47 protein-coding genes and 1 riboswitch (1 of these 48 only partly in view) are annotated in these 57153 nt (G+C 74.2%); of the genes, 27 read left to right on the top strand and 20 right to left on the bottom strand.

Going from position 1 to position 57153, the window contains the following annotated elements; genetic code table 11:
• The 6 genes from cpt to ACFWJ4_RS19105 form a co-directional block, all read right to left on the bottom strand.
• Positions 1 to 542 carry the 5' portion of a chloramphenicol phosphotransferase CPT gene (gene cpt, locus ACFWJ4_RS19130; RefSeq protein WP_380545368.1) on the bottom strand. It extends 1 nt beyond the left edge of the window, so only the first 542 of its 543 coding nucleotides appear in the window; it begins with the start codon at positions 540 to 542; its stop codon straddles the left edge of the window (only 2 of its three bases are visible, at positions 1 to 2).
• A gap of 40 nt (positions 543 to 582) precedes the next feature.
• On the bottom strand, positions 583 to 2040 hold the full coding sequence (locus ACFWJ4_RS19125; protein ID WP_380545366.1) for a cobyrinate a,c-diamide synthase: 1458 nt from the start codon (positions 2038 to 2040) through the stop codon (positions 583 to 585).
• 4 nt (positions 2041 to 2044) lie between these two features.
• The gene (cobO, locus tag ACFWJ4_RS19120) at positions 2045 to 2650 is read right to left on the bottom strand and encodes a cob(I)yrinic acid a,c-diamide adenosyltransferase (RefSeq protein WP_049655361.1); all 606 of its coding nucleotides are present in this window, start codon (positions 2648 to 2650) and stop codon (positions 2045 to 2047) included.
• A 6-nt stretch (positions 2651 to 2656) separates the two neighbouring features.
• Positions 2657 to 4786: a putative cobaltochelatase gene (locus tag ACFWJ4_RS19115; protein ID WP_380545364.1), complete on the bottom strand. Its 2130-nt coding sequence runs from the start codon at positions 4784 to 4786 to the stop codon at positions 2657 to 2659.
• Between the two features lie 154 nt (positions 4787 to 4940).
• Positions 4941 to 6479, bottom strand: a complete 1539-nt coding sequence (locus ACFWJ4_RS19110; RefSeq protein ID WP_380545362.1) for a cobyric acid synthase — start codon at positions 6477 to 6479, stop codon at positions 4941 to 4943.
• Entirely contained in the window at positions 6476 to 7468 is a 993-nt protein-coding gene (locus ACFWJ4_RS19105) for a cobalamin biosynthesis protein (protein WP_380545360.1), read from the bottom strand. Before ACFWJ4_RS19105 ends, ACFWJ4_RS19110 begins: the two co-directional genes overlap by 4 nt.
• A 107-nt stretch (positions 7469 to 7575) precedes the next feature.
• Positions 7576 to 7708: riboswitch (cobalamin riboswitch) on the bottom strand.
• A gap of 438 nt (positions 7709 to 8146) precedes the next feature.
• Between ACFWJ4_RS19105 and ACFWJ4_RS19100 the strand changes: the two genes are divergently transcribed.
• Both ACFWJ4_RS19100 and ACFWJ4_RS19095 read left to right on the top strand, forming a co-directional pair.
• On the top strand, positions 8147 to 9253 hold the full coding sequence (locus ACFWJ4_RS19100; RefSeq protein ID WP_380545358.1) for an alpha/beta hydrolase: 1107 nt from the start codon (positions 8147 to 8149) through the stop codon (positions 9251 to 9253).
• A gap of 868 nt (positions 9254 to 10121) precedes the next feature.
• Positions 10122 to 11447 carry a hypothetical protein gene (locus ACFWJ4_RS19095; protein ID WP_380545356.1) on the top strand — a complete coding sequence of 442 codons (1326 nt, stop codon included), beginning with the start codon at positions 10122 to 10124 and terminating at the stop codon, positions 11445 to 11447.
• Positions 11448 to 11645: 198 nt separating this feature from the next.
• Here ACFWJ4_RS19095 and ACFWJ4_RS19090 read toward each other — a convergent pair whose 3' ends face one another.
• The 9 genes from ACFWJ4_RS19090 to ACFWJ4_RS19050 all read right to left on the bottom strand — a co-directional run bounded on the left by ACFWJ4_RS19090 (position 11646) and on the right by ACFWJ4_RS19050 (position 23350).
• Positions 11646 to 12524, bottom strand: a complete 879-nt coding sequence (locus ACFWJ4_RS19090) for a CDP-alcohol phosphatidyltransferase family protein (RefSeq protein WP_380354263.1) — start codon at positions 12522 to 12524, stop codon at positions 11646 to 11648.
• The gene (locus tag ACFWJ4_RS19085) at positions 12511 to 13203 is read right to left on the bottom strand and encodes a phosphatidylserine decarboxylase (RefSeq protein WP_224280704.1); all 693 of its coding nucleotides are present in this window, start codon (positions 13201 to 13203) and stop codon (positions 12511 to 12513) included. Before ACFWJ4_RS19085 ends, ACFWJ4_RS19090 begins: the two co-directional genes overlap by 14 nt.
• 489 nt (positions 13204 to 13692) lie before the next feature.
• Complete coding sequence (locus ACFWJ4_RS19080; RefSeq protein ID WP_380545354.1) at positions 13693 to 14895, bottom strand: acyl-CoA dehydrogenase family protein; 1203 nt, start codon at positions 14893 to 14895, stop codon at positions 13693 to 13695.
• Positions 14896 to 15124: 229 nt separating this feature from the next.
• Complete coding sequence (locus ACFWJ4_RS19075) at positions 15125 to 15628, bottom strand: MaoC family dehydratase (RefSeq protein WP_380545352.1); 504 nt, start codon at positions 15626 to 15628, stop codon at positions 15125 to 15127.
• Between the two features lie 11 nt (positions 15629 to 15639).
• Positions 15640 to 16602, bottom strand: a complete 963-nt coding sequence (locus ACFWJ4_RS19070) for an HpcH/HpaI aldolase/citrate lyase family protein (RefSeq protein WP_380545350.1) — start codon at positions 16600 to 16602, stop codon at positions 15640 to 15642.
• A 42-nt stretch (positions 16603 to 16644) separates the two neighbouring features.
• Entirely contained in the window at positions 16645 to 18675 is a 2031-nt protein-coding gene (locus tag ACFWJ4_RS19065) for a protein meaA (protein ID WP_380545348.1), read from the bottom strand.
• 9 nt (positions 18676 to 18684) lie between these two features.
• A complete protein-coding gene (gene ccrA / locus ACFWJ4_RS19060; RefSeq protein ID WP_359903375.1) occupies positions 18685 to 20022 on the bottom strand; it encodes a crotonyl-CoA carboxylase/reductase in 1338 nt (445 codons plus the stop codon).
• A 368-nt stretch (positions 20023 to 20390) separates the two neighbouring features.
• Positions 20391 to 21314, bottom strand: coding sequence for a TetR family transcriptional regulator (locus tag ACFWJ4_RS19055; RefSeq protein WP_380545346.1), 924 nt, complete (start codon positions 21312 to 21314; stop codon positions 20391 to 20393).
• Between the two features lie 260 nt (positions 21315 to 21574).
• Entirely contained in the window at positions 21575 to 23350 is a 1776-nt protein-coding gene (locus ACFWJ4_RS19050) for a 3-hydroxyacyl-CoA dehydrogenase family protein (RefSeq protein ID WP_380545344.1), read from the bottom strand.
• A 549-nt stretch (positions 23351 to 23899) separates the two neighbouring features.
• Here ACFWJ4_RS19050 and ACFWJ4_RS19045 point away from each other — a divergent pair.
• The 4 genes from ACFWJ4_RS19045 to ACFWJ4_RS19030 all read left to right on the top strand — a co-directional run bounded on the left by ACFWJ4_RS19045 (position 23900) and on the right by ACFWJ4_RS19030 (position 31016).
• Positions 23900 to 26611, top strand: a complete 2712-nt coding sequence (locus tag ACFWJ4_RS19045; protein ID WP_380545342.1) for an MXAN_6230/SCO0854 family RING domain-containing protein — start codon at positions 23900 to 23902, stop codon at positions 26609 to 26611.
• 77 nt (positions 26612 to 26688) lie between these two features.
• Positions 26689 to 28152 (top strand): glutamine synthetase, encoded by a 1464-nt coding sequence (locus ACFWJ4_RS19040; RefSeq protein WP_380545340.1) that lies wholly within the window; start codon positions 26689 to 26691, stop codon positions 28150 to 28152.
• A gap of 3 nt (positions 28153 to 28155) precedes the next feature.
• On the top strand, positions 28156 to 29274 hold the full coding sequence (locus ACFWJ4_RS19035) for an amidohydrolase family protein (protein ID WP_380545338.1): 1119 nt from the start codon (positions 28156 to 28158) through the stop codon (positions 29272 to 29274).
• Positions 29275 to 29528: 254 nt separating this feature from the next.
• Positions 29529 to 31016 carry a S8 family serine peptidase gene (locus ACFWJ4_RS19030; protein WP_380545336.1) on the top strand — a complete coding sequence of 496 codons (1488 nt, stop codon included), beginning with the start codon at positions 29529 to 29531 and terminating at the stop codon, positions 31014 to 31016.
• Between the two features lie 210 nt (positions 31017 to 31226).
• Here ACFWJ4_RS19030 and ACFWJ4_RS19025 read toward each other — a convergent pair whose 3' ends face one another.
• Positions 31227 to 32129 (bottom strand): HipA family kinase, encoded by a 903-nt coding sequence (locus ACFWJ4_RS19025; protein WP_380545334.1) that lies wholly within the window; start codon positions 32127 to 32129, stop codon positions 31227 to 31229.
• Between the two features lie 91 nt (positions 32130 to 32220).
• Between ACFWJ4_RS19025 and ACFWJ4_RS19020 the strand changes: the two genes are divergently transcribed.
• The 9 genes from ACFWJ4_RS19020 (at position 32221) to ACFWJ4_RS18980 (ending at position 43319) form a co-directional block, all read left to right on the top strand.
• Positions 32221 to 32661, top strand: coding sequence for an SRPBCC family protein (locus ACFWJ4_RS19020; RefSeq protein ID WP_380545332.1), 441 nt, complete (start codon positions 32221 to 32223; stop codon positions 32659 to 32661).
• Positions 32662 to 32922: 261 nt separating this feature from the next.
• On the top strand, positions 32923 to 34077 hold the full coding sequence (locus tag ACFWJ4_RS19015; RefSeq protein WP_380545330.1) for a glycosyltransferase: 1155 nt from the start codon (positions 32923 to 32925) through the stop codon (positions 34075 to 34077).
• Between the two features lie 504 nt (positions 34078 to 34581).
• A complete protein-coding gene (locus tag ACFWJ4_RS19010; protein ID WP_380545328.1) occupies positions 34582 to 35997 on the top strand; it encodes a sugar transferase in 1416 nt (471 codons plus the stop codon).
• Positions 35998 to 36003: 6 nt separating this feature from the next.
• Positions 36004 to 37350: an O-antigen ligase family protein gene (locus tag ACFWJ4_RS19005; protein ID WP_380545326.1), complete on the top strand. Its 1347-nt coding sequence runs from the start codon at positions 36004 to 36006 to the stop codon at positions 37348 to 37350.
• Complete coding sequence (locus tag ACFWJ4_RS19000) at positions 37347 to 39086, top strand: lipid II flippase MurJ (RefSeq protein WP_380545325.1); 1740 nt, start codon at positions 37347 to 37349, stop codon at positions 39084 to 39086. The genes ACFWJ4_RS19005 and ACFWJ4_RS19000 overlap by 4 nt, the downstream gene beginning before the upstream one ends.
• A complete protein-coding gene (locus ACFWJ4_RS18995) occupies positions 39076 to 39927 on the top strand; it encodes a polysaccharide deacetylase family protein (protein WP_380545323.1) in 852 nt (283 codons plus the stop codon). The genes ACFWJ4_RS19000 and ACFWJ4_RS18995 overlap by 11 nt, the downstream gene beginning before the upstream one ends.
• Positions 39924 to 41039 (top strand): glycosyltransferase, encoded by a 1116-nt coding sequence (locus ACFWJ4_RS18990; protein WP_380545321.1) that lies wholly within the window; start codon positions 39924 to 39926, stop codon positions 41037 to 41039. The genes ACFWJ4_RS18995 and ACFWJ4_RS18990 overlap by 4 nt, the downstream gene beginning before the upstream one ends.
• 49 nt (positions 41040 to 41088) lie before the next feature.
• Complete coding sequence (locus ACFWJ4_RS18985; protein ID WP_380545319.1) at positions 41089 to 42162, top strand: Wzz/FepE/Etk N-terminal domain-containing protein; 1074 nt, start codon at positions 41089 to 41091, stop codon at positions 42160 to 42162.
• A complete protein-coding gene (locus ACFWJ4_RS18980; protein ID WP_380545317.1) occupies positions 42159 to 43319 on the top strand; it encodes a GNAT family N-acetyltransferase in 1161 nt (386 codons plus the stop codon). The genes ACFWJ4_RS18985 and ACFWJ4_RS18980 overlap by 4 nt, the downstream gene beginning before the upstream one ends.
• A gap of 4 nt (positions 43320 to 43323) precedes the next feature.
• Here ACFWJ4_RS18980 and ACFWJ4_RS18975 read toward each other — a convergent pair whose 3' ends face one another.
• On the bottom strand, positions 43324 to 44550 hold the full coding sequence (locus ACFWJ4_RS18975; RefSeq protein ID WP_380545315.1) for a glycoside hydrolase family 26 protein: 1227 nt from the start codon (positions 44548 to 44550) through the stop codon (positions 43324 to 43326).
• A 369-nt stretch (positions 44551 to 44919) separates the two neighbouring features.
• Here ACFWJ4_RS18975 and ACFWJ4_RS18970 point away from each other — a divergent pair, with 369 nt between their 5' ends.
• The 9 genes from ACFWJ4_RS18970 (at position 44920) to ACFWJ4_RS18930 (ending at position 52355) form a co-directional block, all read left to right on the top strand.
• On the top strand, positions 44920 to 45999 hold the full coding sequence (locus tag ACFWJ4_RS18970; RefSeq protein WP_380545314.1) for a hypothetical protein: 1080 nt from the start codon (positions 44920 to 44922) through the stop codon (positions 45997 to 45999).
• A 257-nt stretch (positions 46000 to 46256) separates the two neighbouring features.
• Complete coding sequence (locus ACFWJ4_RS18965; protein WP_359903323.1) at positions 46257 to 47855, top strand: ABC-F family ATP-binding cassette domain-containing protein; 1599 nt, start codon at positions 46257 to 46259, stop codon at positions 47853 to 47855.
• Between the two features lie 327 nt (positions 47856 to 48182).
• Entirely contained in the window at positions 48183 to 48416 is a 234-nt protein-coding gene (locus ACFWJ4_RS18960; protein ID WP_030059940.1) for a helix-turn-helix domain-containing protein, read from the top strand.
• 312 nt (positions 48417 to 48728) lie between these two features.
• Positions 48729 to 49535 (top strand): enoyl-CoA hydratase/isomerase family protein, encoded by an 807-nt coding sequence (locus tag ACFWJ4_RS18955; protein WP_380545312.1) that lies wholly within the window; start codon positions 48729 to 48731, stop codon positions 49533 to 49535.
• A gap of 281 nt (positions 49536 to 49816) precedes the next feature.
• Positions 49817 to 50305: an Asp23/Gls24 family envelope stress response protein gene (locus ACFWJ4_RS18950; RefSeq protein WP_380545380.1), complete on the top strand. Its 489-nt coding sequence runs from the start codon at positions 49817 to 49819 to the stop codon at positions 50303 to 50305.
• Positions 50306 to 50369: 64 nt separating this feature from the next.
• The gene (locus ACFWJ4_RS18945; protein ID WP_359903317.1) at positions 50370 to 50561 is read left to right on the top strand and encodes a hypothetical protein; all 192 of its coding nucleotides are present in this window, start codon (positions 50370 to 50372) and stop codon (positions 50559 to 50561) included.
• A 125-nt stretch (positions 50562 to 50686) separates the two neighbouring features.
• Positions 50687 to 51004, top strand: a complete 318-nt coding sequence (locus tag ACFWJ4_RS18940) for a hypothetical protein (RefSeq protein ID WP_380545310.1) — start codon at positions 50687 to 50689, stop codon at positions 51002 to 51004.
• Positions 51001 to 51702, top strand: coding sequence for a DUF6286 domain-containing protein (locus ACFWJ4_RS18935; protein WP_380545308.1), 702 nt, complete (start codon positions 51001 to 51003; stop codon positions 51700 to 51702). Before ACFWJ4_RS18940 ends, ACFWJ4_RS18935 begins: the two co-directional genes overlap by 4 nt.
• Positions 51699 to 52355: an alkaline shock response membrane anchor protein AmaP gene (locus tag ACFWJ4_RS18930; RefSeq protein WP_380545306.1), complete on the top strand. Its 657-nt coding sequence runs from the start codon at positions 51699 to 51701 to the stop codon at positions 52353 to 52355. Before ACFWJ4_RS18935 ends, ACFWJ4_RS18930 begins: the two co-directional genes overlap by 4 nt.
• Before the next feature lie 44 nt (positions 52356 to 52399).
• Here the strand turns inward: ACFWJ4_RS18930 and ACFWJ4_RS18925 are convergent, their stop codons facing one another.
• Positions 52400 to 53161: an SDR family oxidoreductase gene (locus ACFWJ4_RS18925; RefSeq protein ID WP_380545305.1), complete on the bottom strand. Its 762-nt coding sequence runs from the start codon at positions 53159 to 53161 to the stop codon at positions 52400 to 52402.
• A 106-nt stretch (positions 53162 to 53267) separates the two neighbouring features.
• Here ACFWJ4_RS18925 and ACFWJ4_RS18920 point away from each other — a divergent pair, with 106 nt between their 5' ends.
• The gene (locus ACFWJ4_RS18920; protein WP_359903456.1) at positions 53268 to 53675 is read left to right on the top strand and encodes a MerR family transcriptional regulator; all 408 of its coding nucleotides are present in this window, start codon (positions 53268 to 53270) and stop codon (positions 53673 to 53675) included.
• A 3-nt stretch (positions 53676 to 53678) separates the two neighbouring features.
• Positions 53679 to 54008: a thioredoxin gene (trxA, locus tag ACFWJ4_RS18915; protein ID WP_359903302.1), complete on the top strand. Its 330-nt coding sequence runs from the start codon at positions 53679 to 53681 to the stop codon at positions 54006 to 54008.
• Positions 54009 to 54036: 28 nt separating this feature from the next.
• Here the strand turns inward: trxA and ACFWJ4_RS18910 are convergent, their stop codons facing one another.
• Both ACFWJ4_RS18910 and ACFWJ4_RS18905 read right to left on the bottom strand, forming a co-directional pair.
• Positions 54037 to 54834 carry an SURF1 family protein gene (locus ACFWJ4_RS18910; RefSeq protein WP_380545303.1) on the bottom strand — a complete coding sequence of 266 codons (798 nt, stop codon included), beginning with the start codon at positions 54832 to 54834 and terminating at the stop codon, positions 54037 to 54039.
• 31 nt (positions 54835 to 54865) lie between these two features.
• Positions 54866 to 55861 carry a DEDDh family exonuclease gene (locus tag ACFWJ4_RS18905; protein WP_380545301.1) on the bottom strand — a complete coding sequence of 332 codons (996 nt, stop codon included), beginning with the start codon at positions 55859 to 55861 and terminating at the stop codon, positions 54866 to 54868.
• 125 nt (positions 55862 to 55986) lie between these two features.
• Between ACFWJ4_RS18905 and ACFWJ4_RS18900 the strand changes: the two genes are divergently transcribed.
• Complete coding sequence (locus tag ACFWJ4_RS18900) at positions 55987 to 57030, top strand: zinc-dependent alcohol dehydrogenase family protein (RefSeq protein ID WP_380545299.1); 1044 nt, start codon at positions 55987 to 55989, stop codon at positions 57028 to 57030.
• The last annotated feature ends 123 nt before the right edge of the window (positions 57031 to 57153 follow it).

The following is a 57153-nucleotide window of genomic DNA, read 5'->3' as shown; positions in this document are numbered from 1 at the left end:
CAACCGCCGGACGCCACCCGCCCGGCGACGAGCCGGGCGCAGTCGTCCACCGAGGCCCGCGAGGTGTCGACGACCAGGTCGTAGGCGACGCCCTGGTGCACCGCCGAGGCCTGCGCGGCGGCCATCCCGGCCACCCGGTCGCCGCGCGCGGCCTCTCGCGCCGCGGCCACCGCAGGATCGCAGTGCACCCCGACCCAGAGCACGTCGAGACCCTCCAGCGCCGCCCGCCACCGGGCCTGCGAAGCGGCGCCGCCGAGGAACACCTCGTCCACCACGATCCGCGCCCCGGCCCGGGCCATCGCCGCCACCCCGAGCGTCCAGGCGGCGTCCAGCGCGGCGAAGACCGGGCCGACCTCGACCGTCCCGTTCCCGCCCTCCAGTCCGCCGATCCCCTCGCCGCCGTCGCGCAACGACGCCGGCAGCGCGTCGACCATGGTGTCCGTGCCGAGGTGCAGCCACGGGTCCGGCAGCAGTTCCTGCAGGCGCCGGGCGATGCTCGACTTGCCGGAGCTGGACCCGCCGTTGAGAACGATCACATGCATGGGCGGAGCCTATGGCCGCACACCCCACGGCGTCGCCGCGTTATCCGGGGGCGCCCCAGGGGACGGGACGAGCCGTGGACTGCGCGACTCCGGCGGCTCCCGCCGTGAAGCCCGTTCCCGCCGCGAAGCCCGCCCCGGTCGCGAAGTTCGCCGCCGCGGCCGTGAAGGAGGACGCCAGCGCCGGTGCGCCCGCCCAGTGCAGGTGCAGGTAGGAGGCGTGCACGTTGCCGCCCGCGAAGCCCTCGGTGCGGGGGCCGGTGGGAAGGCGCCAGCCCCAGGCCGGGAGTTCGCCCGCTCCGGGTTCGCAGACCGTGCGGTGGAACTCGTGGCCGCGCAGCCTGGTGCCGGCCGGGCCCAGCGGCGAGTCGTGCAGGGCGACCGCCTCCCGGTAGCCGAGGGTGAGCCGCTCGGTCATCCGGGCGTCGGTGGCCAGCACGCCGCACATCGGCAGGCCGTCCAACTCCCGCCCCAGGTAGAGCAGTCCGGCGCACTCGGCGGCGATCGGCCCGCCCGCGGCGGCGAACCTGGCGATGGCGGCGCGAAGTTCGGCGTTGCCGCTCAACTCGCGTACGTACAGCTCCGGGAAGCCGCCGCCGATCACCAGGCCGGCCGTGCCCTCGGGCAGCGACGAGGCGTGCAGCGGGTCGAACGGGACCACCTCCGCGCCCGCCGCGCCGAGCAGTTCGGCGTTCTCGGCGTACGAGAAGGAGAAGGCCGCGCCGCCCGCCACCGCGATCCGCGGCCGGCCGGCCACCGGGGTGACCTCGGCCGACGGGTCCCACGGTTCGGCGTCCAGGTCCGGCGCCGTCCGGGCGAGTTCGAGCAGGGCGTCCAGGTCGACCGAGGAGGCCACCAGTTCACCCATGTCGGCGACCGCCCGCAGGGCCTCCGCCGAGCGCTCCACCGCCGGGATCAGCCCGAGGTGGCGGGACGGCGTGGCGACCGCCGCGGAGCGGCGCAGCGCGCCCAGCACCGGCACGCCGGAGCCCTCCTCCAGGGCCTCGCGCAGGAGCTGCTCGTGCCGGTCGGAGGCGACCCGGTTGAGGATCACCCCGGCGAGCCGCACCTGCGGGTCCCAGGAGGCGAAGCCGTGCACCAGCGCGGCCACCGAGCGGGACTGCGAGGAGCCGTCCACCACCAGCACCACCGGCGCCCGCAGCAGCTTGGAGACGTGCGCGGTGGAGGCCAGCTCCCCGCGCCCGGAGGCCCCGTCGAACAGGCCCATGACCCCCTCGACCACCGCGACGTCCGCCCCCGCCGCGCCGTGCAGGAACAGCGGTGCGATCCGCTCCGGCCCGCACAGGAAGGCGTCCAGGTTGCGGCCCGGGCGCCCGGCGGCGAGTGCGTGGTAGCCCGGGTCGATGTAGTCGGGGCCGACCTTGTGCGGCGACACCGCCAGCCCGCGCGCGGCGAGCGCCGCGATCAGGCCGGTGGCGACGGTGGTCTTGCCGGCGCCCGAGGAGGGCGCGGCGACGACGAGGCGGGGGACGGTGCTCAACGGCCTACCACTCGATACCGCGCTGGCCCTTGCGGCCGGCGTCCATGGGGTGCTTGACCTTGGTCATCTCGGTGACCAGGTCGGCGAATCCGGTCAGCGCCTCGGGCGCGTACCGGCCGGTGATGACGACGTGCTGACTGCCCGGACGGTCCTTGAGCACGGCCACCACCTCGTCCGGGTCGACCCACCCCCAGTGCATCGGGTAGGTGAACTCGTCCAGCACGTAGAAGCGGTAGGTCTCGGCCGCGAGGTCCCGCTTGACCTGCTCCCAGCCCTCCTTGGCCGCCTCCTCGCTGGACATCTCCTGCTCGGCGGAGCGCTGGATCCAGGACCAGCCGGAGCCCATCTTGTGCCAGTCGACGGTGCCGCCCTCGCCGGAGGCGCCGAGCACGCGCAGCGCGTTCTCCTCGCCGACCTTCCACTTGGCGGACTTCACGAACTGGAACACCCCGACCGGCCAGCCCTGGTTCCAGGCCCGCAGCGCCATGCCGAACGCGGCCGTGGACTTGCCCTTGCCGGGGCCGGTGTGCACGGCGGTGATCGGCAGTGTGCGGCGCTGACGGGTCGTCAGGCCGTCGTCGGGGACGCTCTCGGGGACACCCTTGGGCATGTCGGCTCAGGCCGCCTTTCGCATCGCGGTGGTTGCACGGTTCGCAGAACGGTTGTCGGACCGGCTCTCGCGGACGAGCGAGGCCACGCCCTCGGCGCGCAGCTCGTCCAGGCCGACGGCGGTGCCGCCGAGCAGCCCGGCCAGGGTGCGGGCCAGGCCCAGGCGGACCGGGCCGGACTCGCAGTCCAGCACCACGCTCGCCGTGCCCTGCGCCGCGAACAGCGCGGCCGCGCGGTGCGAGCGGGCGAGCGCGTCCCGCCCGCCGGTGGCCCGGCCGTCGGTCACCACGACCAGCAGCGGGCGCCGGCTCGGGTCGCGCAGCCGCTCCACCCGCAGCACCTCGTGCGCGCGGAGCAGGCCGGCGGCCAGCGGGGTCCGCCCGCCGGTGGGCAGCGACTCCAGTCGGGCCGCGCCGACCTCCACCGAGGAGGTGGGCGGCAGCGCCAGCTCGGCACCCGCGCCCCGGAAGGTGATCATGCCGATCTTGTCGCGGCGCTGATAGGCGTCCATCAGCAGCGACAGCACCGCGCCCTTGACGGTGGTCATCCGCTGCCGGGCGGCCATCGACCCGGAGGCGTCCACCACGAACAGCACCAGGTTGGACTCCCGCCCCTGGCGCACCTGTTCGCGGAAGTCGTCCTTGTGCACCACCAGCGCCCGCCCGCTGCGCCCGCGCGCAGCCTGGTGCGGCGCGGCGGCCTGGAGGGTCGCGGTCAGGTGCAGCCGGCCGAGCGCGCCCTGCGGGCGGCGGGCGCGGATGGTGTGCCCGCCGGTGGTCTCGGCGGGGGAGCGGCGGCCCTGGGCGCCGTGTCCGGTGCCCTTGACGGTGAACAGCTGGGTCCGGTACGGGTCCCCGGCCGCAACCGGCGCCGACTCCCGTGCGGGGGAGGGGTGTTGGGCGGGTACGGGCTGCTGCGCGGGCTCCTCGGGGCCCTCGGGGGAGGGGGCCTCGGGGGCCGACGGCTCGGGGGCGGACCCCTCGGGGCCGCCGTCGGACGGCTCGGGCGCGCCGCCGCCGTCGGGGCCGCCCCCGTCCGGGCCGCCCTCCGGCCCGTCGCCGTCGCCCTCAGGGCCGTCGCCGTCCGGGCCGGACCCGTCGCCCTCGGGCTCCGGCTCCTCCTGCTGCGCGTGCTCCTCCAGCGTCCGGTCCAGCTGATCCTCGTCCAGCCCCGGCGCGTCGAAGGGGTTGCGGCGGCGCCGGTGCGGCAGCGCCAGCTGCGCCGCCTTGCGGACGTCCTCCTCCTGCACCTCGGTGCGCCCGTCCCAGGCCGCCAGTGCGACGGCCGTGCGGGCCATCACGATGTCAGCGCGCAGCCCGTCCACCTCGAACGCGGCGCACACGGCGGTGATCTGACGCAGTGCCACATCGGTCAGCTCGACCTTGGGCAGCAACTCCCGTGCGGCGACGATGCGTTCGGCGAGAGCCCGCTCATCCTCGGCGAACCGCTCGGCGAAGCCGGCCGGGTCCGCGTCGTAGGCGAGCCGGCGGCGGACCACCTCGGCGCGCTCGGCCGGATCCCGGGTGGCGGCGATCTCGACGGTCAGGCCGAACCGGTCGAGCAGCTGCGGCCGCAGCTCGCCCTCCTCCGGGTTCATCGTGCCCACCAGCAGGAACCGGGCCGCGTGGCGCACCGACACGCCCTCGCGCTCGACGTAGGAGCGGCCCATCGCGGCGGCGTCCAGCAGCAGGTCCACCACGTGGTCCTGGAGCAGGTTCACCTCGTCGATGTAGAGCACGCCGCGGTGCGCCCTGGCGAGCAGCCCGGGCTCGTACGCCTTGACGCCCTCGGCCAGCGCCCGCTCCAGGTCGAGCGAGCCGACGATCCGGTCCTCGGCCACGCCGACCGGCAACTCGACCAGCTGGGCCGGCCGTTCGGAAGCGGGCGGGGAGACGTGCGGCCCGTCCGGGCACTGCGGGTCGGGCGCGGCCGGGTCGCAGGCGAAGCGGCAGTCGTCCACGGTGGCGATGGACGGCAGCAGGCCGGCCAGCGCGCGCACCATGGTCGACTTCGCGGTGCCCTTCTCACCGCGCACCAGCACGCCGCCCACGGCCGGGGAGACCGCGTTCAGCAGCAGCCCGAGCCGCAGGTCGGCCATGCCGACGATCGCGGTGAACGGATAGCGGACGTCACTCATGCCGTACCCCACTCCTGTCGTGCCCGGTTCCGCGGCACCGTCCGGTCCTGTGATCCTGCCCGGCTCGGTGAACCTGCCCGGTTTCGTGATCCTGCCTGGTCCCGTGATCCTGCCCGGCTCTGCTGCCGTACCCGGCACTGCCGCCGTACCCGGCTCATGCGTCACTCCCAGGGGCCCCGGGCGGGACGAACGGCAGCGATCCGGCCGCCGGCACCCCGCCCTCGATCAGCTTCCACAGCGCGTCGGTGTCGGCGTGCTCCTCGATCAGGTCGCCCAGCCGGTCCAGCCGGGCCTCGCGCGCCGCGGCGAAGGAGGTGTCCGGGGCCGGGACGAACGCCCGGCCCGACAACGCGGCGACCTCGCGCAGGAGTTCGCGGCGGAACCCGTCGTTCTCCAGCGCGCCGTGCCAGGTCGTGCCCCAGACCGGGCCCACCCGGCAGCCGTCCAGACTCCGCCCCCGGCCGTCGGAGACGAACGTGTCCCCGCCCTCGACGGTGACCACCCCGTGGTGGATCTCGTAGCCCTCCACCCGCTGCCCGTACGCCTCGCCGACCGGCCGCGCCAGCACCTTCTCGGCGCCGAACCGCACCTGCGTCGGCAGCAGGCCGAGGCCCTCGACGGCCCCCGCCTTCGACTCGACCTCGTCCACGATCGAGCGCGCCAGCATCTGGTAGCCGCCGCAGACCCCGAGGACCGGCAGCCCGGCCGCCGCCCGCGCCCGCAGCGCCGGCTCCAGACCGCGCTCGCGCAGCCAGGCGAGGTCCGCGACGGTGGCCCGGGTGCCGGGCAGCACCACCAGGTCGGCGTCGGCCAGCTCCTCCGGGCGGGTCGCCCAGCGCACCAGCACGCCCGGCTCCTGCGCGAGCGCGTCCATGTCGGTGAAGTTGGACAGCCGCGGGAAGCGCACCACGGCCACCCGCAGCACGTCCGCGCCGTACGGCCCGGGCCCGTCCGCCCGGTCCACCACCGTCGACAGGTCCAGCGAGTCCTCGGCGTCCAGCCAGAGCCCGGGCAGCATCGGCAGCGTGCCCAGCACCGGACGGCCGGTCAGCCCGTGCAGCATCTCCAGCCCGGGCGCGAGCAGCCGCGCGTCACCGCGGAACTTGTTGACGAACCAGCCGGCCACGTGCCGCTGGTCCTCCGCCGACAGCAGCGCCAGCGTCCCGTACATCGCCGCGAAGACCCCGCCGCGGTCGATGTCCCCGACCACCACCACCGGCAGGGCGGCGGCCGTCGCCAGGCCCATGTTGGCGATGTCGCGGTCGCGCAGGTTGATCTCGGCGGGCGAGCCCGCGCCCTCGCAGACCACCACGTCGTAGCGGCCGCGCAGGTCCGCCAGGCACTCCAGGGCACGCTCCAGCAGGACGGGCTTGCGCTCGCGGTAGTCCAGCGCGCCCACCTCCGCCACCGGCCTGCCGAGCAGCACCACCTGGCTGCGGCCGTCCGCGCCCGGCTTGAGCAGCACCGGGTTCATCGCCGCCTCCGGCTCCACCCGGGCGGCCTGCGCCTGCATCGCCTGGGCACGGCCGATCTCGGCGCCGTCGGCGGTGACGAAGGAGTTGAGCGACATGTTCTGCGCCTTGAACGGCGCGACCCGCACGCCCTGGCGGACGAGCCAACGGCAGATCCCGGCCGTCACCACGCTCTTGCCCGCGTCCGAGGTCGTCCCCGCGACCAGCAGCGCCTTGCTCATGCCCGTCCCTTCTTCCTCAGCAGCATCCGCAGCAGGACGTGCCCCGCGACCGTCGTACCCAGCGCCAGTGCGCCCACCCGCCGGGAGAGCGCACAGGCGCGCTCGATGTCGTCCACCGTCACCGGCCGCAGCTCCGCACCCAGCACGGGCCGGTGCTCCACCCTCTCGCCGTACCGCAGCGCCCCGCCCAGCCGTACGCCCACCGCGCCGGCGAACGCCGCCTCGGCCTGGCCCGCGTTCGGGCTCGGGTGCGCGGAGCCGTCGCGCCGCCAGACCCGCCAGGCCGTACGGGGCTCGGGCGCGGCGGCCACCGTCAGCAGCGCCGTCAGCCGGGCGCCCGGCCAGCCCGCCAGGTCGTCCAGCCGGGCCGAGGCCCAGCCGAACCGGGCGTAGCGCGGCGAGCGGTGACCCACCATCGCGTCCAGGGTGTTCACGGCGCGGAAGGCCAGCAGGCCGGGCGTGCCGGCCAGGGCGCCCCAGGTCAGCGCGTTCACCACGGCGTCGGCGGTGTTCTCGGCCACCGACTCGACCACCGCCCGGGCGATCTGCTGCCCGTCCAGCGCGCTCGGGTCCCGCCCGCACAGGTGCGGCAGCCGCTCCCGGGCCGCCGCGAGGTCGCCCGCGGACAGCGAGCGGCCGATGGTGCGCGCCTCCCGGGTCAGCGAGGTGCCGCCGAGCACCGTCCAGGTCGCGGCCGCCGCCAGCACCGCCCGGCCCAGCGGACGCCGGCCCACCGTACGGTCCAGGGCGAGCGCGCCCGCCGCCACCGCGCCCACGCACAGCGCCGTGTACCCGGCCCCCGCGCCGCGGTCGTCGCGCCACAGCCGACGCTCCAGCCGGGTCGCGGCGCCGCCGAAGACGGCCACCGGATGGCCCCGGCGGGGGTCGGCGAAGCGGGCGTCGGCGACATGGCCCGCGACGGCGCCGAGCGCGAACGCGGCGGCGCGGGCCAGCGGGCGCGGCGAGGAGGAGGGCCCGAGCGGGGTCATCGGGGGCACGGCGGAAGGCAGCTCGGAGTCCGGTGGGGCGGGGCAGCCTGCATCGCGTGCGTGTCCTCACTCAGGGTCCGCGCCCTGGATCGACGTGACGGGGGCGAGAGTCTCCTGGCTTCCGGGTCGAACGCACGCCCGGAGCCTTCCAGCGGCCGTCGACGGCCGCCGTGGCGATGTTCCGAGCGTGCTCCCCGGTGACAGTGGCGGGACCGCGCCGGAATTCCACCGGCTTCCTCTCCATGCCTCCGTTTGGCCCCAGGATCCCATCACGGGCCCGAACCGGGAGTCAACCGAGGTCACGGAGGGGTTGGTCACACGCGGACGCCGCCGACGCGCCGGGGATCGCCCGGCGCGGGGCCGCTGACAGGCCGGGGGATCGCCCGGCGCGGCACCGGTCCGTGGCCGGGCCGCTTCGTGCGTTCGGCGGCTGGGGCAGGACCGGGGCCACGCCTGCGGTTCGGTGGCATGCGCCGCGGAGTTCGGTGGCGGGCACCGCGGAAAGCCCCTCGCCGCCCCCGCCGCCGCCCTCGCCGCCCGCTTCCGGCACCTCCTCGGCGCCGCCGGGCCGCCGCCCGGGTGACCCGGACGGCCCAGCCCGGTGGCCGGGCGGACGGAGCGCCGGTGAACTGGTGCCCGAACACCGTCCGGTCCGTGAGCAACAGAGCGGGGAGCGAAATGCGTTGGGGAACCGCCGCCGTCGTGGCGGCCGCCGCGGTCGGGGCCGCCGTGCTGGTGATCGGCCGTCGGGCCTCCGAGCGGACGGTCCGTCCGGTGGCCGCCGTCCCGAAGTCCGGGCCGGTCCTGGTCCGCGGCCTCGCCCCCGGCCGCGTCACCTTCACCCGCGGCCCCGAGAGCCTGCGCCCCGGCCGCTGGGCGGTCGAGTGGGCGGACGGCGGGCACGCGGTCGTCGAGGAGGTCCTGCACAGCGACGAGCGGGGCGTCACCCGCCGGCTGCTCCGCGCCGACCGGGGCACGCTCACCCCCGGCACCGAGGTCCGCTTCACCCCCCGGGTCCACCTCGGCGACCCCACCGAGGCACTCGGCCTCCCCTTCACCGACACCACCGCCGACGGTGAGCTCGGCGCCCTTCCCGCCTGGCGGCTCGACGGCAAGCGCGGCACCTGGGTGATCCTGGTGCACGGCCCCGAGGCCGACCGCCAGCAGACCCTCCCGGTGCTCCCCGTCCTCGACCGGCTCGGCCTGCCCACCCTTGCCGTCACCTACCGCGGCGACCAGGGCGCCCCCGCCTCCCCGGACGGGCTCAGCCACTTCGGCGAGACCGAGTGGCGCGACATCGAGGCGGCGGTACGGCTGGCGCTCGACAGCGGCGCGGGCAAGGTGATCCTCTACGGCTGGTCGGTCGGCGCGACCACGGCCCTCCAGACCGCGGCCCGCACCGCCTGGCCGCACGCCGTCAGCGGCCTCATCCTCGACTCGCCGGTGCTCGACCTCCCGGTCTCCGCCCGCCGGGACGCTGCCCGGGCCGGCTTCCAGGGCGTCGCCGCCGAGCTCGGGGCCCTGGCCGCGGAGGGCCGCACCGGCGTCGACCTCGCCGACTTCGCCCGCATCGCCGACGGCACCGACCTGCGGGTGCCCACCCTTCTCCTGCACAGCCCCGAGGACCGGATCGCGCCCTTCGGCAGCGCCGAGAAGCTGGCCGCCGCCCGTCGCGACGTGGTCAGCCTCCAGGCCTTCCCCGGTGCCGACCACGCCACCCTCTGGAACACCGCTCCCGACCGGTACACCGAACTGCTCCGCCGCTGGCTCACGCCGCTGCTGTAGGGCGCCGCCGGCGGGTCCTCGCCGGAACGTCTCCCGGACGTGCCGCGGTCGGTGCTCCGCTTCCGCCCCTGCGGATCGGAACGCGGCCCCACCGCCGAGGTCCGAGCCGGCCCGTTGGTTCGACCCGTCGACCCGTCGACCCGATCCGTCCGATCCGTCCGACAGGGTCCGCGAGGCCCGCAAGACCTACGGGTCGCGCCCTCGCCCCCCTCCGCGCGCGGGCGTTTCCGGCTGGGCCGCGCCGGCTTTTCCGGCGCGCTTCCCCCTGCCCACGAATGAACGTTTCCCCCATTCCGCCGTAGGCGCGCGAGAAGTCGGCCGGTCCGACTTCTCGCGCGGCGCGATCCCCCCGCCCCGCCCGTCATCCGTCCGGATTCGGACTGGACAGCTCCGCCGGAAGTCGGCGGAAGGGGATTCCCCGTGCGACCGGCGCGAAAACCACCCCGATGTCAGGGACGACAATTTGCCCGGCCACTGACCCCCCACCCGTACGCACGGTAACCGCCCGAGCATTCCTGGCAACCGGGACGATGCGAGTGGCATGGGCAGGTCACACGTTTCCGGCCAGGCGGTTTGCCGCTGTTGCCCGATCTTGCGGAGGTGCCGCCACCGGTCGCCCGGTCGTACGGACAACCGGATGTGACAGAAGGCCGGTGCAAGGGGAAGACTGCTCGACGTGACGTCTCGGAACCCGCGCGACCGTGATGCCCCGCTCCCGCCGACGATCGGTACCGGTGCGACGGTGACCCGTCTCCCCGGAACGGCCCAACGGCCCGCCGGTGGCAGGCCGGGCGGGGCGGGTGTCCCCCGTAACGGAGTACCCCGGCGGCGAGGGCCCGCTCCGGCTCCCGGGCGGGGCAGGGTTCCCGTGCCCGAGGGCTTCCCGGCACCCGCCGAGCTGGCGCCGCTGGCCCGCCGGATGCTGGTGGACGCCGTCCGCGTCGCCCGCTGGGCCGGTGAGCTGGCCGAGGTCGACAAGCGCGGCGAACTGCTCCCCGAGGACGCCCGCGAGGCCGGCCGGGCGCTGGCCATGACGGTGGGCGCCGCCGCCAAGGCATGGGGGCAGGCGCTGCTGGTGGGCCTCGTGGAGCCCCGGGACGGCGGAGCCGGCCCCGGCTGGCGCCTGCATGCCTGGGAGCACGACGACGAGGCCGTGGTGCGCGGATGGTCGGCGATGTTCGACGCCTGGACCCTGCTCGCCCCGGTGCCGCCCGCCGCGCTGCGCGGCGTGTTCGCCGTGCTGGCCGGGCAGGCCGTGGACCAGGCCCCGCAGCTGCTCTCCTTCCTGCACCTGGTGGACGGCCCCGTCGCCGAGAGCGAACTGCTGGAACTGCTGCGCCGGGGCCTGGACGAGCGCCGGGTCGGCACCGGCCTCGGCGGACCGGGGCTGTCGCCGGTGCCGCACGCGGCCTCGGCCGTCTCCGCCGTCCGCGGCACCTGCCGCGCGCCGCAGATCGACACCCCGGCCGCGCCGGCCGACGTGGCCGCCGTCCTGGACTGGATGCTCGACGGCCTGGAGGCCGTCGGCGCCCTGGTGCGCAGGAACGATGCCGCGGAGCTGTCGCCGCTCGGCCACTGGGCGGTGCGGGCCAAGCTGGAGGAGATCTGCACGGTCGCGCAGACCGCGGCCGGGCACATCGAGCAGAGCGCCTTCGAGCTGCTGAACGCGTGTGCGGACTACTCGCCGGGCCCGGCCCGCGCCGAGTTCCGGGCGTGGGTCGCGGCCCGCCCGGCGGACCGGGCCGTGGGCGAGCTGCTGGAGGCCGCCCGGGGCGACGACGCGCTGGTGCGCGGACTGGCCTTCGAGGCGCTGCGGGTGGCCGGAGGCCCGGCCGAGCAGGCGGTGCGCGCGGCGGTGGACGCGCCGGTGCTGCGCCCCTATGCGCTGCTGTGGCTGGCGGAGCGCGCCGACGAGGGCGTCTCCCCGGCGGACGTGCTGGGCGCGGAGGACGCGGCCTGGCTCTGGGTGGACACCGCGGCCGCGGTGCTCGACCACGGCGAGACCGAGCTGCTGGTGGGTCATGTCGAGGGCGCCTCGGCGGGCGACCCGGTCCGGCTGTTCGCGCGGGCCCGGCAGTCCGGTCACCCGCGGGCGGCCTCGGTGCTGACGGCGGTCTCGGGCGTGCACCCGGACCCGGGCGTGGCCCGGGCGGCCCGCCGCTCGGCGTTCAGCGTGCACACCGGTGGCGCCTGAGTTTTATGACTTTTGTGGGGACGTTCGGGGTCCACGGCGACCGCGACGGCGGCTCCGGCGTCCGCGTCGAGGTCCGCTCCGGTCTCCGCTCGGACGGCGCCTGAGCCCCGCACCCACGGCGCTCGATTGTTATGACATACGAGAAGGGCCCGGAACCAACAGGTTCCGGGCCCTGACTCTTATGACTTTTGCGGGGACTCAGCCGAGCCGGGACTCCGCCCGCCGGGCGCGGACGTCGCCGACCTTCTGCCCCACCTTGCGCCGGATGACCAGCAGCGGTGCCATCGCCGCGAGCGTGATCTGGGCGAACGCGCCGACGTGCATCAGCTGGTTGCCACCGGGCAGGCCGGTGGCCCAGGCGGCCAGGCAGCCGATGGAGACCACGATCCAGCAGAGCGTCGCGGTGGCCAGCAGCCCCTGCGGCTTCGGGTACTCGATCCGGCTGACCATCAGGTACGCGGCGCCGAAGATGGCGAGCAGACCGGGCAGGAACGGCGGGTCGAGCAGCACGATGGCGATCACCGTCATCGCGCCCATCGGGCACGGCATGCCCTGGAACACCCCGGGCCGCATCTTGACGGCCGAGAAGCGGGCCAGCCGCAGGACCACCGCGAGCAGCACCGTGATGGCGATGAGCGCCGACAGCTTGCTGTTGGAGCCCTGGGAGACCATGCCCCAGACCGCGACGAAGTAGGCCGGCGCGATGCCGAAGCTGATCAGGTCCGCCAGGTTGTCCAGTTCCGCTCCGAGGGCGGAGGAGCGCAGCTTGCGCGCCACCAGGCCGTCGAAGAGGTCGCACATCGAGCCGATCAGCAGCAGCGTGACCGCGGTGGCGGCGCTGTGCCGGTCCGGAGCGGCGTCCGGGTTGGTGATGTGCGGGACCAGGACCCCGGTGGTGATCGAGTAGATCGCCAGGAAGCCGCAGACGGCGTTCCCCAGGGTCAGGAAGTCGGCGGTGGACAGGTGCTGAGGAGAGCGCGGGGCGCGCAGCTCGCGGTCGCGCGCCCAGCGGCGGCGGCGCAGGGCCGTCTCCTCGTCGTCCAGGCCGACGATTGTCTCAGGATCAGTCACGGTCAAGGCGCGTCACCCCGGCTGTGGTCTTCTGGCCGACCTCGACGCCGACCTCGACGCCGGCCGGCAGGTAGGTGTCGACCCGGGACCCGAACCGGATCAGACCGATCCGGTCGCCCTGCTCGACCTTGGTTCCGGCGTCCACGTACGGCACGATGCGTCGGGCCACGGCCCCCGCGATCTGCACCATCTCGATGTCGCCGAGCTCGGTGTCGAAGTGCCAGACGACCCGCTCGTTCTGGTCGCTGTCCTTGTTGAACGCGGGGACGAAGCCGCCCGCGACGTGCTCGACCGACGTCACCGTGCCCGGCAGGGGCGCGCGGTTGACGTGGACGTTGAGCGGGCTCATGAAGATCGCGACCCGGGTGCGGCCGTCCGGCCAGGCGTCGATGCTCTGCACCACGCCGTCGGCGGGGGAGATCACTCTGCCCGTGCCGATCTCACGCTCGGGGTCGCGGAAGAACCACAGCATGCCCGCGCTGAGCGCGCAGGCGGGTACCGCAGCCAGGGCCCACTTGCCGCTGCGCCGGGTGAGGGCGGTGGTCACGGCGGCCGTGGCGAGAGTGGGGACGAACCAGGGGGTGGCTCCGCGCGCGATGGTCACGCGGGGTCGCCGACCGGCCGTCGGGGCTGCGAGGGCATCGCGGTCCGTGACGGAGGTGTGAGGGGACGGGCTGATGGGCATCGAAGACCTTTGTCGCGGGGGATCATGGCCGCTGGACGGGGGCCACCGCGGGATCGGTAATAGAGGGACGGCTTGCTGTCCCGGTGGATGCTATCGGGAGCACACGGTGGGTGGGCAACCCGCCTGCTCGTTCATGTGTCCGGTGGCGGCGCGTGTGCGCGTCCACTCCTACGACCGTAGCTCGACCCGGTCCGGTTCCCAAGGGACCCGACAGGGCTGGTGACTCTTGTCTCAACGGGTACGCCGACGGAACCCGGTGGGGCGAAACGGCCGTAGTGGCCGCAAGCGGGTGTGCGGAAGCGGCCGCCGGGCGCGTCGTTGCAGCTGTACGCCCTGCGGCCGCTTCCGGAGGGCCGTGCCGGACCCAGGCGGACCAGGCCGGGCCCGTGACGGGGCACGGCGCTCCGCCGGCGCGGGCCCGCACGCCCGTCGACCGGCGGTTCGAGGGGGCCGCCCGGCGACGTGGTCCGTCGGCGGGCGGCCCGGGGATCAGTCGGCGATCCGGTACTCCTCCAGGAGCCGGCGTCCGACGATCATCTTCTGGATCTCCGCAGTACCTTCACCGATGAGCAGCATCGGGGCCTCGCGGTAGAGGCGCTCGATCTCGTACTCCTTGGAGAAGCCGTAGCCGCCGTGGATGCGGAAGGCGTCCTCGACGACCTCCTTGCAGTACTCGGAGGCGAGGTACTTGGCCATGCCGGCCTCGAGGTCGTTGCGCTCGCCGCTGTCCTTCTTGCGGGCGGCCATGACCATCATCTGGTGGGCGGCCTCGACCTTGGTGGCCATCTCGGCGAGCTTGAACTGGATCGCCTGGTGCTCGGCGATCTTCTTGCCGAAGGTGGAGCGCTGCTGGGCGTAGGAGATGCCGAGCTCGAAGGCGCGGCGGGCGACGCCGCAGCCGCGGGCGGCGACGTTGACGCGGCCGACCTCGACGCCGTCCATCATCTGGTAGAAGCCGCGGCCCGGGACGCCGCCGAGGATGCGGTCGGCCGGGATGCGGACGTCCTGGAGGACCAGCTCGGTGGTGTCGACGCCCTTGTAGCCCATCTTCTCGATCTTGCCGGGCACGGTCAGGCCGGGAACCGTGGGGTTCGGGCCGAAACCGGCCTCCTTCTCGATCAGGAAGGTGGTCATGTTCTTGTACGGCGTGTTGCCGCCCTCGTCGGTCTTGCAGAGGACCGCGACCAGGGTGGAGGTGCCGCCGTTGGTGAGCCACATCTTCTGGCCGTTGAGGACGTAGAACTCCCCGTCCTTGACGCCCTTGGTGGAGATGGCCGAAACGTCGGACCCGAGGCCCGGCTCGGACATCGAGAAGGCGCCGCGGATCTCGCCGGCGGCCATCCTCGGCAGGAAGTGGTCCTTCTGCTCCTGGGTGCCGTGGGCGTTGATCATGTGCGCCACGATGAAGTGGGTGTTGACGATGCCGGAGACCGACATCCAGCCGCGGGCGATCTCCTCGACCACCAGGGCGTAGGTGAGCAGCGACTCGCCGAGGCCGCCGTACTCCTCGGGGATGGTGAGCCCGAACAGGCCGAGCTGCTTCATGCCCTCGACGATGGCGGTCGGGTACTCGTCCTTGTGCTCCAGCTCGGTCGCGACCGGAATGATCTCCTTGTCGACGAAATCCCGCACGGTGGCGAGGATGTCCCGCTGGATCTCGGTGAGGCCGTCGGTCTGTGCGAGGCGTCCCATCGTGCGGCTCCGGAAAGGTCTGAGGGGCTATGGAAAGTCGGGGATTCCCCCCGGGGGGGGGATTGCGGGGGCCCTGCCGGCGTGGCTGCGGCAGCAGGGCCCCCGGTACCGGGTGGGGCGCGGCCGATGACGGCGGCCTGCCCGTCCGGGGTCTCTCGAGGGGGCTCTCCGTCCGTGGAAGGAGGCCCCCTATAGAGGGGAGAGGCCGAGAAGGTGGGGAGGGAGGGGCTCAGGAGAGCGGGGTCGGACGACCGGGCTGCTCGCCGCCGCGCTCCTTGATGTACGTCCCGGTCGGCACCATCACCTTGCGGCGGAAGACGCAGACGACCGTGCCGTCCTGCTTGTACCCCTTGGTCTCGACGTACACGATGCCGCGGTCGTCCTTGGACTTGGACGGCCACTTGTCGAGCACGGTGGTCTCGCCGTAGAGGGTGTCGCCGTGGAAGGTCGGTGCGACGTGCCGCAGCGACTCGATCTCCAGGTTGGCGATCGCCTTGCCGGAGACGTCCGGGACGGACATGCCGAGCAGCAGCGAGTAGATGTAGTTGCCCACCACGACGTTCCTGCCGAAGTCCGTCGTCTTCTCCGCATAGTTGGTGTCCATGTGGAGCGGGTGGTGGTTCATGGTGAGCAGGCAGAAGAGGTGGTCGTCGTACTCGGTGACCGTCTTGCCGGGCCAGTGCTTGTAGACCGCGCCGACCTCGAACTCCTCGTAGGTGCGTCCGAACTGCATGCCGTGGGCCCTCAGCTTTCCGGGATCTCGAACTTGGTGGTGCGCTGCATGCCCGCGGCCCGACCCTTGCCGGCGACGACCAGCGCCATCTTGCGGCTGGCCTCGTCGATCATCTCGTCGCCGAGCATGGCGGAGCCCTTGGCGCCGCCCGCTTCGGAGGTGCAGTAGTCGTACGCGTCGAGGATCAGCTCGGCGTGGTCGTAGTCCTCCTGCGAGGGCGAGTAGATCTCGTTCGCGGCGGCGACCTGGTCCGGGTGGAGCACCCACTTGCCGTCGAAGCCGAGGGCGGCCGAGCGGCGGGCGACCTCGCGGTAGCCCTCCTGGTTGCGGATCTGGAGGTACGGGCCGTCGATCGCCTGGAGGTCGTTGGCGCGGGCGGCCATCAGGATGCGCATCAGGATGTAGTGGTAGGCGTCGGCGTTGTAGCCGGGCGGCTGCTCGCCGACGACCAGCGACTTCATGTTGATGGAGGCCATGAAGTCGGCGGGGCCGAAGATGATGGTCTCCAGCCGGGGCGAGGCCTCGGCGATGGCGTCGACGTTGATCAGGCCCTTGGCGTTCTCGATCTGCGCCTCGATGCCGATCCGGCCGACCTCGAAGCCCATGGTCTTCTCGATCTGGGTGAGCAGCAGGTCGAGCGCCTTGACCTGCTCGGCGTCCTGCACCTTGGGCAGCATGATGCAGTCGAGGTTGGGGCCGGCGCCCTCGACCACGGTGATCACGTCGCGGTAGGTCCAGTGCGTGGTCCAGTCGTTGACGCGCACGACGCGGGTCTTGCCGCCCCAGTCGCCGTTGTTGAGCGCGTCGACGATGTTGTGGCGCGCGCTCTCCTTGACCAGCGGGGCGCAGGCGTCCTCCAGGTCGAGGAAGACCTGGTCGGCCGGCAGGCCCTGGGCCTTCTCCAGGAAGCGCGGGTTGCTGCCCGGCACGGCGAGACAGGAGCGGCGCGGGCGCAGACGGTTCACAGCAGTCATAAGAATCGAGGGTTCCTTCCCAGTGGTCAGCTGGTCAGCTGTTCAGTTCGTGGCCGCGGTCGGTGCGGGCGTCCACGGCTGGAGCTTGTTGGCCAGCCGGATCTCGTCCACGATCCGGCCGATGATGGTGGTGATGCCGAAGTCCTTCGGGGTGAACACGGCGGCGACGCCGGCGGCCTTGAGGGCCTCGCCGTCCGCTGCCGGGATGATGCCACCCACGATCACCGGGACATCCTCCACCCCGGCGCGGCGCAGCCGCTTCAGGACGTCGGGCACCAGCTCGCTGTGCGCGCCGGAGAGGATGGACAGGCCCACGCAGTGCACGTCCTCCGCGACGGCGGCGGAGACGATCTGCTCCGGGGTCAGCCGGATGCCCTGGTAGACCACCTCGAAGCCGGCGTCGCGGGCCCGGACGGCGATCTGCTCGGCGCCGTTGGAGTGCCCGTCCAGGCCGGGCTTGCCGACCAGCAGGCGCAGCTTGCCGGCGCCCAGCTCCGCGGCGGTGGCGGCGACCGCGGCACGGACCTGCTCCAGCTCGCCGCCGGGCTCGGCGGCCACGGCGACGGGCGCGCCGCCGACGCCGGTGGGCGCGCGGTACTCGCCGAAGACCTCGCGCAGGGCGAAGGACCACTCGCCGGTGGTGACGCCGGCCCGGGCGCAGGCGAGCGTGGCCGGCATCAGGTTGGTCCCGGTGGCGGCGACGGCCTTGAGCTCGGCCAGCGACGCCTGGGCGGCGGCCTCGTCGCGCTCGGCGCGCCAGGTCTCCAGGGCGGCGAGCACGGACCGCTCGGAGGCCGGGTCGACCACCATGATCGCGGTGTCGAGGTCGGCGGTGAGCGGGCTCGGCTCGGTGGTGTCGAAGCAGTTCACCCCGATGATCTTGTCCTCGCCGGACTCGATCCGGGCCCGGCGGGCGGCGTGCGAGGCGACCAGGTTGGACTTCAGGTAGCCGGACTCGACGGCCGGGATCACCCCGCCCATCTCCAGCACCTTGGCGATCTCCGCCTCGGCGCCGGCCAGCAGCTCGTCGGTCTTGGCCTCGATCACCTCGGAGCCGTTGAAGATGTCGCCGTACTCCAGCAGGTCCGACTCGTACGCCAGCACCTGCTGGATGCGCAGCGACCACTGCTGGTCCCAGGGCCGGGGCAGGCCGAGCGCCTCGTTCCAGGCGGGCAGCTGGACGGCACGCGCGCGGGCGTCCTTGGAGAGGGTGACGGCCAGCATCTCCAGGACGATCCGCTGGACGTTGTTCTCCGGCTGGGCCTCGGTCAGGCCGAGCGAGTTGACCTGGACGCCGTAGCGGAAGCGGCGCTGCTTGGGGTCGGTGACGCCGTAGCGCTCCAGGGTGACCTTCTCCCACAGCCGGGCGAAGGCGCGCATCTTGCACATCTCCTCGACGAAGCGCACGCCGGCGTTGACGAAGAAGGAGATCCGGGCGACCACCTCGCCCATCCGCTCGGCCGGCACCTGGCCGGAGTCGCGCACGGCGTCGAGCACCGAGATGGCGGTGCACATCGCGTAGGCGATCTCCTGGACGGGCGTGGCCCCGGCCTCCTGCAGGTGGTAGCTGCAGATGTTGATCGGGTTCCACTTGGGGATGTTGCCGACCGTGTAGGCGATCATGTCGGTGATCAGCCGCACCGACGGGCCGGGCGGGAAGACGTGCGTCCCGCGCGACAGGTACTCCTTGACGATGTCGTTCTGGGTGGTGCCGGTGAGCTTGGCGACGTCCGCGCCCTGCTCCTCGGCGACCACCTGGTAGAGCGCCAGCAGCCACATCGCGGTGGCGTTGATCGTCATGGAGGTGTTGGTCCGTTCGAGCGGGATGCCGTCGAACAGGGTGCGCATGTCGCCGACGTGGCCGACCGGGACGCCGACCCGGCCGACCTCGCCGCGGGCGAGGACGTGGTCGGAGTCGTAGCCGGTCTGGGTCGGCAGGTCGAAGGCGACGGACAGGCCGGTCTGGCCCTTCGCCAGGTTCCGCCGGTAGAGCGCGTTGGAGTCGCTCGCGGTGGAGTGGCCGGCGTAGGTGCGCATCAGCCAGGGCCGGTCGCGCTTCTGGGGCTCAGTCATCGGCGGGTCTCACACGTTCCTGAAGCGGTTGATGGCCGGCAGGTGCTTCTCGCGCAGCTCGGGGTCGGTGACGCCCAGGCCCGCCTCGGGGGCCAGGCAGAGCACGCCGACCTTGCCCTGGTGCTTGTTGTGGTGCACGTCCAGGGCGGCCTGGCCGGTCTCCTCCATGGAGTAGACCTTGGACAGGGTCGGGTGGATCTTGCCCTTGGCGATCAGGCGGTTGGCCTCGAAGGCCTCGCGGTAGTTGGCGAAGTGCGAGCCGACGATCCGCTTGAGCGACATCCACAGGTACCGGTTGTCGTACTGGTGCATGTAGCCGGAGGTGGAGGCGCAGGTGACGATGGTGCCGCCCTTGCGGGTGACGTACACCGAGGCGCCGAAGGTCTCCCGGCCCGGGTGCTCGAAGACGATGTCCACGTCCTCGCCGCCGGTGAACTCGCGGATCTTCGCGCCCAGGCGCTTCCACTCGCGCGGGTCCTGGGTGTGCTCGTCCTTCCAGAACCGGTAGCCCTCGGCGGAGCGGTCGATGATCGCCTCGGCGCCCATGGCGCGGCAGATCTCGGCCTTCTGGTCGTTGGAGACCACGCAGATCGGGGTGGCGCCGCCGGCCAGCGCGTACTGGGTGGCGTACGAGCCGAGGCCGCCGCTGGCGCCCCAGATCAGCACGTTGTCGCCCTGCTTCATGCCGGCGCCGTTGCGCGAGACCAGCTGGCGGTAGGCGGTGGAGTTGACCAGACCGGGGGAGGCGGCCTCCTCCCAGGTGAGGTGCTTGGGCTTGGGCAGCAGCTGGTTGGTCTTCACCAGGGCCAGCTGGGCCAGGCCGCCGAAGTTGGTCTCGAAGCCCCAGATGCGCTGCTCCGGGTCCATCATCGTGTCGTTGTGGCCGTCCGCGGACTCCAGTTCGACCGAGAGGCAGTGCGCGACGACCTCGTCGCCCGGCTTCCAGGCGTTGACCCCGGCGCCGGTGCGCAGCACCACGCCGGCGAGGTCGGAGCCGACCACGTGGTACGGCAGGTCGTGGCGCTTGGTGAGCGGCGACAGCCGGCCGTAGCGCTCCAGGAAGCCGAAGGTGGAGACCGGCTCGAAGATCGAGCTCCAGACGGTGTTGTAGTTCACCGCGCTCGCCATGACGGCGACCAGGGCCTCGCCGGGGCCCAGCTCGGGCAGGGCGACCTCGTCGAGGTGAAGGGACTTGCGGGGGTCCTTGTCGCGGCTGTCGAGGCCCGCGAACATCTGCTCCTCGTCCTTGTGGAGCGTCACCGCGCGGTAGGACTCGGGGAGCTTGATCGCCGCGAAGTCCGCCGACGTGGTGTCGGTGCTGATGATCGCGTCGAGGATTTCCTGCATGGCTGCCTCCGAAGGCGTACCTGTGTGAGGGCACAGGGCGTCTGGGGGAGCCGGGAGCGGACACCGGCTTCGCTGAGGTGGGTGGTGGGCGGGTCAGACTGGGCACCCGGGGTGGACCGGGCCGTTCTGGCTCTGCTCCCGGGGTGTGGGAACGCCGGACGACGGCGCGCCGAGGTGGGGAGCCGCGGCGCCGCGACTGGTGAGTAACAAGGTAGTGGCACCCTGTGCCACTCGTAAAGACACCGGGTGTCACGAATTCCGGCGGCCTCCGGGGCGGCGTGACGCGCGTTGCGCGGGCATGCGAAGGGCCCGCGCCGACTTCTCGGCGCGGGCCCTCGATACCGCTCTGACCTGCGTGAATACCGCGCTTACGACTCCCGGGCGCCACTCAGTGCGGCCCGGATGCTGTCCACCACGACCTCCAGTGGAGCGTCCGTCCGGGCGACTGTGATGAGCACCTCACCTCCGGGACTGGCACTCAGTGCGCTCTCCGCCCCGGTGTCCCCGAGGGTCCCATTGGCACCCGGTGCCACCACCGATCCCCGACGCCTGGCACCCGGCGCGCTGGCGGCCCAGAAGGTCCGCCGGATCACCTCGAAGGAGTGGTCCAGCTGCGCCTCCACGTCGCCCCGGCCGCCGGCCCGCAGCCAGCGCCGCAGCACGTGGTTGTGCGCCGCGACCACCGCCGCCGCCGAGACCTCGGCCAGCATCGAGTCGTCCTCGCCGCCGCGCTGCCAGCCGGACGGGATGGACTCGCCGGTGTCGAAACGCCCCAGCAGGTAGCGGGTGAACAGCCGCTCGTAGCGGGCCACCACGGCGATCTCCCGCTCGCGCAGCGCCGGAACCTGACGGATCAGCTGGTACCGCGCGACCGACACCCCCGGGGTGGAGGCGTACATCCGCAGCACCTCCTTGATGCCGCGGCAGACCACGTCCAGCGGGTGCTCCTCCGGCTCCGCGCTTGCCAGCAGGTCGGCCACCCGCACCAGGGTGTCGTCGTGGTCCGGGAAGATCGCCTCCTCCTTGGACCGGAAGTACCGGAAGAAGGTGCGCCGGGCCACCCCGGCGGCGGCCGCGATCTGGTCGACCGTGGTCTCCTCGTAGCCCTGCGACGCGAACAGCTCCATCGCGGCCGTGGCCAGGTCCTGGCGCATCTGCTGGCGCTGCGCCGCCGCCCGGCGGCTGCCCGGCCCGCCGTCCGGCCCGGTGCCCCCGGTCGAGGGGGCGGTCCGGCCGTCGCCGCCGTGCGGCCCGGCGGGGTGCTGCGGGGAGCTTGACTGAACCCGATCCATGTCCGGAACGCTACACGGCCCGGACGGCGCGGCCACGGCCCTTCCCCGCCGCACCGGTGCGACCGGACCGGTCACGGCCGGGCGGGGCCAGCGGGAGGACACCGTCCCGGGGCTCCAACCGGGGCGCGCGGAGGCCGCGGAGGGCGCGGATCCCTGCGGCGGGGCGCCGTTGCCGGAAGCCGCGCCGCCGTAGGGCTGCGCCCCGTGCGGTGGCGGCCCGTACGGCGTCTCGTACGGGCCGCCCCCGGCCTGCGGCGTGGTCATCGGCGCGCGTGGTCGCGGAAGCCGCGGCCGGTCTTGCGGCCCAGGCAGCCCGCCGCGACCAGGTGCTCCAGCAGCGGCGCGGCGGCCAGGCCGGGCTCGCGGAACTCCTGGTGCAGCACCTGCTCGATCGTCAGCGAGACGTCCAGGCCGACCACGTCCAGCAGTTCGAACGGGCCCATCGGGTAGCCGCAGCCGAGCTTCATCGCGGTGTCGATGTCGTCCACCGTCGCGTAGTGCTCCTGGAGCATCCGCACCGCGTCGTTCAGGTAGGGGAAGAGCAGCGCGTTGACGATGAAGCCGGCCCGGTCGCCGCACTCCACCGGGTGCTTGCGGACCCCGGCGGTCAGCTCCAGCACGGTGGCGGTGACGTCCGGCGCGGTCAGCACGGTGGAGACCACCTCGACCAGCTTCATCGCCGGGGCCGGGTTGAAGAAGTGCATGCCGATCACGTCCTGCGGCCGCGAGGTGGCGGTCGCGCAGCTGATCACCGGCAGCGAGGAGGTGGTGGTGGCGAGCACCGCGCCAGGCCTGACGATCTTGTCCAGGGTGGCGAACAGCTCCCGCTTGACCGCCAGGTCCTCGGCGACCGCCTCGACCACCAGGTCCACCTCGGCCAGCTCGGCGTACTGGCCGACCGGGGTGACCAGCGCCAGTGCGGCGTCCCGCGCCCCGGCGGACAGCCGGCCCTTGGCCACCGAGCGCTCCAGCGACTTCGCCAGCTGCGCCTTGGCCTTCTCGGCCTTCTCCTGGCTGCGGGCGGCCAGCAGCACCGGGTGCCCGGCCTTGGCGAACACCTCGGCGATGCCGGTGGCCATCGTCCCCGAGCCGCAGACGCCGACGGTGCGCACCGCCCGGCCCGGCACCTTCGGCCGGGCCGGCCCGGTGGCCGCGTCCACGGCGCGGGAGGAGCCCGGCGCCTCGTAGGTGTAGAAGCCGCGGCCGGTCTTGCGGCCCAGCAGCCCGGCGGCGACCAGCTGGCCGAGGATCGGGGCGGGCGCGTGCAGGCGGTCCCGGGACTGCTCGTACATCGCCTCCAGCACGGTGCGGGCGGTGTCGATGCCGATCAGGTCGAGCAGCGCCAGCGGGCCCATCGGCAGGCCGCAGCCGAGCCGCATCGCGGCGTCGATGTCCTCCCGCGACGCGTACTTGGACTCGAACATCGCGGCGGCCTGGTTCAGGTAGGCGAACAGCAGGCCGTTCACCACGAAGCCGGCCCGGTCGCCGGCCGCCACCGGCTCCTTGCCGAGGTCGCGGGCGAAGGCGGCGGCGTCCTCGGCGGTCCGCGGGGAGGTCAGTACGGTGCGGACCACCTCGACCAGCTTCATGCCGTGCACCGGGTTGAAGAAGTGCAGGCCGAGCACCCGCTCCGGACGGGAGGTCGCGGCGGCGATCCGGGTCACCGACAGCGCGGTGGTGCCGGTGGCCAGCACGGTGGCCTCCGGGCAGATCCGGTCCAGCTCGGCGAAGACCTCCCGCTTCAGCTCCAGCTGCTCGGGCACCTCCTCGATCACCAGGTCCGCCCCGGCGGCGGCCGCCAGTTCGTGGCCGACGGAGATCCGGGCCAGCAGCCCGGTGCGCTCCTCGGCGGTCAGCCGCTCCCGGTCGACCGCGTGCGCGGTGGCCTCCTCGATCCGGGCCAGTGCCCGGGCGGCCGAGTCCTCGGTGGCCTCGATGCCGATCACCCGGCGGCCGCTCTTGGCGACCGCCACCGCGACGCCGGCACCCATCGTGCCGAGGCCGACGACGGCGACAGTGGGGAAGGGACGCTCCATCTGTCCTGACTCCTAGTCATGAAGGGCCCGCGCGTGCTCCGGCGGGCGCGCCGCCACGCCCGGACGCGCGCCGGGGGCGGCCGCCGCCGGAGGAGGGTCCACGCGCGGGGGCTGGGGAGATGACGGGGTGCGGCGCATCCGGGCAGGGGCCGGTCCGCTCCGGCCGAACTGCGGATGTGCCGTGGTGCTCAGGCGCTCGAAGGTGAAGGAAGCGGCTCTGATACGAGGAGGAACCCGGCCCGCCGCGGTCCGCGGCACCTGCCGGTGAAAGCGCACCGCGCGGGCGCCGGAGAAGCGGCGACCGCGGCCTGCCGCCGGTGCGGCTCCCGAAGCCCGGCGGAGGTGCGTGTCCGGCCACTGTAGCGAAGCTACTGGTGAGTAGGAAGGGGGCGTGGGCGGAAAACCGTTCGGGGCCGCGGGCGGGCGTTCGCTAGGGTGATCGACGCGGGGGCGGCTCCGCGGCGTGCTTCCTTCTCACTCATCTGCAAAATGAACCCGAGTGCGCCCACTCTCCGCCCCCGCTTCGTCGTATCCACCGGGGGAAGAGCAGTGAAGAAGCAGAACGCCGTGGCGCCCGAGGCCGCACTGGACGCCTACCTGCTGCACCGCCACGGGATGGTCCGGGTCGAGCCCGGAGCCGGGCCCGACGAGCCCCTGCCGTGGTCCGCCCAGGGGCTGGTCGCCCTGGAGGCCGACCTCGTCCGGCGCGGCCACGTGCTCACCGCCCCGCTGCGCGCCGCGCTCGGCCGGCTGCGCCCGCTCGACCTCGCCGCGGCCGGCACCCGGCTGCTGCGCGGCATCGACGCGATGCTCGGCGCCGACCGCGGCCACACCCCGCTGTTCCGCCGCTTCCCCGAGGGCGTGCCCTCCCACGCCCACGCCGACTACTCCGCGCTCGTCCGCGGCTACCTGCTCTGCCAGGCGAGCCAGATCTGCCTGGTCTGCGAGCGCGACAGCCTGGAAGCCGGGATCGGTGCCCTCGCCCCCTGCGCCCACCTGCTGTGCGGCGACTGCTACCTGGAACTGGTCGAGAACGGCGGCGACCCCCACTGCCCGCTCTGCCGCACCCCGCTGGAGCGAAAGCGCCGCCTGTCCAACGACACCAGGGCCGCCCGCAACGCCGCCCGCGAACTGCGGACCGGCCGGCAGCTCAAGCCACTGCGCCGGGCCGGCCCCGAGGACGTGGGCCTCCTCGCCGCCACCGGGCTGGCCGCGCTGCTCGCCCGGCAGACCCCGCTGAGCCCGCAGGACCGCGAGGACCTCGCCCTGCTGCTCCACCACGCCCCGGACGACCCGGCCGGCTGGCTGCCCGCCGAGATCCCCGTCCGGGAGACCCGCGCCACCGTGCTGGCCGCCCTGCTGCACCGCGACCGGGAGGCCGCCCGGCCGCTGCTGGCCGCCCACCTCACCACCGCCACCGACGTCCTGCGGCTGATCTGGGCCTGGTCCGGCGCCGAGCCCGACCTGCTGCCCGAGACCGCCCGCACACTGCGCCTGCGCAACCTGCCCCGCCCGCTGCGCCGCGACCTGCTCGCCGTCCTGGACGCGTTCCCGGTCGGCACCCTCGCCGAGGACCTGCGCCGCCACCGCGAGCCCTGGCTGCGGGCCGGCGAACTGCTGCACCCGTACGAACACCGCGCCCGCTTCCCGTACGCGGCGGCCGCGTTCGCGGTGGTCCGGCAGAGCGATCTCGACCTCCACGGCCTCGGCTCGCTGCTGCGCGAGGCGCCCGCCCCGCTGCGGGTGAGCGAGACGCCCGGCGGCCACACCCGGCTGACCGTGGAGACCTTCGCCGCCCGGGTCGAGCGCGCCCTCGGACAGGGCGACCTGCCCGCCGCCGTCCGGCTGCTGGCCGGCCGTCCCGGCGAACTGGTGCGCCGACTGCACCACCTGCTGCGGGTCCACGCCGCCTGGCTGCCCGGCGAACCGCTGCCCGCCGAACTCGCCGAGGCGCTGCCCGGCGCCCTGCGCGCCGTCGCCCCCGGCCCGCTGCTCGGCGCGTACGGACGGCTGCGCGCGCCGCGCGAGTACGGCGAGCGGCGGCTGTACTTCCCGCGCGGCCGGGTCGCCTCGGCGCACGCCCGGGCCGACCGGGGCACGCCCGTCCCGGCCGCTCTCAGCGCGCCCGTCTGCGTCCTGATCGAGGCCGAACTGCTGCGCCGGGCCGGGCGGTCGGCCCACGGGCCGGAGCGCTACGAGGTGGCCGTGCTGGACGCCGCGCTGGCCGACCTGGTCGTTCCCTTCGCCGAGCGCGCCAGCGCCAGGACCCTGGTCGCCGTGCCGCGCGGCAGCGTGCAGCGGATCCCGGACGGGCAGCGGCTGCGGCTGTTCCTGCACTGGACGCAGCGCCCGCACCAGCGGGTGGACCTCGACCTGTCGGTCGCCTTCTACGACGAGGAGTGGCAGTTCGTCGGCCTGTGCGACTACACCCGGCTGGTCACCGGGCCGCGGGCCGCCGTCCACTCCGGGGACTACACCAGCGCCCCGCCGCCGCACGGCGCCACCGAGTTCGTCGACCTCGACCTGCCGGCGCTGGACGAGGCCGGCGCCCGGTACGCCGTGGTGGTGGTGTTCAGCTACAACGACATCCCGTTCGAGGACCTCACCGACGCCTTCGCCGGATTCATGGCACTGACCCCGTCCGAGGCCGCCCGGCAGCGCAAGAGCGGCTTCCACCCCAAGGGCGTCCGCCAGCGCCTCGACCTCGCCGGGGACGCCAGGATCTGCGTGCCGATGATCGTCGACCTGCGGCGCCGCGACTACACCTGGACCGACCTCAACGCGGGCGCCGGCAGCGGGTTCCACAACCTCGACCGGCACCACGCCAGGATCGGCACGCTGGCCGCCGACGTCCTGACGCACTTCGCCCCCGGCTCCCGGGCCACCCTCTGGGACCTCGCCTGCGCCACCGCCGCGGCGGGCAGCGACGAGGTGCTGGTCCGCGACCGGACCGGCCGCGGGCTCGACGTCTACCGGCGGGGCGCGGACGAGCCGGTGAGCGCCTTCGCCGAACGGCTGCGCGCCCGCCACGAGAGCGACCGGCGCACCGAGCTGCCGCCGGACGACACCGCCCGGCTGATCGCCGAACGCCTCGACGGCGCCCGGGCGTTCGCCGCCCTGGTGCACGCCGACGTGCCCGCGCCGGCGGAGGCGCGCGGGACGCTCTACCGGCTCTACCCGGGCCCGACCGACGCCGCCCCGGACACCCTGGAGCGGATCACCGCGGGGGAGTGGACGGCCAGGTTCGCCCCGAACGGGTGAACGGGTGAACACGGTCGCCAAGAGGACCACCCGATAGGGGAGTTATCCGACCCCGACCGGCGGGGCAGCATGGGGACATGACCACCGGAACCGCCACCGCCGGCCCCACTGTGCCCGGTCCCGACGAGCCGCCCGTCACCGCCGAACGGCTCGCCGCCGCCGCCGCCGCGGCCGTCGCGCTGCCATCGCGCGCCGACCGGGCCGAGCGCGCCGAGGAGGCCGTCGACCGGCTGCGCACCGAGGCCGTCGAGGCGGTGGCCGTCACCTGGGTGGACAACGCCGGTATCACCCGGGTCAAGGCCGTGCCGCTCGGCGGTCTGGTGCACGCCGCGCAGTGGGGTGTCGGCACCGCGCCCTGCTTCGACGTGTTCCTCGCCGACGACGCGATCACCACCAGCGCGATCATCGGCGGCCCCACCGGGGACCTCAGGCTCTACCCGGACCTCGACCGGGTCGTCCCGCTGGCCGCCCAGCCCGGCTGGGCCTGGGCCCCGGGGGACAGGTACACCCAGGCCGGCGCCCCGCACCCCGGCTGCCAGCGGCTGTTCGCCCGCCGGGCCGAGGCCACGGCGGCCGCGCGCGGACTGGGCCTCAAGGCCGGCATCGAGGTCGAGTGGACGGTCGCCCTGGCCGGCGCCCCGAAGGAGGACCCGCAGTACCCGACGCACGGCCCGGCGTACGGGATGCACCGGGTCACCGACCTCTCCGACTACCTGCGCGACGTCCTGCGCGCCCTCGGCCGGCAGGGGCTGACCGTCCTGCAGATCCACCCCGAGTACTCCCCGGGCCAGTTCGAGGTCTCGGTCGCCCCCGAGGGCCCGGTCGCCGCCGCCGACACCTCCGTCCTGGTCCGGCACACCGTCCGGGCCGTATCCGCCCGGCACGCCCTGCGGGTCTCCTTCGCCCCGGTGGTCGAGACCGGCGGCGTCGGCAACGGCGGGCACCTGCACCTCAGCCTCTGGCGCGACGGGCGCAACCTCGGCCACGGCGGCCCCGGTCCGCACGGCCTGACGGCCGAGGCCGAGGGATTCCTCGCCGGGGTGCTGGACGCGCTGCCCGAACTGCTGGTGCTGGGCTGCTCCAGCCCGGCCGGGTACCTGCGGCTGGTGCCCTCGCACTGGGCCGGCGCCTACCAGTGCTGGGGTCTGGAGAACCGCGAGGCCGCGCTGCGCCTGGTGACCGGCTCCACCGGGGAGCGGGCCGCCGCGGCCAACGCCGAGGTCAAGTGCTTCGACGCGAGCGCCAACCCGTACCTGGCGGTCGGCGGGGTGATCGCCGCCGGTCTCGCCGGGCTGGACCAGCGCCGCGCGCTGCCAACGGAGTTCACCGGGGATCCGGCGGCCGCCGAGCCCGGCACGGTGCCCCGGCTGCCGGCGGGCCCGGCCGAGGCGATCGCCGCGTACGAGCGCTCCGCGGTGCTGCGCGAGGCGCTCGGCGAGCCGCTCTACCAGGCGGTGCTGGCGGTGCGACGGGCGGAGCAGGAGCAGTACGCGGCCGTCACTCCCGAGGAGTTGGTCATGGCCACCCGCTGGCGGTACTGAACGGTGGCCCGGCCGGGGGAGCCCGCGCTGGTCGACCACCACTGCCACAGCGTGGTCGCGGCCGAGCTCACCGACGAGGCCCTGGCCGGGCTGCTCACCGAGTCCGACCGGCCGCCCGCTCCCGGCTGTTCGCCCTTCGACAGCGCGCTGGGCCTCGCGGTGCGGCGCTGGTGCCCGCCCGTGCTCGGCCTGCCGGCGCACACCCCGGCCGCCGACTACCTGGCCCGGCGGCGGGAGTTGGGCGCGGCCGAGGCCACCGGGCGACTGCTGGCGGCGGCCGGCCTGGACACCTGCCTGGTGGACACCGGGCTGGCCACCGCCGCCGGCCACGAGCTGCTGCCGCTGGCCGAACTCGCCGCGGCCACCGGGGCGTCGGTGCGCGAGGTGGTCCGGCTGGAGTCGGTCGCCGAGACGGTGACGGCCGGCGCCGGGGACTGGCCGCGGGCCGTCGCACAGGCGCTCGCGTCGGCCGCGGCCGGGGCCGTCGCGGTCAAGTCGGTGCTCGCCTACCGGCACGGTCTGGCCGCGCCCGCCGAACGCCCCGCCGCCGCGGCCGTGGTGGCCGCGGCCGGCGCCCACCTGCGAGGCGGGCGGGGCCGGCTGACCGACCCGGTGCTGCTGCACCACCTGCTCTGGACGGCGGTGGACGTCTGCGCCGAGCTCGGCCTGCCGCTCCAACTCCACACCGGCTTCGGCGATCCGGACCTCACCCTGCACCGGGCCGACCCGTCGCTGCTGACGGACTTCGTGCGGGCCGCCGAGCCCAGCGGCGTCCCGCTGGTGCTGCTGCACGGGTACCCGTACCACCGGCAGGCCGCCTGGCTGGCCCAGGCCTTCCCGACGGTGTACACCGACCTCGGGCTGACCGCCTCCTACACCGGGCCGCGGGTGGCCGCGGTGCTGGGCGAGATGCTGGAGCTGGCCCCGTTCGGCAAATTGCTGTTCTCCACCGACGCCTACGGGCTGCCCGAACTTTATTTGGTGGGCACCTGTCAGTTCCGGTACGGACTGGGTGCGGTGCTCGCGGACTGGCGTGCCGACGGCGCCTGCTCCGCGGCCGATGCCGGGCGGGTGGCGCGGCTGCTCGCGGCCGACAACGCGCGTCGGCTGTACGCGTTGTAGGGGTGCGATCCGTCCTGGTGGCGGATGCCGTGACGGGTGTGGCAGCACGTCGGCGAACCATCACTTTTTAACACTCTTGACCTCTGTTTTCCTTGTTGACCGCCGGGCGGCGGTAACCCCTGCTCCTGGTCAAGATGTGACGATTAGATGACTACCCCTTGCGCTTATAACCAAATATTCATTAGCGTCCCGGTCATTCCCAAGCGCACCTGCCTACCGCAGCTGCCGCCTGACGCCTCGGGAGGCCAACCCTCATGCGTGTTCCTCGGATCAGCCGTACCCGGTACGCGGCCGTGGGCGTCGTGCTCGCCACCGCCGGTGCCCTCGCGCTGCCGGCCGGCACCGCCGTCGCGGCTCCCGCGGCCGACTCGACGACCGGTCCGCTGATGAGCTACGTCGTCAACACCAAGGCCAACCACGGCCAGGTGCAGAAGGTCGAGAAGGCCATCACCGGCCTCGGCGGCACCGTCGTCCAGTCCTACGAGCAGGTCGGCGTCGTCGTCGCCCGCTCGAACGACACCAAGTTCGCCGAGAAGCTGCGCCTGGCCAAGGGCGTCGACTCGGTCGGCGCCAGCCGCACCAAGGGCATCCAGGCCTCCGACCAGGGCAAGGCCGAGGTCGCCACCGAGTCGGCCGCCGTGGCGGCCGCCCCGGGTGAGGACCCCGACGAGGCCTACCAGTGGGACATGCGTCAGATCGGTGCCGACAAGGCCCACAAGATCTCGCTCGGCAGCCGCAACGTGACCGTCGGCGTGCTGGACTCCGGCATCGACGCCACCCACGAGGACCTTGCCGCCAACGTGGACGCCTCGCAGTCGGTCTCCTGCATCGACGGCAGGACGAACACCGACTGGAAGGCCTGGCAGCCGACCACCAGCGACCACGGCACCCACGTGGCCGGCACCATCGGCGCCGCCAAGAACGGCAAGGGCATCGTCGGCGTCGCGCCGAACGTGAAGCTGGCCGCCGTCAAGGTCGTCGACGACGGCGGGTTCATCTACCCGGAGAACGCGGTCTGCGGCTTCGTCTGGGCCGGCGAGCACGGCTTCAAGGTCACGAACAACAGCTACTTCGTCGACCCGTGGATGTTCAACTGCAAGACGGACAAGGACCAGGCGGCCATCTCGGACGCCGTCCGCAAGGCCGTCGCCTTCTCGCAGCGCAAGGGCGTGCTCAACATCGCCGCCGCCGGCAACGAGAACATCGACCTGGCGCACAAGACCGTCGACGTGGCCAGCCCGGACGACACCACCCCCGGCACCCGCCCGGTCACCAACGACTGCCTGTCGCTGCCGACCGAGCTGCCCGGCGTCGTGGCCGTCTCCGCGGTCGGCTCCGACGGCGTCAAGGCGTACTACTCCAGCTACGGCAAGGGCGTCGTGTCCGTCACCGCGCCGGGTGGCGACCGCCGCTTCCAGTTCCCGAACACCCCGGACAAGGACGGCCGCATCCGGTCCACCATCCCCGGTGGCAAGTACGGCTACATGCAGGGCACCTCGATGGCCACCCCGCACGTCGCCGGCGTGGCCGCGCTGCTCGCCAGCACCTTCCCGTGGGCCAGCCCGGACGAGCTGACCGAGCTGCTGACCACCCACGCCGAGTCCGTCCCGTGCCCGAAGGGCGAGTTCAACCCGGGCGGCGCCGGCACCTGGAAGGCCACCTGCGAGGGCGGCGCGGACGACAACGGCTTCTACGGCGCGGGCCTGGTCAACGCCGAGAAGGCGGTCCAGTGGTGGCGCTGACGCGCTGACCGCGGACAGCACTGAACAGTAGAGCCGGGGAGCGGGACCACTGGGTCCCGCTCCCCGGCCGCGTTCGCGCACCGGCCGGTCGCGGGTGATCGCCGTTCGGTCGCTGTTCGGTCGCATTCGAGCACCGGGGCGCCGGGGCACCGCGGAGCCGGACTGCCGGAGCACCGGCCGCGGTCGCCCCGCGCCCGACCCGACGAAGAACTACCGCTCCTCGTCGAAGTGGTGCTCCCAGACCGTCTCCACCGACGGCTTGCCGTGCAGGTCCGGCACCTCCTGGAGCCAGGCCGGCCGCCCCGCCCTGGTCCGGGCCGCCCGCCGCCGCTCCGCCTCGCGCAGCTGCTCGGGCGTGGCGAAGCCCTCCGGCAGCCACTCCTCGGAGAGCACCACCCGGGCGGCCAGGTGCGTGACGTAGGCGTGCCGGACGGCGTCCACCGAGTCGAAGCCGGGCTCGCCGGCCAGCCACTCGTCCGGGACCAGCGCCACGACCTCCTCCAGCAGCGGCACGGTGACCATCGGCCCGAGCTCCTCGTCGGCCAGCCGGACGTCCGGGGCCGAGCCGCCGAGCGCGTGGGCGCTGAGGTCGTACCGCTTGCCGACCGCCGCCCCGGCCCCCGCCCAGCGGTGGTGGAAGATCAGCGCGGCGCCGTTGTCGATCAGCCAGAGCCGCCCGTGCCAGACCACCAGGTTGGGGTTGTGCACGGTGCGGTCGACGTTGCCGGTCAGGGCGTCCAGCCAGACCACCCGGCCGGCCTCGGCGGAGTCCACCGCGATCATCCCCGGCGTGAAGTCCCGCGCGCCGGGCAGCAGGTCCATCCCGAGGTTGAGCCCGGCGCTGGCCTTGAGCATGTCCTGGATCTCGGTGTCCGGCTCCTGGGCGGCGACGGCCGGGTCGAAGTCCACCAGCCGCAGCTCCGGTACCCGCAGGCCCAGCCGCCGGGCCAGCTCGCCCACGATCACCTCGGCGATCAGCGCCTTGCGGCCCTGCGCGGCCCCGGTGAACTTGACCACGTACGTTCCCAGGTCGTCGGTCTCCACCACGCCGGGGACGGAGCCGCCGGCCCGCAGTGGATCGACGTAGCGCACGGCAGTCACCAGATCGAGCACACCGGCCACCCTATCCCGCCGCGTCGCGGGCGTGAGCCTGTGATTGGCTTGCCGGACAGAGCGGTTCCCACCGGATGAGGAGAGCAAGGTCATGGGACAGGTGCAGGCCACCACGGAGCGGGTCTACGACGCGGCCCCCGAGCGGGTGTACGAGGCGCTGGCCGACTACCAGGTGACCCGCCCGAAGCTGCTGCCCGCGCAGTACAGCGAGTACGAGGTGCGGGTCGGCGGCACCGGTGCCGGCACCCAGGTGCACTGGCGGCTCCAGGCCACCGAGAAGCGGGTGCGCGACTGCCTCTTCACCGTCTCCGCGCCCGAGCCCGACCAGCTGGTGGAGAAGGACGCCAACTCCAGCATGGTGATCACCTGGACGGTCTCGGCCGTCGGCGAGGGCCGCTCCAAGGTCACCGTGACCGCCACCTGGCAGGGCGCGACCGGCATCGGCGGCTTCTTCGAGCGCACCTTCGCCCCGAAGGGCCTCAACCGGATCCACGACCAGGTGCTGACCAACCTGGCCGCCGAGGTCCGCTGAGCCTGAGCCCGCTCAGGGACCACCGGGACCTCCCGAGAACCGCTGCGGCCGCCGAGGACCGCCGCGGCCGCCGGGCCCCGCCGGAATCGCCAACCGCGCGATTCGCGCGAGTGGATCCATCGAAGCGCTCGAATCGCCTGCCGATTCGAGCGCTTCGGTCTCCCGTACGAGCCGAAAGCCGTACGGGTGGCCGAACCGCCACCTGCGGGTGACGAGGGCCGCCCGGAACCGGCGGGCCACCCTAGGCTCGCCGCCGTGCATATGACGATCCTTCACATTTCACAACCGGTGGACGGCGGGGTCGCCCGCGTCGTCGCCGATCTGGTCAGGGGCCAGCGGGAGGCCGGCCACCGGGTCATGGTCGCCTGCCCGCGCGGCGGGCGGCTGGCCGGGGAGGCCGCCGCGGTGGGCGCGCTGGTCCAGGACTGGCCCGCGCGGCGCTCGCCCGGCCCGGGCACCCCCGCCGAGGCCTGGCGGCTGCGCCGGATCGTCCGGGCGGCGGCGCCCGACGTGGTCCACCTGCACAGCGCCAAGGCCGGACTGGCGGGCCGGCTCGCGGTGCGCGGCGCGGTGCCGACCGTCTTCCAGCCGCACGCCTGGTCGTTCGCCGCCGTCGACGGCGCGCTGGGCGCCGCCACCCTGCGCTGGGAGCGGTTCGCGACCCGCTGGGCGCACCGGGTGCTGTGCGTCAGCGTCCAGGAGCGGGCCGACGGTGTGGCGGCGGGGGTGCACGCCGACTGGGCGGTGGTGCCCAACGGCGTGGACGTGCGCCACTACGCGCCCGCCGACCGCCGCGCCGCCCGGATCGCGCTCGGTCTGGACCTGGACGCCCCGCTCGCGGTGTGCGTCGGGCGGCTGTGCCGGCAGAAGGGCCAGGACGTGCTGCTGGCCGCCTGGCCGGAGGTGCTGCGCCGGGTGCCGCGGGCCCGGCTGGCGTTGGTCGGCGGCGGGCCGGAGGAGCAGCGGGTGGCGGAGCTGGTCCGGCAGACCGCCGAGCCCGCCCGGATCCGGCTGGTCGGGGACGTGCCGGATCCGCGCCCGTGGCTGGCGGCGGCCGACCTGGTGGTGCTGCCCTCGCGCTGGGAGGGGATGGCGCTGGCCCCGCTGGAGGCGATGGCGGCCGCCCGTCCGGTGCTGCTGACCGATGTGCCCGGTGCCCGGGAGTGCCTGCCGCCGTCCGAGCTCGCGCGGGCGGTGGTCCCGCCCGAGGACGCGCGGGCCCTCGCCATCCGAATGGGGGACGCGCTGTCCGATTCGATCGAATGCGAGCGACGTGGTGCCCGGTTGCGCGACCACGTGATCGGTCGGCACGACGTGCGCACCGTGGTCGAACAGGTGGACGTTCTCTACCGTCACCTGCTGGGTGCGGGACCGGCGTCGGGGCGGCGCCGGGCCCGTATCCCAGAGCGGATCTGATCGTTTCACATGCCGTGAATGCCCGCCGTTTCCGGTGTTGTCGTATTCGCACCCTCGACTGGATGCGGAGGCGAGGCATTAAATCCGAAATACCTATTAATGGGCGGCTGGAATGAATCGGCAAGTCAACTTCCGCTCCGTACGGCCCGGTTCTGTATTGTCGGATTTTGCCTGCTTCGTTCAGATTTCATGCCGGGAATTCACGGCTGAGCTCCGTGCGACCGACTCCTTCGTGACCGGTTCCTTCGCAATCGGCCCCGCCACCGGACATCCGGAAGCCGCCAGCGGCAGCAGGCGCTGTCAGGACCGCGCCCACCGGGCCGGGACGGCAGCCCCGCGCCAGCCGGTGCCGGGGCACCGTCACCCCGGGCACACAGCAGGGGAGATCGTGCGCTGATGACCATTGACCACGACAGTGTGCCGCGCTCGGGAGGGCCCCTCTCCGGTCCCCGCCGGCCCGGTACCGGGCTGCTCGACCGGCCGGCAGGAGCGGCGCGCCCTGGGGTGGTCACGTCGCCGCGCCGGCCCCGCGGGGCGGTCCGCTCCCGGCTGGCCCTGTCGCTCGCCCTGGTCCAGGCCGACATCATCGCGCTGTGCTCCGCCGGCGGCATCGCCAACCACGCCGTCGACCCCGCCGCCCCGCTCGACCCCCTGCTCGGCGTCCCCGCCGTCCTGCCCCTGCTGCTCCTGCTCAACCTGGCCGGCGGCCTCTACCGCTCCCGGCTCACCCTCTCCGTCCTGGACGAACTGCCCGCCCTCACCGCCCGGGCCGTGGTCGCCACCGCCTTCGCCGTCACCCTGTCCGGCTGCCTCGACGGCCGCTGGCCCGACTGCGGCCCGGCCAGTCCCGCCCGGCTCACCGTCCTGCTCGGCGTCCAGCTGCTGATCGCCGCCGTCGGCCGCGCCGTCCTCTACCACCTGGTCCGGCGGATCCGCCGCAGCCGCCCCAGCCCCGTCCTGGTGCTCGGCGCCGGCCGGCTCGGCCGCCGGGTCGCCACCGCCCTGCGCGAGCACGGCGAGTACGGGATGCGCCCGGTCGGCTTCCTCGACGCCGACCCGCCGCTGCTGCCCGGCGGCACCGACCTGCCCGTCCTCGGCGGCCGCGAGGCACTGGAGCGCGAAGTGCGCCGGCACGGCGTCCAGCAGGTGGTCGCCACCGCCGGCGCCGCCGACGAGGCCGAGACCGCCGCGACCCTGCGCGACGCCGCCCGGCTCGGCTGCCAGGTCTGGCTGGTGCCCGCGCTGCGCGAGTACGGCTCGCTGGCCGCCACCCCGGTCACCGGCGGCGACCACCTGTGGGGCTTCCCCTGTCTGCGGGTCGGCCGCCCCGCGCGGCGCCGCCCCGGCTGGGCCGTCAAGCGCGCCCTGGACGTCACCGCCGCCACCGCCGGCCTGCTGCTGCTCGCCCCCGTCCTGGTGCTCTGCGCGCTCGCCGTCCGCTTCGACACCGGCCCCGGCGTGCTCTTCCGCCAGCAGCGCACCGGCCTGGACGGCAGGGTCTTCACCGTCCTCAAGTTCCGCACCCTGCGCCCGAGCAACGAGCACGAGTCGGCCACCCGCTGGAACATCTCCCAGGACCACCGGATGGGCACCGTCGGCCGGCTGCTGCGCAGGAGCTCGCTGGACGAGCTGCCCCAGCTGTGGAACGTCCTGCGCGGCGACATGAGCCTGGTCGGCCCGCGTCCCGAACGGCCGTACTTCGTCATGAGGTTCGGCCAGGCCTACCCCGAGTACGCGGACCGCCACCGGGTCCCGGTCGGTCTCACCGGCCTGGCCCAGGTCAACGGTCTGCGCGGGGACACCTCCATCGAGGACCGGGCCCGCTTCGACAACCGCTACATCGAGAGCTGGAGCCTCTGGCAGGACGTCAAGATCCTGTGCCGCACGGCGGCCCTGATGCTCCACCCGGACGGGAGCTGACCCCGCGTGGCCCTGACCCTCCCCGCCCTCCATCGCCCGGTCTTACGCGGGGCCCTGCCCGCGCTCGCACAGCGCACCAGCCCGCTGGCCGCCGCCACAGTCCTGCTGGTCTGCGTGCCCACCGGGCAGAAGGACGTCGCCGCCGCCTTCCACATCACCGCCGCCGACCTCGCCTCGCTGGCCCTGGTCGCCCTCACCGCGCTCGACCTGCTGCGCGGACGCCTGCCCGCGATCAGCCGCACCGCCTGCGCCCTGTTCGGCGCCGTCGTGGTCGCCGCCGCCGTCGCCACCGTCGGCTCGATCGACCCCGCCGCGAGCGCCACCGGCTTCGTCCGCCTCACCCAGGTGTTCGTCCTGGTCCCCGCCGCCGTCCTCTGCTCCCTGCACGACCGCACCGACCAGCGCCTGGTCCTCGGCTCCTTCGTGCTCGCCGCACTGATCCAGGGCGTGGTCGGCGCCAAGCAGTACCTCACCCACACCGGCGCCTCCTACACCGGCCAGCCGATCCGGGCCGTCGGCACCTTCGGCGCCCTCGACATCATGGCGATGTCCAGCGTGGTCAGCTACGGGCTGCTCGCCGCCCTCGCGCTCGGCCTCGCCGAGCGCGGCCCCGACGGCAACGCCCGGCTGCGCCGCGCGATGTTCGCCGCCGCCGCCTTCCTCGCCTTCCCGCTGGCCGTCTCCTTCAGCCGCGGCAGCTGGATCGCCACCGGCCTCGCCGCCACCGTGCTGCTGCTGCGCGTCGACGCCCGGCTGCTGGTGCGCGGCGCGGTCCTCGGCCTGGCCGCCGTGGTCGTCCTGGTCGGCGGCCTCGGCCTCGGCGGCTCCGGTGTCACCAAGCGGCTCAGCTCGATCGGCTCCGTCTCCGCCGCCCCCGACCAGTCCGTCTCCGACCGGTACGACCTGTGGTCCACCGCCGGACGGATCTGGCAGGACCACCCCGTGCACGGCGCCGGACCCAAGGCCTTCCAGCAACTGCGCGACAGCCACGCCCCGCTGCGGCTGTCCTCCGGCAGCGACGCCGCCGACGCCACCATCGGCTTCCAGCGCGAACCGCTGCTCTCCCCGCACAACATGTACCTCCTGGTGCTGAGCGAGCAGGGCCTGATCGGCATCACCGCCTACGCCGCGCTCTTCCTCGCCCTGCTGACCGGCTGCCTGCGCCACCGCCACGGCCCCGGGCTCGCCGCACTCGCCCTGCTCACCTGGGTGCTGGTCGACTTCCTGTACGCGGACATCGGCGGCGCCACCACCGTACTGACCTCCGTCGTCCTCGGCCTCGCCGCCCGCGCGGCCGCCCACCGACCCGAGCGTCCCGCCACCGGCCCGGTGGCCACCGGAGCGGCCCGGTGACCACCGACCCGCCCGCCGCCGTCGTCCCCTCCCTCCCGGCCCCCCGCGGTGCCACCGGCGAGGACCCGCCCGCCGAGCCCCACCCGGCCCCCCGGCGCGGCTTCCTCGCCAAGGCCTTCGGCATCACCGCCGTCCTCAGCGCCGCCGGCTCCGGCCTCGGCCTGCTGCGTGACCTCCTGCTGGCCCGCTACTTCGGCGCCAACCAGGGCACCGACGCCTTCCTGGTCGCCTGGACCGTCCCCGAGACCGCCGCACCGCTGCTGATCGAGGACGCCATGTCCTTCCTCATGGTGCCGGCCTTCGCCCTCGCCCTGGTGCTGCGCGAGGAGGACCCGGACGCCCCCGACCCGGTCCGCCAACTGGTCCGCGCCACCCTGCCCTGGCTGCTGATCGCGCTCGGCGGCCTCGCCCTGGCCGTCGTCCTGGGCGCCCCGGAACTGGTCGACCTGCTCGCCCCCGGCCTCACCGACCCCGCCCTGGCCGTCACCTGCACCCGGATCACCGCGATCACCGTGCTGCCCTTCGGCGTGGCCGGCTACCTGGCCGCCGCACTGCGCGCCCACCACCGCTTCCCCGCCCCGGCCGGCATCTACGTCGCCTACAACCTCGGCATCCTCGCCGTCCTGCTCTGCCTCCACGCCTACCTCGGGGTGCGCTCCGCCGCCCTCGGCGTCGCGGCCGGCAGCCTGCTGATGGTCGGTCTGCTGGTCGGCCCCTTCCTGCGTCGGCTGCGCCAGGGCCCGCCCGACACCGGCCGCGGCCGCCGCTCGCGCCGGGCCCTGGTGCTGATGCCGCTGGCCCTGCTGCCGGTGGCCGCCTTCACCCTCACCCGCCAGTCGCAGGTCTTCGTCGAGCGCTACCTCGGCTCGGCGCTGCCGCCCGGCACCATCTCGCACCTCAACTACGCCGCCAAGGTCTCCCAGCTCGCCATGACGGCGGGTCTCCTGATCTGCACCGTCACCTTCCCGCTGGTCGCCCGGGCGCTCGCCGCCGGGGACCTCACCGCCGCCCGCGACCGGGTGGAGAAGGACCTCGGCCAGGCGGCGGCCGTCGTCCTGCTCGGCACCGCCTTCCTGATGGCCTGCGCCCCCTCGGCGGTCTCGCTGCTGTTCGAACGCGGCGCCTTCGGCCCGCACGACACCGCCGCCACCGCCGACGTGATCCGGGTGTACAGCTTCGGCCTGCCCGCCCAGGCACTGACCGGCGTGATGATCCGCCCCTACTTCTCGCTGCGCCCGGTGGTCCGCCGGGCCGACGACCCGGGCGGCGAGGACGGCCGCCGCCGGCTGCTGGACTGGTACCCGGCCGCCGCGATGGTGCTCGGCCTCGGCGTCACCGTCGCCACCGGCCTGCTCGCCACACCCCGCTTCGGCGCCCTGGGGCTGGCCGCCGGCAACGCGGCCGGCATCACCGCCGCCGCCGCCCTGCTGCTGCACGGCCTGGTGCTGCGGGGCATCCCGCTGCGGCTGCGCCGGGTGCTCGGCGGCCACGGCCGGCTGGTGGCCGCCGCCGCCGGGGCCGCCGTGCTCGGCGCCGCCGTCGCCGGACCGACCGCCGACCCCCTGCTCTCGACCCTCCTCGGGGGCCTCACCGTCGTGCTGGCCTTCGCGGCCCTCGGCACCGGGCTCGGCGCCCGCGAGGTGCGCGGCCCGGTCCTCGCCGTCGCCCGGGCGCTGGGGCCCGTCCGGAACCCGCCAACCGCCGCCGAAGAAGGGAAGCGTCCCGATGGACAATGAACGGGGCACCGTCCGTTCGGCCCGGGCGAGCGTCAGCAGCGCACCGCCGCACCGGGCACGACCGCCCAGGAGCCGCCATCCGGTCGGCGAACCGCCGATCCCCGGCTCCGCCTCGCCGTGGATCCTGATGTACCACTCGGTGGCGGTCGAGACGGAGGATCCCTACCGGCTCACCGTCAGCCCCGAGCGGTTCGCCGAACAGATCGCCTGGCTGCACCGGCGCGGCCGGCGCGGCGTCTCCGTCCGCGAGCTGATGCGGGCCCGCGCCCTCGGCCGGGACGACAGGCTGGTCGGCCTCACCTTCGACGACGGCTACGCCGACTTCGCCCGGTACGCGGTGCCGATCCTCCGGGCGTACGGCTTCACCGCCACCGCGTACGTGGTCGCCGACCTGCTCGGCCGGGACAACGACTGGGACACCGAGGGCCCGCGCAAGAAGCTGCTCACCGTCCAGGAGGTCACCGAACTCGCCGCCGCGGGCTGGGAGATCGGCTCGCACGGCCTGGGCCACCGGGCGCTGCCCGGCCTGCCCGCCGAGGCCCTCGCCGTCCAGGCCCGGGAGAGCCGGCGCCTGCTGGAGGAGGCCGTCGGCGGCCCGGTCGCCGGGTTTTGCTACCCGTACGGCGCCGTCGACCTGCCCGCCGCCCTGGCGGTGCGCGACGCCGGGTACGACCACGCCTGCGCCATCGCGCACTCCCCGCTCACCGGCCGCTTCGCCCTGCCCCGCTGCTACGTCGGCGACCGCGACGGCGCCTGGCGGCTGCGGGCCAAGCAGGGCCGGCACCGGCTGCGCGACGCCGCCACCGAGCTGCGCCACGCCCGCCGGGAGCCGCGGCCATGAGGGTGCTGCACATCGTCACCGGACTGGCCGCCGGCGGCGCCGAGCGCCAGCTCCACCTGCTGCTGCGACACCTGCCGGCGCACCAGCAGTGCGAGGTGCTCGCCCTGACCAACCCGGGCGCGGTCGCCGCCGCGCTGCGCTCCGACGGCGTCACCGTCCACCACCTCGGCATGCGCGGCAACCGGGACCTCGGCGCGCTGCCCCGGCTGGTCCGGCTGGTCCGGGCCGGCCACTACGACCTGGTGCACACCCACCTCTACCGGGCGCAGCTGTACGGCCGGCTGGCCGCCCGGCTGGCCGGGGTGCGCGCGGTGGTCTCCACCGAACACTCGCTGCACGCCGGGGTGATCGAGGGCCGCCCGGTCACCCGGGGCGTCAAGGGCCTCTACCTGGCGGCCGAACGGCTCGGCAGCACCACCGTCGCGGTCTCCCGGCAGGTCGCCCAGACACTGCGCTCCTGGGGCGTCCCGCCCGCCCGGATCGAGCTGATCCCGAACGGCATCGACACCTCCCGCTACCGCCTCCCGCCCGCCGAACGGGCTGCCGCCCGCCGTCGGGTGCGGGCCGAAATCGGTCTGCCGCAGGGGAGTTGGGCGGTCGGCGGGGTGGGCCGGCTGGTGCCCGGCAAGCGCTTCGAGGTGCTGGTCGAGGCGCTGCCCGGGCTCGACCCGGCCACCCGGCTGGTGCTGGTCGGCGAAGGCCCGGAACGCGCCGCGCTGGAGCGCCGGGCCGAGGAACTCGGCGTGCGGGAGCGACTGGTGCTCACCGGCGAGCGCGACGACGTGCCCGAACTGCTGGCCGCCCTGGACGTGCTGGCCGCCCCCTCCACCGCGGAGACCTTCGGCCTCGGCGTCCTGGAGGGCCTCGCGGCCGGGCTGCCGGTGCGCCACAGCGCCTGCCCGGCGCTCGACGAACTGCCGCCCAGCGCCGCCCCGCAGGCCCGCCGCATCCCCTCCGAGCCGGCCGCCTACACCGCCGCGCTGCGCGACCTGCGGCCGCTCAGCGGGCACATCGCCGACCCGCTGCCGCACCCCCCGGCCGTCGGCCACTACGACATCGCCCGGGTCGCCGCCGACCTGGGCGCCCTCTACGACCGGCTGGCCCGCGTCTGACCGCCCGCCACCGCCGGAACCGCCGTACCAGACCCAAGGAGCAAGACCCATGACCACACCGCGCCGAAGCGCCCGTCGCCTGGTCCGCCGCTGGTGGCCGGTGGCGCTGGCGGTACCGCTGGGCGCCGCGGCCGGCGCCGGGTACGCCGCCGTCTCGCCGCCGTCGTACGCCGCCAACGCCTACGTCCTCGTGGTCGCGCAGAACCCCGGGGAAGCCGCGATCGCGACCAACTTCGCCCAGGCGTACGGCCGGCTGGCCGGTCAGCCGCAGGTGCTCGCGGTCGCGGCCGCGGAGACCGGCCACACCCGGTCCGAGCTGGAGTCCCTGGTGCACGGGACGACCTCGCCGGACGCCCCGATGATCGAGCTCACCGGCACCGGTCGGCGCCCCCAGGAGGCCGCCCGGACCGCCGACGCGGTGGCCCGCTCGCTGGTCGCCTTCGCCAACACCAGCAGCAAGGACACCAACGTCCGGCTGGTGACGCTGTCCCCGGCCGCCGCGCCGGACAGGCCGACCACGCCCTCCGGGAAGCTGGACGTCGCGGTCGGTGGCGCGGCCGGGCTGCTGCTGGGCGCCCTGGTGATGATGAACCGCCGCCGTGGCGGCGCGGGGACGCCGGAGGCCGCCGGGAGTCCCGAGATGCCGCGGGTGCTGCGGGCCGCGCGGGCATCGCAGGCGGCACAGGCGGCACAGGCCGCGCAGGCCGCGCAGGGATCGGAGGCCCCCGCCGCCTCCGCGCCGGTGGCGGTCCCGACGACACCGCGCCCGCGCCGAGAGGAGCCGGCCAAGGCCAGGACCGAGTCCGGTGGCGACTCCGCGCCCGGTGCCGCGCCCGGTGCCGAGGCCGAAGGGGCGAAGGCCGGGAACGTGAAGGCCGAGAGCGTGACGGCCGGGAGCGTGAAGGCCGAGAGCGCGAAGAAGGGGAGTACGAAGGCCGAGAAGAAGACTGTCGGGAAGCCCGGCAGGAAGCCCGGCGCCGGGGCCGCGGCGCCTGAGCAGTCCCCGGCCGAGGACCGGACCCCCGCGGTGGAGGAACAGCCCTCCGCCGTCGAGGAGCAGGCCCCCGCCGTCGAGGACCGGCCCGCCACCCAGGCCAAGGCGCCGGCCGGGAGCGGACGATGAGCACCGAGACCCGCAGAAGCAGCCTGCCCGCCCAGGCGACGGCGCCGGCCTGGACCACCGAGCTCCACGGCGAGGACGACGCCCTGGACGTCCTCGCCGAGGAGTGGGACGACCTGGCCGGCCGCTGCCGGACCGCCACCTTCTTCCAGGCCGCCGACTGGCAGCGCTCCTGGTGGCGCCACTACGGCCGCCCGGGCAGCCTGCTCGTGGTGCTGGTCCGCCGGGACGGCCGGCTGGTCGGCGCGGGCGCCTTCGTGCGCCGCGGCGGACCGTTCGGCGGCCTGACCGGCCTCGGCGGCGGACTGGTCGACTACACCGACGTCCTGCTCGACGACGAGTGCGCCGACCGGGCCGCCGCCGAGTTCGCCGCCGCGCTCCCGCTCACCCGCCCCTGGCACTGGCTGGAACTGCGCGAGGTGCACCCCGAGGCGGCGGTGCAGCGGGTGTACGCGCACTGGAGCGGCAGCCGCCGCCGCTACCGGGACTCGCTCTGCCAGTACCTGCCGGCCGTCCCGATGGACCGGCTGCTCAAGCGGGTGCCCGGCAAGACCGCCCAGCGCAGCCGGGTGAAGCTCCGCAAGATCGCCGAGGCCGGGGTGACGGTCCGCTCCACCCCGGCGGCCGAGGTGCCGCAGGCGCTGGACGGGCTGCTGCGGCTGCACTTCATGCAGTGGCAGGCGCGCGGCGTCACGCCCGAGCACCGCACCGAGCGGTTCGCGAGCCACCTGACCGAGTCCACCACCGGACTGGTCGCCTCCGGCAGGGCCACCGTCCACCAGTTCCACCTGGACGGCCAGCTGGTCGCGGTGAACCTGCTGCTGCTCTGCCCGTCCTTCGGCGGCCTGTACATGTACGGGGCGCACCCGGTGCTGCGCGAGCGGCTGGACATCGCCGGGCTGCTGTTCAGCGCGGCGTTGGACGAGACGGTCGGCGCGGGCGTCCCGGTGCTCGGCCTGCTGCGCGGCCAGGAGCCGTACAAGCAGCGCTGGCGGCCGGACCAGCTGTCCAACCACCGGCTGCTGCTCGGTCCGGCGGGGGCGGCGCCGGCGGCGGCCGTCCGCGCCGGGGCGGTGCGGGCCCGGCAGGCGGCGGCGCACCAGCTGCGTACCCGCTTCCCCCGGCTCAAGGACGCGCTGCTGGCCCGCCGCCGCAGCTGAGCGCTCAGTGCCGGGCGTGCGGCGCGCCCGTCGGCCGGCCCGTCGACTTGCCCTTCGCCGGGCGGGCCGGCGGGCTCGCCGTCCTGCTCGGCGCGGTGCTGCCCCCGGGCACGGCGGGCGCGGCCGGCGCCGCGGGCACGTCCGTCGCCGGGGTGGCCGTCGGTGCCGGTGCCTCCGTCGGTGCCGGCGTCGGCGCCCCCTTCGAACCGGACATCAGCTGCTTGAACGTGGCCGCCGAGCGCGGATTGCGCTCGCACTGGAAGAAGCCGTGCGGACAGTAGTCGGTGACGGTCTGGTAAGCGGTGTCGTGGGTGCGGATCCAGTCGACCATCCGCTGCACGAACTCGGGGTTGTCGCCGTTGCGGAACAGCCCCCACTCCGGGTACGAGACCGGCTTGCCGCGCTTGGCGGCGAACTCCACCTGGTCCTGGAGGCCGTACGGCTCGCGCACGTAGTCGTCGAAGGTGCCGCCCGCCGGCTGGTCGTAGTTGTCCATGCCGATGATGTCGACCACGTCGTCACCGGGGTAGCACTTGGTCCACGGGACGGCGTCCAGGCCCCGGCTGGGGGCGAAGTCGAAGCGGAACCGCTGCCCGGGCACCGAGCGCATCACCCCGACGATCCGCCGCCAGTACGTCTTCCACGCGGCCGGGTCGGGCTTGCAGCGGTGGGTGTAGGTGGTGCCGTTCATCTCCCAGCCGAGCGTGAGCACGGTGTCCGCGCCGCCCAGCGCGACCAGCCGGCGCGCGAGCTTGAGGAAGTGCCCGTCGAAGTCCCCGCGCGCCCCCTGGGCCAGCAGGTCGGCGACCTCGCCGTCCGGCACCTTCGCCTCGCTGGGCACCAGCATCGGCACCCCGAGCACCAGCAGCCGGGACGGATCGGCCTGCCGCCACTGCGACCACAGGCCGAGCACCATCGGCTCGCCCTCGACGTCGCTCCAGCCGTTGCCCGCCAGATAGGTGTGGCCGACCTGCATGTTCGCGTCGCCCAGCCACTGCGCGTACCGGCCGATCTGCGGGATGTAGTCGTCCCAGGAACCGACGAAGGCACCGAACGGCGGCTCGTGGTTCGGCCGCTGGACCGGCGGGCGGGGGGCCGCGCCGCGGGGCTCGATGGCGTCCGAGGAGAGGGTGTGCCGTTCGGTCTGGCTGAACGGCGTCCCGGCCGGGACGCTGGCCGTGGCCATCAGCAGCAGGGTGGCGGCGGCCAGCGTCAGGCGGCCGATTCGCATGGTGCTCTCCTCCGGACGTCGCGTGGGCGGGGCGCACGGTCTCGGCGTGGACGGACCGTGGCGCCCCGCTCGCCGACAGTAGGCCCGAAGGGGGACGAAAAAGCCGAATGTCACCCTAAAGTGGGCGCCGATCGAACGCCGTCTGCCGCAAAGGCCGGCGACCCGCGGTCATGTATCAGCTTGGTAACGGTCCTGTCGGGTCCCCGTGGCCCGCTCCGCAACGCCCGGCGCGGCGGCCGGAACCCCGACGGCGCAGGTGGGCGGGTGGACGTGCGGGAAGGGCGCGCGGGGCCCGGCGGACGCCCGGCGGGACACGGCGACGGCGGAACCGGGCTGACTCGCGTGCCCGGTGAAAGGTACGCTCCGGCCGTGTCCTGGAAGCCGCTGCGTGTACTGACCCCCCGCTCGATCCTGCCTGCCTCGGCGGTGATGCTGGTCCTTGCGGCCGGAGCGGCGGCGCACGCGAACAAGCCGGTGCCGTTCGGCGACCGGGTCGCGGGACCGGGCGACGCCGGGGCGACACCGGTGAACTCCGAGTCGCTCAGCTCGGCCGACCTCGACCTGCGGGTGGGCCCCGGCCTGGAGGCCTTCCACAAGCGGACCGGCGAGCAGGCCTGGTCCTACCGCCGCGAGGGCGCCGAGGCGCTCTACCTGGCGATGGCCGGCGACAACGCGATCGTGGTCTGGGACGACGGCATGGTCACCTCGGTGCGCCCAGGCGACCACGAGGTGCGCTGGCACCGCGCGGTGCCGGGCCTGGCCGACTGGCTGCACGGCGACGGCGAGCCCGGCGCCGACAAGCGGACCGACGCCCAGCGCAAGGCGCTCGCCAAGCAGCGGGCCGCGGCCGCGCTGCACACCGTCCAGCGGGACGGCTCGCCCTGGCTGGCCCTGGTCACCCCGAACCTGACCATGGGCCTGCGCGACGCCGACGGCGACCTGCGCTACAACGACAAGCCCTCCGGCAACTGCGTCTACGACCCGCTGCGCGCCGTCCACACCGACTACGCCGTGCTCATCCCGCGCACCTGCAGCAACAGCAGCGGGCAGGCCGTCTCCGGCGGCATCACCGGCTACCGGCTGGACAGCAACGGCTGGTCGATGAACGCCGGTCCGACCGCCACGGTCAAGGTGCTGGACCGCAGCCGGGTGGAGATCACCGACGGCCCGATCGTCCCGCCCAAGGTGTTCGACACCAAGGCGGCCGCGCCCGAGACGGCCTGCGGCAGCGTGGACGCGCCGTTCGCGGCGGTCCGTCCGCAGGGCGGCTGCGCGGCGGACCCGGCGGTGAACCCGGCCGTGGGCGACCTGTCGGCGAACCCGGCCGTCGGCGACCCGTCGGCCACCGGTACCGCGCCGGACGCCCAGGCGGGTACCGGCACCGTGCCGGACGCCCGGGCAGCCACCGGAGCGCCCGCGGGGGACCGGTCGGGCGCGCAGCCGCAGTAGCGGGGACTACCCGAGGACGCCGGCCTTAGGCCCCGGAATCGGCGGGCGGCAGGCTGCCGGATACCCCGGGCCGGTACGCCTCCGAGGGTGACACGGGGCCCGGTAGACTTGCCGCCATGGCTATTTTCTCCGGGCAATAGCGGGCGGCGGCGCCAGGAGGGCCGCGCCGACCGCCGATGAAGTCCCCCTCACGCCAACCCGGCCCCGGGTCAGTCCTGCCCGGCCGCCCGCCCACGTCCCAGGAGCAGCTCCCAGCCATGATTTCCGCCAACGCCCTCGAACTGCGTGCCGGTGCCCGGATCCTGATCGAGTCCGCGAACTTCAAGGTCGCCGCCGGCGACCGGATCGGTCTGGTCGGCCGCAACGGCGCCGGCAAGACCACGCTCACCAAGGTGCTGGCGGGCGAGGGCCTGCCCGCCGCCGGTACCGTCACCCGTTCGGGCGAGGTCGGCTACCTCCCGCAGGACCCGCGCACCGGTGACCTGGAGGTCCTCGCCAAGGACCGCATCCTCTCCGCCCGCGGCCTCGACACCGTGCTGAAGAAGATGCGCGAGAACGAGGAGCGGATGGCCAACGGCAAGGGCGCCACCCGGGACAACGCGATGAAGAAGTACGCCCGGCTGGAGACCGAGTTCCTCACCAAGGGCGGGTACGCCGCCGAGGCCGAGGCCGCCACCATCGCCGCCGCGCTGGGCCTGCCGGACCGCATCCTCGGCCAGCCGCTGCACACCCTCTCCGGCGGTCAGCGCCGCCGGGTCGAGCTGGCCCGGATCCTCTTCTCGGACTCCGACGTGCTGCTCCTCGACGAGCCCACCAACCACCTGGACGCGGACTCGATCGTCTGGCTGCGGGACTTCCTGAAGACCTACAAGGGCGGCTTCATCGTCATCTCGCACGACGTCGACCTGGTCGAGACGGTCGTCAACAAGGTCTTCTACCTGGACGCCAACCGCTCCTGCATCGACGTCTACAACATGGGCTGGAAGCAGTACCAGCAGCAGCGCGAGGACGACGAGAAGCGCCGCAAGCGCGAGCGGGCCAACGCCGAGAAGAAGGCCGCGACCCTCAACGCCCAGGCCGACAAGATGCGGGCCAAGGCGACCAAGACGGTGGCCGCGCAGAACATGGCCCGCCGCGCCGACAAGCTGCTCTCCGGTCTGGAGCAGGTCCGGGTGAACGACAAGGTCGCCAAGCTGCGCTTCCCGGAGCCGGCCCCCTGCGGCAAGACCCCGCTGACCGCCAGCGGCCTGTCCAAGTCCTACGGCTCGCTGGAGATCTTCACCGACGTCGACCTGGCGATCGACCGCGGTTCCCGGGTCGTCGTGCTGGGCTTCAACGGCGCCGGCAAGACCACCCTGCTGCGGATGCTGGCCGGGGTGGAGCAGCCGGACACCGGCGAGGTGATCCCGGGCCACGGCCTGAAGATCGGCTACTACGCCCAGGAGCACGAGACGCTCGACCCGGACCGCAGCGTGCTGGAGAACATGCGCTCGGCCGCGCCCGACACCGACCTGGTGCAGATCCGCAAGATCCTCGGTTCCTTCCTGTTCTCCGGCGACGACGTCGACAAGCCGGCCGGGGTGCTCTCCGGCGGTGAGAAGACCCGTCTGGCGCTGGCCACCCTGGTGGTCTCCTCCGCCAACGTGCTGCTGCTCGACGAGCCCACCAACAACCTCGACCCGGCCAGCCGCGAGGAGATCCTGGGCGCGCTGCGCGAGTTCTCCGGCGCGGTCGTGCTGGTCACCCACGACGAGGGCGCGGTCGAGGCGCTCGACCCGGAGCGGATCATCCTGCTGCCGGACGGCGTGGAGGACCTCTGGAACCCGTCCTACGCCGATCTGGTCTCCTTGGCCTGACCGGAAGTAGACGCGAGATCCGCTTTTCGGATGAGAATATCTAGTCCTTTCGGCGTGTCCGGGAATGAAGTAGACCCGGATTCCGTTTAAGGACTTTCCGTCGGCCCGCCACTCGATCGTGGTCGGGCCGACGTTGCTGATCAGCCCTTTCTCGGCGAACGGCCGGATCCGCCAGGGGGCGTGCACTCTGCGTGAGCGCCCTGATGCGCTCGGATCACCACCGAAGGACCACGCATTTCCGACATCGACCTTGTCGAATGGGTGGCCAGGACGCGGTGGATGGGTGATCATGGGAATCTGACCGAGCAACGCTACGAGGAGGCACGGGTGGCCGAGACTCTGAAAAAGGGCAGCCGGGTGACCGGTGCCGCGCGTGAGAAGCTCGCGGCCGATCTCAAGAAGAAGTACGACTCCGGGGCGAGCATTCGCGCTCTCGCGGAGGAGACCGGTCGTTCGTACGGCTTTGTGCACCGGATGCTGAGCGAGTCCGGAGTGATTCTCCGGGGCCGCGGCGGTGCCACGCGGGGCAAGAACAAGGCGACTGCCGGGGCCGGTTCCTGACGGTTCGTCAGCCAGTGGCTGGATGACGCGGCGGCAGGGTGCCGGCCGAGGAGACGACAGCTGACCGTCAGCTGGGCGTCCGCCCTCGAGCCGTGCGGGCCGGCCGCCGATCGTCATGTCCGGGGTGAGGTCCTTCCCCCATTCTTCAATACCGTTCATTTCCCTTTCGTTCTTCGCCTCGCATTCGCGCCTCGCGGGGCGTCGTGGAGTGCCGCAGGCCTCGTCGATCTCTCCGGGTCGGGGCCCCTGCCCAGGCGCGTCGAGTTTTGTTACTCTCCGGTAGCCAAGTCCCTCGCCACCGGAGGTCCCCGCATGACCGCTCCCGCCATCGACCCGCAGGCCCCGAGCTGGGAGCGGGACGGCGTCCGCCTGGAGATCGAGGGCGAACTCGCCGTCGTCACCCTGTGCCGACCCAAGCGGCGCAACGCCCAGTCGCCCGCGCTCTGGCGCGCCCTCACCGACGCCGGCCGCGAGCTGCCCGGCAGCGTCCGGGTGGTGCTGCTGCGCGCGGAGGGGGTCTCCTTCTCCGCCGGGCTGGACCGGGCCATGTTCACCCCCGAGGGCATCCCGGGCGAGCCCACCTTCCTCCAGCTCGCCGCCTCCTCCGACCGGGAGCTGGACGACGCCATCGCCTCGTACCAGGAGGCCTTCACCTGGTGGCGCCGTCCGGACCTGATCTCCATCGCGGCGGTCCAGGGCCACGCCGTCGGCGCGGGCTTCCAGCTGGCCCTCGGCTGTGACCTGCGGGTGGTCGCCGAGGACGTCCAGTTCGCGATGAAGGAGACCTCGCTGGGCCTCGTTCCTGACCTGGCCGGCACCAAGCCGCTCACCGAGCTCGTCGGCTACGCGCGGGCACTGGAGATCTGCGCGACCGGCCGCTGGGTGGGTGCCGAGGAGGCCGCCGCGATCGGGCTGGCCAACCTCGCCGTGTCGGGCGAGGACCTGGAGGCGGCCGCCCGCGACCTCGCGGCGGCCCTGCTGGCCGCTCCGCGCGGGGCGGTGATCGAGACCAAGGCCCTGCTGCAGGGGGCCGCCGGGCGCTCCTTCGACGAGCAGCGTTCGGCCGAACGGGCGGCGCAGGCGCGCCGGCTGCGGGAGCTCGCCGGGATCGGCGACTGACCGCACGGCGACCACGCAGGGCCCGGCCCCGGGGGACTTCCCCGGGGCCGGGCCCTTTTCTCCTGTGCGGGGTCTTTCGCGCGGGTTCCCCGGGTGGGTCTCCCGGTGGTCCTCCCGCGTGGGGGACGGAATCTCGCGCGCAGGGGCGGGCGCCGGGGTGGACTGCCGACGCTCGGGGAGCGGGGACCGTGGCGAAATGTCAGAGTTGGGGAGGTTTGCGATATAGCTGGTGCCGTACGACGGGAGAAGCGCCCATGCCTGACACTCCGACGCCCGCGACCATGCACAAGCACACCGGTGGTGGCAGCGCCCCGACCCCCGGTCCGCCGGGTGCCGGCGGCGGTGCCAAGCCGGTGGGGGAGCGCGGCCGTACCGCGCTGGCCGTCGGCGTGGTGGAGAAGATCGCCGGCATGGCGGCCCGCGAGGTCGCCGGAATCCACGCGCTCGGGTCCGGCCTCGCCCGCACCTTCGGCGCGATGCGGGACCGGGTGCCCGGTGGCAAGCCCAGCGTCGGGCGGGGCATCAAGGCCGAGGTCGGCGAGAAGCAGACCGCGATCGACATCGCCCTGGTGGTCGAGTACGGCGTGGTCATTCCCGAACTCGCCCGCCAGGTGCGGGAGAACATCGTCAACGCGGTCGAACGGATGACCGGCCTGGAGGTCGTCGAGGTCAACATCGCGGTCAACGACGTCCACCTCCCGGACGAACCGGAGTTCGAGGAGGAAGAGGAACCGGTGGCGCCGTCCGGGCAGCGGCCGAAGCTCAAGTAGCGCGTTCGGCGGCAGGCCGGGGGCGTCGGGCCCGACGGAGTAGCGGGAAACGAGGGAGTAGCGGATGAACCTGGCCATCGTCGGCCTGGTGGTGGGCATGGCCCTCGGCTTCGCCGGGTACTTCGGCGGGTTCGCGGCCTTCCTGCTGGTGGCCGTGCTCGGGCTGGTCGGCTTCGTGATCGGACGCCTGCTGGAGGGCGACATCGAGCTGGGCGACCTCGGGGACCTGCTCCGCGGCCGCGACCGGCGCCGCTGATGACGGGCCCCGTGTCGGTTCCGGTCGTGGTCTCCCGTTCCGGGTCGGGCTCGGGGCCCGGTCACGGTTCGGGTTCGGGTCCTGTTTCGGGGTCGGGGTCGGGGTCGGCTTCGGGGGCCGGGTCCGTGCCGGGGCGTCGGGGGCGGCTTCGGATCGCCGACCGGGTGTACGCCGGGATCGCGGCTCGGGCCGCCCGGGAGGTGCTGGCCGAGGCCTGGCCCGCCGGGCGGGCGAAGGGGGCGCCGCCGCACGTCTCGGTGACCGTACCGGGGAGCACGGTGCGGGTCCGGGTGGCTCTTGAGCTGCCGTTCCCCTCGGACGTCGCGACGCTGGCCGGGGCGGTGCGGGCGCGGATCGCCGAGCGGGTGGCGGGGCTGACCGGGGTCAGGGTCTCGGAAGTGGTCGTCGTGGTCGAGAAGTTGGTGACAGGGGGCGCTTCGTGAGCGCGCAGGCCCCTGAGGCGGAGGGGGCGCAGGGGCCGGAGGAGGTGCAGGGGGCGGCATCGGAGCTTCGGGCGGACAAGGTGCGACGGCCGCGGGCGCCCCGTACGGCTGCGGCGGCGCTGGTGGCGACGGCGGTGCTGGTGGTGGCGGGGGCGCTGCTGTACGACGTGATCGCGGTGCGGGTCGGGCAGCCGGCCCGGCGGTGGCGGGCGCAGATCGCGGACGAGCTGGCGACGCGGCACCTCGACGACCTGGCGGTCCTGGTGGGGGCCGGAGCGGCGACCCTGCTCGGCGGGTGGCTGCTGTGGCTGGCCGTCGCGCCCGGATTGCGGCGCTGGCTCGTGCTGCGGCCGTACGGGGGGACGAGCGCGGCCATCGACCGGGCCGGGGTCGGGCACCTGCTGACCGACCGGGCGGCCGGGCTGGACGGGATCGACCACCTGCGGATCCGGGTCGGGCGGCGGCGGATCCGGATCTCGTTGGCGGGGACGGCGGAGCCGGCGTTGGTGCAGCGGCAGTTGCGGGACGAGCTGGGACGGGTGGGGCTGGGACGGCCGATGCGGCTGGACGTGCGGGCGGCGCGGGGGACCGCGCGTGTGGTGGGGGAGGAACCGGCCGGAGGGTCGGACCCGGGGGCCGGTGACCCTGGTGCCGGTACGGGGGCCGGGACGGCCGGCGGTGCGGGGGTGGCGGGGTGAGGCGGACGGTCGTCAACCGGGTGCTGCTGGGGGTGGTGGGGGCGGTGCTGCTGGGGGTCGGGGTGCTGGTGCTGGCGGGCGGGCTCGACCTGTACCGGAGGCTGGGCGTGCATCCACCGGACTGGTGGCCGCTCACCTCGCCCGATCAGCCGGTGGTCAGCGCGCGTTCGCGGGGGCAGTGGGTGGCGTCGGCGTGGTGGTGGCCGACGGTGATCGGCGGACTGACCGTGCTGGTGGCGGGGATGGTGTGGTGGCTGGTGGCGCAGCTGCGGCGCACCGGGCTGTCGAGCATCGAGGTGCCGACGCCGGGGGCGGGCGGGCTTCGACTGCGGGTCGGTGCGCGGGCGCTGGAGGAGGCGTTGGAGAACCGGACGGTGGTGCTGCCGCAGGTCGAGCGGGCCGGGGTGCGGTTGGTGCGGGCGCCGAGGCATCCGCAGCTGCGCGGTGCGGTGCGGTTGCGGCCGGGCGGGGATCCGGCCGCGCTGGTGGAGCACTTCGAGGACGGGCCTCGGGCGGATGCCTGCGGGAGCCTGCGGCTGGCGGCGCTGCCGGCCGATCTGCGGATCAGGGTCCTGCAGGCGGCCCCCGCCGAGCCGCGGCACGGGTGGGGCCGACGGAGGCGGGGGCGGCGGAGCCAGTCGCGGGTGGAGTAGTCCAGGAACGGTCAGGGTCGAGCGATCGAGAGTGGTGGCGGGAGTCAGAGGGTGCGGAGGGCGCCGCCGTCGACGGGGATCATGACGCCGGTCAGGTAGGAGGCGGCGGGGGAGAGCAGGAACGCGGCGACCTTGCCGAACTCCTCGGGGGTGCCGTAGCGGCCCAGCGGGATGGCGGCGCTGGCCTGGGCGCGGGCGGCGTCGGGGTCGGCGGCGAGGCCGTCGAGCTCGCGGACCCGGTCGGTGTCGATCCGGGCCGGGAGCAGACCGAGCACGCGGATGCCGCGGGGGCCGAGCTCGTCGGCGAGGGCCTTGGCGGCCATGGCGAGACCCGGACGCAGGCCGTTGGAGATGCCCAGACCGGGAATCGGCTGGCGGACCGAGCTGGAGAGCACGAAGGCGATCACACCGCCGTCGGTGAGCGCGGCGGCGGTGGCGCGGGCGAGCCGGAGGGCACCGAGGAAGACGGACTCGAAGGCGTCGCGCCACGCGTCCTCGGGGGTGGTCTCGACGGGGCCGGCCTGGGGGCCGCCGACGCTGATCAGGATGCCGTCGAGACGACCGAAGTGGTGCCGGGCCTCGGCGATGAGGCGCTCGGGGGTGTCGGGGGAGGCGTTGTCGGCGACGAGGCCCCGGGCGGTTCCGAGAGTCTCGAGTTCGGCGACGGCGTTGTCGACGGCTTGTTGGGTGCGGCCGCTGATGAGCACGCGGGCGCCGTCGGCGGCGAGTTCGCGGGCGCCGGCGAGGCCGAGGCCTCGGGTTGCGCCGGTGACGATGTAGGCCTTGTCCTTCAGTCCGAGATCCATGGGGGACATCTTGCCCGGTCGGGGAGCGGGGGCGGGTCGGGGCTGGCGTTGACGCCGAGGGGAAGGTTTACGGTCGTTGCCGGAAGTACGGGAGGAGTGGTTCGGCATGCGGATCGGGGAGTTGGCGGAGCGGGCGGGGACGACCACGCGGGCGTTGCGGTACTACGAGCAGTTGGGGTTGTTGCCGGCCCGGCGGGCGGGCAACGGGTACCGGGCGTACGACGAGGGGGATCTGCGGTTGCTGCGGGAGATCCGGATGTTGCAGGACTTCGGGTTCGGGCTGGAGGAGACCAGGCCGTTCGTGGAGTGCCTGCGGGCGGGGCACCCGGAGGGGGACTCCTGTCCGGCCTCTCTGGAGGTGTACCGGCGGAAGTTGGGGGAGCTGGACGAGTGCATCGCCCGGCTCCAGGACGTGCGGGCCCAGGTGGCGGGGCAGTTCGATCGGGCCGTGAGGGCACGGGACGAGCTGGCCGCCGTTCAGGAGCCGCCTGTTTGCGAACTGGTGAAGGAGTAGACGGTGGAGATCACAGGTGTGCCCGCGGTGACGGACGAGACGTTCGCCGCTGAGGTGCTGGGGGCCGAGGGGCCGGTGCTGGTGGACTTCACGGCGGACTGGTGCCCGCCGTGCCGGATGATGGCGCCGGTGCTGGCGGACATCGCGCGGGAGGAGGGGCACCGGCTGCGGGTGGTGAGCGTGGACGTGGACCACAATCCGCGGACGCAGGCGGCGTACGGGGTGCTGTCGATGCCGACGCTGATGGTGTTCCGGGGCGGGCAGCCGGTGCGGTCGGTGGTGGGGGCGCGGGCGAAGGCGCGGCTGCTGCGGGAGCTGGACGACGTGCTCTAGGCGACGTGCTCCAGCCAGGCGACGTGCCCTAGGCGGGGACGGCGTCGAGCGGGACCTCGGCTTCGGCGGCCTGCTTGGCGCGGTCCTTGGCCTCGCGGCGGGCGAGGACCCAGACGCCGACCGGGATCATCGCGGTGAACAGCCACCACTGGATTGCGTAGGCCATGTGCGGGCCGATGTCGGAGTGGTTGGGCTCGGGGATCAGCTGGGGCTGGTCGGCCGGGGCGGGAGTGGTGCCGGTGAGTTCGAGGTAGCCGCCGAGGAGCGGGGCGCCGGTCCGCTTGGCCTGCTCGTCGGTGTTGATCAGGTTGAACTGGCGGTCGGGCAGGCCGGTGCGGTCCTTGATGCCGCTGGCGCCGTACGTCTCCTCGGCGCGCAGGCGGCCGGTGAGGGAGACCTCGCCGGTGGGGGCGGCCGGGACGGGCGGGTACTCGGTGGCGCCGTCGCCGGAGGCGACCCAGCCGCGGTTGACCAGGACGGTGCCCTTGCCATCGGCGAGCCGGAACGGGGTCACCACGAAGTAGCCGATGCTGCCGTTGGAGTCGGTCCGCTTGCGGACCACGAACTCGTGTGCCGGGTCGTACTGTCCGGTGGCGGTCGCCGCGCGCCAGGTGAGGTCCTTGGGGACCGCGAAGCCGGGGGTCGGCGACAGGGTGTCGAAGGGGACCGGCGCGGCGGTGAGGGCCTGACCGATCAGCTCGTTCCGAGCCACCCGTGCCTCGTGGCGGTGCAGCTGCCAAAAGCCCAGCTTGATCGTCGCGGGGATCAGCAGCAGCGCGACCAGCATGGTGATCAGCCACTGTCGGGTCAGCAGAAAACGGTACACATGGGAACGGTACGCCGACCTCACAAACGGCTCACGCACCGGGGTGCGGGGCGACCTCGCGCAGCAGCTGGAGGAAGGCGTCCTCGCCGACGACGGGGGTGCCGAGCTCGCGGGCCCGGCGGGCCTTGCCGCTCCAGCTGTCCGGTTCGTTGGTGACCAGCAGGCTGGTGAGGCGGCTCACCGAGGTGGCGATGTGCAGACCGGCCTCGACCGCGCGGTCCTCCAGGACCTCGCGGTCGGTGGCGGTGTCGCCGGTGACGGCCACCCGCATGCCCTGCACCAGGGGCTTGCCGTCCTCCCAGCGCCCCGGGTTGGGGTACGGGCAGGGCGGGCGCTTCTTGGCCTGGCGGTACGTGGCGCCGGTCCAGGTGCTGCGGCCCGGGGCGGCCGGCTCCTCCTCGCCGAGGTCGGTGACCGCGACGCAGTTCTGGAGCGGCAGCGGCACGCCGCCGTCGCGGGCGAGGCGCAGGCTGGGGCGGAAGGCCTCGGCGAGCACCCGGGCGTCGTCCAGGGCGTTGTGGGCGTGGCGCTGCTGGACGCCGAAGTGGGCGGCGAGCGAGGACAGCTTGCCGTTGGGCAGCGGCAGGCGCAGGTCGCGGGAGAGGACCATGGTGCACAGCCGCTGCTCGACCGGGGCGCGCAGGCCGGCCCGGGAGAACTCGCGGGAGATCATGTTCCAGTCGAAGAGCGCGTTGTGCGCGACCAGGACGCGGTCCTGCAGACGGGCGGCGAGCTCGTCGGCGATCTGCGGGAAGGTCGGGGCGGTGGCGAGCAGCTCGGCGGTGAGGCCGTGGATCCAGACCGGGCCCGGGTCCCGCTGGGGGTTGACCAGGGTGTACCAGTGGTCGACGACGTCGCCGTCCGCGTCCAGCTGGTAGACGCCCGCCGAGATGACGCGGTCCGAGCGGCCGAGACCGGTGGTCTCGACGTCGACGACCGCGAAGCCCCCGGTGGGGACGGCGGAGCGCTGCGCGGGGACCGGCGCGGTCCGCGGCACTCCGTAGGTCTCGGGCTGGATCGGTTGCATGGTCCAACAGGATAAGGGGCGGGGCGGAGGGCTCCGGCCGGAATGTTGCGACCGACCGGCCGGAATAGAGTGGTCGACGGGGGTGTCGTACACCTGGTCGAGATCTTTCAGCTAAGGAACAGCGCATGCGTGCCACCGTGATTCACGGCCCCAACGACATCCGGATCGAAGAGGTCCCGGACCCGGTGATCCAGCATCCGACGGACGTGGTGCTCCGGGTGGTGAACGCCTGCATCTGCGGCAGCGACCTGTGGGCCTACCGCGGCGTGGCGCAGCGGGTGGCCGGGCAGCGGATCGGGCACGAGTTCCTGGGCGTGGTCGAGGAGGTCGGCGCCGAGGTGCGCGGCTTCGCCAGGGGCGACCTGGTGGTGGCGCCGTTCGTCTGGTCGGACGGGACGTGTGACTTCTGTCTCGAAGGGCTGCAGACCTCCTGTCCGCACGGGGGGTTCTGGGGAGAGGTCGGTTCGGACGGCGGCCAGGGCGAGGCGGTGCGGGTGCCGTTCGCGGACGGGACGCTGGTGAAGCTGCCGAAGGAGGCGGCGGGTGACGAGAAGCTGCTGCCCGGGCTGCTGGCGCTGTCCGACGTGATGTCGACCGGGCACCACGCGGCGGTCTCCGCGCGGGTGCGGCCGGGTGCGACGGTCGCGGTGGTCGGCGACGGCGCGGTGGGCCTGTGCGGGGTGCTGGCGGCGCACCGGCTGGGCGCGGGCCGGATCATCGCGCTGGGCCGGCACGCGGCCCGTACCGAGCTGGCCCGTCGCTTCGGTGCGACGGACGTGGTGGCGGAGCGCGGCGAGGCCGCGGTCGAGGCAGTGAAGGAGCTGACCGGCGGCCAGGGCGCGCACGCGGTGCTGGAGGCGGTCGGTACCGAGGAGTCGATGCGGACGGCCATCTCGATCACCCGGGACGGCGGCGCGGTGGGCTACGTCGGGGTGCCGCACGGCGGCAGCGCGGGCGTCGACATCGGTCAGATGTTCGGCCGAAACGTCTCGCTGAACGGCGGCGTCGCCCCGGCCCGCGCGTACATCCCCGAGCTGCTGCCGGACGTGCTCTCGGGCGCCATCGAGCCGGGCCTGGTCTTCGACCGCACCGTCGGCCTGGACGGCGTTCCGGACGGCTACCGCGCGATGGACGACCGCTCGGCCCTGAAGGTGCGGATCGCGTTCTGAGACCTCGGCCTCCCGGCACCCGGCCCGGGGCGCCCCCGGGGGGGGGGGGCGCCGGGCGCGGGGGGTTTGGGGGTAGGTTTGGGGGGTGGGGGGGGGGGGGGGCGCGGGGCGCGGGGGGGTGTG

The sequence above is a fragment of the Kitasatospora sp. NPDC127067 genome, assembly GCF_042724755.1.
GTDB lineage: Bacteria > Actinomycetota > Actinomycetes > Streptomycetales > Streptomycetaceae > Kitasatospora > Kitasatospora lactacystinica.
The sequence above is the reverse complement of the archived record's forward strand: the minus strand, read 5'-3'. Positions and strand labels throughout refer to the sequence as shown.

What these genes read in the sequence shown, in the direction of transcription:
- ACFWJ4_RS18925 (WP_380545305.1), bottom strand. Translation starts at nt 53,161, where the DNA reads ATGGATCTCGGACTGAAGGACAAGGCCTACATCGTCACCGGCGCAACC.
- ACFWJ4_RS19100 (WP_380545358.1), top strand. Translation starts at nt 8,147, where the DNA reads ATGCGTTGGGGAACCGCCGCCGTCGTGGCGGCCGCCGCGGTCGGGGCC.
- ACFWJ4_RS18955 (WP_380545312.1), top strand. Translation starts at nt 48,729, where the DNA reads ATGACCGCTCCCGCCATCGACCCGCAGGCCCCGAGCTGGGAGCGGGAC.
- ACFWJ4_RS18995 (WP_380545323.1), top strand. Translation starts at nt 39,076, where the DNA reads ATGGACAATGAACGGGGCACCGTCCGTTCGGCCCGGGCGAGCGTCAGC.
- ACFWJ4_RS19105 (WP_380545360.1), bottom strand. Translation starts at nt 7,468, where the DNA reads ATGACCCCGCTCGGGCCCTCCTCCTCGCCGCGCCCGCTGGCCCGCGCC.
- ACFWJ4_RS18965 (WP_359903323.1), top strand. Translation starts at nt 46,257, where the DNA reads ATGATTTCCGCCAACGCCCTCGAACTGCGTGCCGGTGCCCGGATCCTG.
- ACFWJ4_RS19065 (WP_380545348.1), bottom strand. Translation starts at nt 18,675, where the DNA reads ATGACTGAGCCCCAGAAGCGCGACCGGCCCTGGCTGATGCGCACCTAC.
- ACFWJ4_RS19075 (WP_380545352.1), bottom strand. Translation starts at nt 15,628, where the DNA reads ATGCAGTTCGGACGCACCTACGAGGAGTTCGAGGTCGGCGCGGTCTAC.
- ACFWJ4_RS19050 (WP_380545344.1), bottom strand. Translation starts at nt 23,350, where the DNA reads ATGGAGCGTCCCTTCCCCACTGTCGCCGTCGTCGGCCTCGGCACGATG.
- ACFWJ4_RS18900 (WP_380545299.1), top strand. Translation starts at nt 55,987, where the DNA reads ATGCGTGCCACCGTGATTCACGGCCCCAACGACATCCGGATCGAAGAG.
- ACFWJ4_RS19040 (WP_380545340.1), top strand. Translation starts at nt 26,689, where the DNA reads ATGACCACCGGAACCGCCACCGCCGGCCCCACTGTGCCCGGTCCCGAC.
- ACFWJ4_RS19020 (WP_380545332.1), top strand. Translation starts at nt 32,221, where the DNA reads ATGGGACAGGTGCAGGCCACCACGGAGCGGGTCTACGACGCGGCCCCC.
- ACFWJ4_RS18905 (WP_380545301.1), bottom strand. Translation starts at nt 55,861, where the DNA reads ATGCAACCGATCCAGCCCGAGACCTACGGAGTGCCGCGGACCGCGCCG.
- ACFWJ4_RS19070 (WP_380545350.1), bottom strand. Translation starts at nt 16,602, where the DNA reads ATGACTGCTGTGAACCGTCTGCGCCCGCGCCGCTCCTGTCTCGCCGTG.
- ACFWJ4_RS19115 (WP_380545364.1), bottom strand. Translation starts at nt 4,786, where the DNA reads ATGAGTGACGTCCGCTATCCGTTCACCGCGATCGTCGGCATGGCCGAC.
- ACFWJ4_RS18985 (WP_380545319.1), top strand. Translation starts at nt 41,089, where the DNA reads ATGACCACACCGCGCCGAAGCGCCCGTCGCCTGGTCCGCCGCTGGTGG.
- ACFWJ4_RS19030 (WP_380545336.1), top strand. Translation starts at nt 29,529, where the DNA reads ATGCGTGTTCCTCGGATCAGCCGTACCCGGTACGCGGCCGTGGGCGTC.
- ACFWJ4_RS18990 (WP_380545321.1), top strand. Translation starts at nt 39,924, where the DNA reads ATGAGGGTGCTGCACATCGTCACCGGACTGGCCGCCGGCGGCGCCGAG.
- ACFWJ4_RS19085 (WP_224280704.1), bottom strand. Translation starts at nt 13,203, where the DNA reads ATGCCCATCAGCCCGTCCCCTCACACCTCCGTCACGGACCGCGATGCC.
- ACFWJ4_RS18980 (WP_380545317.1), top strand. Translation starts at nt 42,159, where the DNA reads ATGAGCACCGAGACCCGCAGAAGCAGCCTGCCCGCCCAGGCGACGGCG.
- ACFWJ4_RS18975 (WP_380545315.1), bottom strand. Translation starts at nt 44,550, where the DNA reads ATGCGAATCGGCCGCCTGACGCTGGCCGCCGCCACCCTGCTGCTGATG.
- ACFWJ4_RS18920 (WP_359903456.1), top strand. Translation starts at nt 53,268, where the DNA reads ATGCGGATCGGGGAGTTGGCGGAGCGGGCGGGGACGACCACGCGGGCG.
- ACFWJ4_RS18945 (WP_359903317.1), top strand. Translation starts at nt 50,370, where the DNA reads ATGAACCTGGCCATCGTCGGCCTGGTGGTGGGCATGGCCCTCGGCTTC.
- ACFWJ4_RS19055 (WP_380545346.1), bottom strand. Translation starts at nt 21,314, where the DNA reads ATGGATCGGGTTCAGTCAAGCTCCCCGCAGCACCCCGCCGGGCCGCAC.
- ACFWJ4_RS19080 (WP_380545354.1), bottom strand. Translation starts at nt 14,895, where the DNA reads ATGGGACGCCTCGCACAGACCGACGGCCTCACCGAGATCCAGCGGGAC.
- cobO (WP_049655361.1), bottom strand. Translation starts at nt 2,650, where the DNA reads ATGCCCAAGGGTGTCCCCGAGAGCGTCCCCGACGACGGCCTGACGACC.
- ACFWJ4_RS18950 (WP_380545380.1), top strand. Translation starts at nt 49,817, where the DNA reads ATGCACAAGCACACCGGTGGTGGCAGCGCCCCGACCCCCGGTCCGCCG.
- ACFWJ4_RS19110 (WP_380545362.1), bottom strand. Translation starts at nt 6,479, where the DNA reads ATGAGCAAGGCGCTGCTGGTCGCGGGGACGACCTCGGACGCGGGCAAG.
- ccrA (WP_359903375.1), bottom strand. Translation starts at nt 20,022, where the DNA reads ATGCAGGAAATCCTCGACGCGATCATCAGCACCGACACCACGTCGGCG.
- ACFWJ4_RS19015 (WP_380545330.1), top strand. Translation starts at nt 32,923, where the DNA reads ATGACGATCCTTCACATTTCACAACCGGTGGACGGCGGGGTCGCCCGC.